The 57,671-nt window shown below is 67.6% G+C and carries 46 protein-coding genes, 1 tRNA gene and 2 pseudogenes (1 of these 49 running past the window's edge); 16 read left to right on the forward strand and 33 right to left on the reverse strand.

Annotated features, from left to right (window positions below; all coding sequences use genetic code 11):
* Positions 1–176: 176 nt before the first annotated feature.
* Entirely contained in the window at positions 177–776 is a 600-nt protein-coding gene (locus E3N94_RS06070; RefSeq protein ID WP_198416261.1) for a GNAT family N-acetyltransferase, read from the reverse strand.
* A gap of 320 nt (positions 777–1,096) precedes the next feature.
* Here E3N94_RS06070 and E3N94_RS06075 point away from each other — a divergent pair, with 320 nt between their 5' ends.
* Positions 1,097–3,163 (forward strand): glucose PTS transporter subunit IIA, encoded by a 2,067-nt coding sequence (locus tag E3N94_RS06075; RefSeq protein WP_134342024.1) that lies wholly within the window; start codon positions 1,097–1,099, stop codon positions 3,161–3,163.
* Positions 3,164–3,400: 237 nt separating this feature from the next.
* Here the strand turns inward: E3N94_RS06075 and E3N94_RS06080 are convergent.
* Positions 3,401–4,619 (reverse strand): annotated as a pseudogene (locus tag E3N94_RS06080) (MFS transporter).
* A gap of 104 nt (positions 4,620–4,723) precedes the next feature.
* Between E3N94_RS06080 and E3N94_RS06085 the strand changes: the two are divergent.
* Positions 4,724–5,515: a metalloregulator ArsR/SmtB family transcription factor gene (locus E3N94_RS06085; protein ID WP_134373073.1), complete on the forward strand. Its 792-nt coding sequence runs from the start codon at positions 4,724–4,726 to the stop codon at positions 5,513–5,515.
* Here the strand turns inward: E3N94_RS06085 and E3N94_RS06090 are convergent.
* From E3N94_RS06090 to E3N94_RS16740, 5 genes are all read right to left on the reverse strand, one after another.
* Positions 5,448–5,852, reverse strand: a complete 405-nt coding sequence (locus tag E3N94_RS06090) for a VOC family protein (RefSeq protein WP_198416262.1) — start codon at positions 5,850–5,852, stop codon at positions 5,448–5,450. The two genes, E3N94_RS06085 and E3N94_RS06090, sit on opposite strands and share 68 nt — an antisense overlap.
* A 306-nt stretch (positions 5,853–6,158) precedes the next feature.
* Positions 6,159–8,240, reverse strand: a complete 2,082-nt coding sequence (gene paaZ, locus E3N94_RS06095; protein ID WP_134569989.1) for a phenylacetic acid degradation bifunctional protein PaaZ — start codon at positions 8,238–8,240, stop codon at positions 6,159–6,161.
* Positions 8,240–9,139: a 3-hydroxyacyl-CoA dehydrogenase family protein gene (locus E3N94_RS06100; RefSeq protein WP_134569958.1), complete on the reverse strand. Its 900-nt coding sequence runs from the start codon at positions 9,137–9,139 to the stop codon at positions 8,240–8,242. Before E3N94_RS06100 ends, paaZ begins: the two co-directional genes overlap by 1 nt.
* Positions 9,136–9,882 carry an enoyl-CoA hydratase/isomerase family protein gene (locus E3N94_RS16735; protein ID WP_134400952.1) on the reverse strand — a complete coding sequence of 249 codons (747 nt, stop codon included), beginning with the start codon at positions 9,880–9,882 and terminating at the stop codon, positions 9,136–9,138. The genes E3N94_RS06100 and E3N94_RS16735 overlap by 4 nt, the downstream gene beginning before the upstream one ends.
* The gene (locus tag E3N94_RS16740) at positions 9,883–11,067 is read right to left on the reverse strand and encodes an acetyl-CoA C-acyltransferase (protein ID WP_104103477.1); all 1,185 of its coding nucleotides are present in this window, start codon (positions 11,065–11,067) and stop codon (positions 9,883–9,885) included.
* A 141-nt stretch (positions 11,068–11,208) separates the two neighbouring features.
* Between E3N94_RS16740 and E3N94_RS06110 the strand changes: the two genes are divergently transcribed.
* Positions 11,209–12,459 (forward strand): low temperature requirement protein A, encoded by a 1,251-nt coding sequence (locus E3N94_RS06110; protein WP_134415437.1) that lies wholly within the window; start codon positions 11,209–11,211, stop codon positions 12,457–12,459.
* A 35-nt stretch (positions 12,460–12,494) separates the two neighbouring features.
* Here E3N94_RS06110 and E3N94_RS06115 read toward each other — a convergent pair whose 3' ends face one another.
* The 3 genes from E3N94_RS06115 to E3N94_RS06125 are packed head-to-tail and all read right to left on the reverse strand — an operon-like array spanning position 12,495 to position 14,271.
* Positions 12,495–13,007, reverse strand: coding sequence for a hypothetical protein (locus E3N94_RS06115; RefSeq protein WP_134343147.1), 513 nt, complete (start codon positions 13,005–13,007; stop codon positions 12,495–12,497).
* Positions 13,008–13,033: 26 nt separating this feature from the next.
* On the reverse strand, positions 13,034–13,564 hold the full coding sequence (locus E3N94_RS06120; protein WP_134569959.1) for a hypothetical protein: 531 nt from the start codon (positions 13,562–13,564) through the stop codon (positions 13,034–13,036).
* A 14-nt stretch (positions 13,565–13,578) separates the two neighbouring features.
* Entirely contained in the window at positions 13,579–14,271 is a 693-nt protein-coding gene (locus tag E3N94_RS06125) for a GntR family transcriptional regulator (RefSeq protein ID WP_104103465.1), read from the reverse strand.
* A gap of 134 nt (positions 14,272–14,405) precedes the next feature.
* Between E3N94_RS06125 and E3N94_RS06130 the strand changes: the two genes are divergently transcribed.
* Positions 14,406–16,133, forward strand: coding sequence for an L-lactate permease (locus E3N94_RS06130; RefSeq protein ID WP_134343146.1), 1,728 nt, complete (start codon positions 14,406–14,408; stop codon positions 16,131–16,133).
* 74 nt (positions 16,134–16,207) lie between these two features.
* Positions 16,208–19,042: an FAD-binding and (Fe-S)-binding domain-containing protein gene (locus E3N94_RS06135; protein ID WP_134343158.1), complete on the forward strand. Its 2,835-nt coding sequence runs from the start codon at positions 16,208–16,210 to the stop codon at positions 19,040–19,042.
* A 126-nt stretch (positions 19,043–19,168) separates the two neighbouring features.
* Here E3N94_RS06135 and treZ read toward each other — a convergent pair whose 3' ends face one another.
* Genes treZ through glgX form a run of 3 tightly spaced genes read right to left on the reverse strand, consistent with a single transcriptional unit; the run spans position 19,169 to position 25,522 of the window.
* Positions 19,169–20,941: a malto-oligosyltrehalose trehalohydrolase gene (treZ, locus tag E3N94_RS06140; protein ID WP_134415438.1), complete on the reverse strand. Its 1,773-nt coding sequence runs from the start codon at positions 20,939–20,941 to the stop codon at positions 19,169–19,171.
* Positions 20,931–23,321: a malto-oligosyltrehalose synthase gene (gene treY, locus E3N94_RS06145; protein WP_134569960.1), complete on the reverse strand. Its 2,391-nt coding sequence runs from the start codon at positions 23,319–23,321 to the stop codon at positions 20,931–20,933. Before treY ends, treZ begins: the two co-directional genes overlap by 11 nt.
* A complete protein-coding gene (gene glgX / locus E3N94_RS06150; RefSeq protein ID WP_134569961.1) occupies positions 23,318–25,522 on the reverse strand; it encodes a glycogen debranching protein GlgX in 2,205 nt (734 codons plus the stop codon). The genes treY and glgX overlap by 4 nt, the downstream gene beginning before the upstream one ends.
* 357 nt (positions 25,523–25,879) lie before the next feature.
* Between glgX and E3N94_RS06155 the strand changes: the two genes are divergently transcribed.
* Positions 25,880–26,074 (forward strand): hypothetical protein, encoded by a 195-nt coding sequence (locus E3N94_RS06155; protein WP_134569962.1) that lies wholly within the window; start codon positions 25,880–25,882, stop codon positions 26,072–26,074.
* Positions 26,075–26,224: 150 nt separating this feature from the next.
* Here the strand turns inward: E3N94_RS06155 and E3N94_RS06160 are convergent, their stop codons facing one another.
* Complete coding sequence (locus tag E3N94_RS06160; protein WP_104103447.1) at positions 26,225–27,286, reverse strand: LLM class flavin-dependent oxidoreductase; 1,062 nt, start codon at positions 27,284–27,286, stop codon at positions 26,225–26,227.
* Positions 27,287–27,498: 212 nt separating this feature from the next.
* Here E3N94_RS06160 and E3N94_RS06165 point away from each other — a divergent pair, with 212 nt between their 5' ends.
* Positions 27,499–27,879: a hypothetical protein gene (locus E3N94_RS06165; RefSeq protein ID WP_104103444.1), complete on the forward strand. Its 381-nt coding sequence runs from the start codon at positions 27,499–27,501 to the stop codon at positions 27,877–27,879.
* A 159-nt stretch (positions 27,880–28,038) separates the two neighbouring features.
* Positions 28,039–28,788: pseudogene (gene nrdD / locus E3N94_RS17135) on the forward strand (anaerobic ribonucleoside-triphosphate reductase); the annotation flags it as partial.
* 334 nt (positions 28,789–29,122) lie between these two features.
* Here the strand turns inward: nrdD and E3N94_RS06175 are convergent.
* Positions 29,123–29,518 (reverse strand): YchJ family protein, encoded by a 396-nt coding sequence (locus tag E3N94_RS06175; protein ID WP_104103582.1) that lies wholly within the window; start codon positions 29,516–29,518, stop codon positions 29,123–29,125.
* 301 nt (positions 29,519–29,819) lie between these two features.
* Here E3N94_RS06175 and E3N94_RS06180 point away from each other — a divergent pair, with 301 nt between their 5' ends.
* Complete coding sequence (locus E3N94_RS06180) at positions 29,820–30,038, forward strand: DUF1653 domain-containing protein (protein ID WP_174776123.1); 219 nt, start codon at positions 29,820–29,822, stop codon at positions 30,036–30,038.
* A 160-nt stretch (positions 30,039–30,198) separates the two neighbouring features.
* On the opposite strand, the gene E3N94_RS06185 is transcribed toward E3N94_RS06180, so the two are convergent.
* The 11 genes from E3N94_RS06185 to rplU all read right to left on the reverse strand — a co-directional run bounded on the left by E3N94_RS06185 (position 30,199) and on the right by rplU (position 37,839).
* Positions 30,199–30,271 (reverse strand) — tRNA-Ala (locus E3N94_RS06185).
* 72 nt (positions 30,272–30,343) lie between these two features.
* Positions 30,344–30,721 (reverse strand): ribosome silencing factor, encoded by a 378-nt coding sequence (gene rsfS / locus E3N94_RS06190; RefSeq protein ID WP_104194944.1) that lies wholly within the window; start codon positions 30,719–30,721, stop codon positions 30,344–30,346.
* A 40-nt stretch (positions 30,722–30,761) separates the two neighbouring features.
* A complete protein-coding gene (locus E3N94_RS06195; RefSeq protein ID WP_134569963.1) occupies positions 30,762–31,751 on the reverse strand; it encodes a hypothetical protein in 990 nt (329 codons plus the stop codon).
* A 47-nt stretch (positions 31,752–31,798) separates the two neighbouring features.
* Complete coding sequence (nadD, locus tag E3N94_RS06200) at positions 31,799–32,401, reverse strand: nicotinate-nucleotide adenylyltransferase (protein ID WP_255409049.1); 603 nt, start codon at positions 32,399–32,401, stop codon at positions 31,799–31,801.
* 14 nt (positions 32,402–32,415) lie between these two features.
* Positions 32,416–32,616, reverse strand: coding sequence for a hypothetical protein (locus E3N94_RS06205; protein ID WP_104103428.1), 201 nt, complete (start codon positions 32,614–32,616; stop codon positions 32,416–32,418).
* A gap of 64 nt (positions 32,617–32,680) precedes the next feature.
* Positions 32,681–33,943, reverse strand: a complete 1,263-nt coding sequence (locus tag E3N94_RS06210) for a glutamate-5-semialdehyde dehydrogenase (protein ID WP_104103426.1) — start codon at positions 33,941–33,943, stop codon at positions 32,681–32,683.
* A 9-nt stretch (positions 33,944–33,952) separates the two neighbouring features.
* On the reverse strand, positions 33,953–34,735 hold the full coding sequence (gene proB, locus E3N94_RS06215; RefSeq protein WP_104103424.1) for a glutamate 5-kinase: 783 nt from the start codon (positions 34,733–34,735) through the stop codon (positions 33,953–33,955).
* Positions 34,732–35,541, reverse strand: a complete 810-nt coding sequence (proB, locus tag E3N94_RS06220) for a glutamate 5-kinase (RefSeq protein WP_104103421.1) — start codon at positions 35,539–35,541, stop codon at positions 34,732–34,734. Before proB (E3N94_RS06220) ends, proB (E3N94_RS06215) begins: the two co-directional genes overlap by 4 nt.
* Positions 35,538–37,118, reverse strand: coding sequence for a GTPase ObgE (gene obgE, locus E3N94_RS06225; RefSeq protein WP_134569964.1), 1,581 nt, complete (start codon positions 37,116–37,118; stop codon positions 35,538–35,540). Before obgE ends, proB (E3N94_RS06220) begins: the two co-directional genes overlap by 4 nt.
* Positions 37,119–37,253: 135 nt before the next feature.
* A complete protein-coding gene (gene rpmA / locus E3N94_RS06230) occupies positions 37,254–37,511 on the reverse strand; it encodes a 50S ribosomal protein L27 (RefSeq protein ID WP_104169636.1) in 258 nt (85 codons plus the stop codon).
* A gap of 19 nt (positions 37,512–37,530) precedes the next feature.
* Positions 37,531–37,839 carry a 50S ribosomal protein L21 gene (gene rplU, locus E3N94_RS06235; protein WP_104103412.1) on the reverse strand — a complete coding sequence of 103 codons (309 nt, stop codon included), beginning with the start codon at positions 37,837–37,839 and terminating at the stop codon, positions 37,531–37,533.
* A 191-nt stretch (positions 37,840–38,030) separates the two neighbouring features.
* On the opposite strand from rplU, the gene E3N94_RS06240 reads away from it, so the two are divergent.
* A complete protein-coding gene (locus tag E3N94_RS06240; protein ID WP_104103409.1) occupies positions 38,031–38,321 on the forward strand; it encodes a DUF4031 domain-containing protein in 291 nt (96 codons plus the stop codon).
* Between the two features lie 121 nt (positions 38,322–38,442).
* On the opposite strand, the gene E3N94_RS06245 is transcribed toward E3N94_RS06240, so the two are convergent.
* Complete coding sequence (locus E3N94_RS06245) at positions 38,443–41,214, reverse strand: Rne/Rng family ribonuclease (RefSeq protein ID WP_134569991.1); 2,772 nt, start codon at positions 41,212–41,214, stop codon at positions 38,443–38,445.
* Positions 41,215–41,493: 279 nt separating this feature from the next.
* On the opposite strand from E3N94_RS06245, the gene E3N94_RS06250 reads away from it, so the two are divergent.
* The gene (locus E3N94_RS06250; protein WP_241976732.1) at positions 41,494–42,093 is read left to right on the forward strand and encodes a vitamin K epoxide reductase family protein; all 600 of its coding nucleotides are present in this window, start codon (positions 41,494–41,496) and stop codon (positions 42,091–42,093) included.
* 575 nt (positions 42,094–42,668) lie between these two features.
* On the opposite strand, the gene E3N94_RS06255 is transcribed toward E3N94_RS06250, so the two are convergent.
* The 5 genes from E3N94_RS06255 to ileS all read right to left on the reverse strand — a co-directional run bounded on the left by E3N94_RS06255 (position 42,669) and on the right by ileS (position 49,450).
* A complete protein-coding gene (locus tag E3N94_RS06255; protein WP_104103402.1) occupies positions 42,669–43,577 on the reverse strand; it encodes a hypothetical protein in 909 nt (302 codons plus the stop codon).
* 180 nt (positions 43,578–43,757) lie between these two features.
* Positions 43,758–44,180: a nucleoside-diphosphate kinase gene (gene ndk / locus E3N94_RS06260; RefSeq protein WP_104103399.1), complete on the reverse strand. Its 423-nt coding sequence runs from the start codon at positions 44,178–44,180 to the stop codon at positions 43,758–43,760.
* Entirely contained in the window at positions 44,177–44,554 is a 378-nt protein-coding gene (locus E3N94_RS06265; protein WP_158250313.1) for a DUF4233 domain-containing protein, read from the reverse strand. Before E3N94_RS06265 ends, ndk begins: the two co-directional genes overlap by 4 nt.
* Positions 44,551–45,978 (reverse strand): folylpolyglutamate synthase/dihydrofolate synthase family protein, encoded by a 1,428-nt coding sequence (locus E3N94_RS06270; protein WP_134374178.1) that lies wholly within the window; start codon positions 45,976–45,978, stop codon positions 44,551–44,553. Before E3N94_RS06270 ends, E3N94_RS06265 begins: the two co-directional genes overlap by 4 nt.
* Positions 45,971–49,450, reverse strand: coding sequence for an isoleucine--tRNA ligase (gene ileS / locus E3N94_RS06275; RefSeq protein WP_134569965.1), 3,480 nt, complete (start codon positions 49,448–49,450; stop codon positions 45,971–45,973). Before ileS ends, E3N94_RS06270 begins: the two co-directional genes overlap by 8 nt.
* A 451-nt stretch (positions 49,451–49,901) precedes the next feature.
* Between ileS and E3N94_RS06280 the strand changes: the two genes are divergently transcribed.
* The 4 genes from E3N94_RS06280 to E3N94_RS06295 are packed head-to-tail and all read left to right on the forward strand — an operon-like array spanning position 49,902 to position 55,118.
* Positions 49,902–51,557 (forward strand): ABC transporter substrate-binding protein, encoded by a 1,656-nt coding sequence (locus tag E3N94_RS06280; RefSeq protein WP_134374182.1) that lies wholly within the window; start codon positions 49,902–49,904, stop codon positions 51,555–51,557.
* Complete coding sequence (locus E3N94_RS06285; protein ID WP_255409047.1) at positions 51,545–52,489, forward strand: ABC transporter permease; 945 nt, start codon at positions 51,545–51,547, stop codon at positions 52,487–52,489. Before E3N94_RS06280 ends, E3N94_RS06285 begins: the two co-directional genes overlap by 13 nt.
* A complete protein-coding gene (locus E3N94_RS06290) occupies positions 52,486–53,367 on the forward strand; it encodes an ABC transporter permease (protein ID WP_104103383.1) in 882 nt (293 codons plus the stop codon). The genes E3N94_RS06285 and E3N94_RS06290 overlap by 4 nt, the downstream gene beginning before the upstream one ends.
* Positions 53,364–55,118: an ABC transporter ATP-binding protein gene (locus E3N94_RS06295; RefSeq protein WP_241987073.1), complete on the forward strand. Its 1,755-nt coding sequence runs from the start codon at positions 53,364–53,366 to the stop codon at positions 55,116–55,118. The genes E3N94_RS06290 and E3N94_RS06295 overlap by 4 nt, the downstream gene beginning before the upstream one ends.
* Positions 55,119–55,256: 138 nt before the next feature.
* On the opposite strand, the gene E3N94_RS06300 is transcribed toward E3N94_RS06295, so the two are convergent.
* The gene (locus tag E3N94_RS06300) at positions 55,257–55,895 is read right to left on the reverse strand and encodes a cation transporter (RefSeq protein WP_104103381.1); all 639 of its coding nucleotides are present in this window, start codon (positions 55,893–55,895) and stop codon (positions 55,257–55,259) included.
* Positions 55,896–56,077: 182 nt separating this feature from the next.
* On the opposite strand from E3N94_RS06300, the gene valS reads away from it, so the two are divergent.
* Positions 56,078–57,671, forward strand: the 5' portion of a protein-coding gene (gene valS, locus E3N94_RS06305) for a valine--tRNA ligase (RefSeq protein ID WP_104103378.1). Its footprint extends 989 nt past the window's final position; 1,594 of the gene's 2,583 nt are visible here — the first part of the coding sequence; its start codon is at positions 56,078–56,080; the stop codon falls past the right edge of the window.

Consider the following 57,671-nt stretch of genomic DNA (forward strand, 5'->3'; position numbering starts at 1 on the left):
TCGGCCTCCGCGATCGCCTCGAAATGCTCCCCGAGAGCCTCTTGCTCTTCAATAAATGAGGGCTTCATGACACACACGCTACGGGCACCCACCGACATTACCCGCGGCATCCGCCCACCAAGAAACGGTCTGTGGATAACCCGATCACACCCACAATGTGGAGGAAGAAGCCCTGATCATTGATCGCGACCATTCAGGCCAAGGAAGTCCCGGAGCTGCAGTGCGCCCTCGACTTTCAGTTCGGGCTCGGCGCGGTTCAGGGTGTCGGCAGTCAGAACCAGCTTCTGGTTCAAGACCATCTCGCCGTCGCGCCTCTTCAGGCGATCGATTCCGTTCTCCCGGTAACCGACCTTTCTCGACACCGCGAGGGACGCGGGATTGTCAACGAATGCCGCTGAGGTGACCTCGGCGGCGTCCAGGTGATCGAACATGAATGCGCAGAGAGCCTGACGCATGAGCGTACCGATCCCGCGGCCGTGGTGCTTCATGCCGAGCCAGGAGCCCGTCTCCCCCGTTCTCGTGACGAGGTAGTCCCTGGTTGAGATGCTCTGGCAACCGACGATCTCACCGTCGAAGCGAACCGTGGTCTCGAGCGACCAGGCCGCCGGCGACATCTCGGCTCGTTGTGCCCAGTGGTATTGCATGAGTCGCAACCGGATCTCGCCCGGGGAACCTACGGTCCACGGGAAGAAGAACGGCATCTCCGTCGGCGCGTGGATGCCTGCCGCAGCGAGCGCATCGAATTCGGGTAGGTCAGCGTCGCGAACGGGAGACAACGTAACGGGGCCGCAAGTGATTTTCAGCCCGAAAGGTGGCCACAGGTCTTCAATTGGTGTGGACAAGACTGCTCGCGACGGCGGATGTGTTTCGTGATTCCCCATCCCGCGATGGTACCGACTCATCGCTGACTCGCGACGGCATAATTCCTTCCGCGCACGGCCGGCGTTGTCCTTATGCTTAAGTGTGTCCAAAAAACCGTTATCGTTGCTAACGATGCGTGGAGACCATTACGGTCTTCAGCCAGCCAGCGTGGTTCGCGCTGAGCCGTAACAAGCGGAATCATTAAGTTCCGCATCAACACCAGAAGGAGTCCAAGGTGGCATCGAAACCCGCTGCAGACATTATTGAAAGTATCGGAGGGGCCGAAAACATCGTCGGCCTCACCCACTGTGCCACCCGGCTACGTTTCACGCTGAAGGATGCATCGGGGATTGACCAAGCGGCCGTCGAAGCGTTGCCTCTGGTTCTCGGCGCTGTTCCGCAGGCCGGCGATCGCTACCAGATCGTCGTCGGCGGAGCCGTAGATACCGTATACAACGACATTATGGCGCTTCCCGCAATGAAGAAGCATGCGGGCGACCACGGCACCGGCGATACCATCGCCAATGTGAAGGCCGCGGAACGCGCAAAGGGCCCGCGCGGAAAGTTCTCCGGGCTGGACACGTTCTTCGAGATCCTGTCCGACTCCTTCCGCCCGATCCTGGGTGCGCTGCTCGGCGCATCCCTGTTCATCACGTTCATGGCTCTGATGGCAACCCTCGGGGTCATCCCGTCGTGGAACGCACCAGGCGTCACCCTCGACCCGTCCTGGGCGTTCATCAACCTGATGTGGCAGGGCGTTTTCGTCTTCCTTCCGCTGATGGTCGCCTACAACGCCTCCAAGCGGCTCGGCGCTGACCCCTGGGTCGGCTTCGGCATCATGGCCGTCGTCATGCTCCCCGGCTTCAACGCGCTGGGACTCACCGACGGAGCAGAGACCGTCTTCGGCGGCAAGGCTGCAGTCGTGCAGATCTTCGGACTGCCTCTGACCGTCACCGACTACAGCTCGCAGGTGTTCCCGCCGCTGATCATGGCGGTCGTTCTCGGGTTGCTGACCAAGTATCTGAAGAAGATCATTCCGTCCAGCGTTCAGCTGATCTTCGTGCCGTTCCTCTGCATGCTCATCATGATCCCGCTGACCGCCTTCCTGATCGGCCCCATGGGCGTGTACGGCGGCGCCGCACTCGGTAACTTCCTCAAGTCGATCAACGACTTCTCGCCGTTCATCTTCGCTGTCGTCATCCCGCTGGCCTACCCGTTCATGGTTCCGCTCGGCCTGCACTGGCCGCTGAACGCAATCATGCTGCTCAACATCCAGTCCCTCGGCTATGACTTCATCCAGGGCCCCATGGGTGCGTGGAACTTCGCGTGCTTCGGTGCAACTGCCGGCGTGCTGTTCCTGTCCATCCGCGAAAAGGACCGTCAGATGAAGCAGACCGCAACGGGCGCGCTCGCGGCCGGCCTGCTAGGTGGTATTTCTGAACCCTCGCTCTATGGCATCCACCTTCGGTTCAAGCGCATCTACCCACGGATGCTCGTGGGCTGCCTCGTCGGCGGCGTCATCCTCGGCCTCGGCGGCGGCGTGAAGACCAGCGCATTCGTCTTCACCTCGCTGTTGACGATCCCCGCGTTCGACAACATTCCCCTGTACGCGGGCGCCATTACCGCGTCGTTCTTCACCGCGATGATCCTCGTGATCCTCTCCGGCTATAAGACGCCGGAGCAGAAGGCGGAATTCGCCGAGGCTCTGGCTGCGGAAACCGTAGCGAGCGACGATGCTGCAACCGACTCTGACATCGCAGCCCCGGTTGTTGCCGGTGCGTCAGGCTCAGGAACAGGCACCGGAACCGCCACCGCAACCGCAACCGCCACCGCCACCGCCACGGTCCTGGCCACGATTGGTTCGCCCATCGCCGGTATCGTCGTTCCACTGACGGACGTGCCGGACCCTGTGTTCAGCAAGGGAATCGTCGGTCTAGGCGTGGGAATCGATCCGACCGAGGACACCGTGTACGCCCCTGGAGCAGGCAAGGTTCTCGTCGCTCAGGCGACCGGTCACGCCTTCGGGCTGCGACTCGACAGCGGTGTTGAAATGCTCATTCACGTGGGTATCGACACCGTGAACCTTGGCGGCAAGGGCTTCGAGGTCAAGGTGGCCGCGGGCGACCGCGTTGAGGCAGGCACCCCGCTGGTGACCTTCGACCGCAAGGTGATCGAGGATGCCGGCTACTCGCTGGTCACCCCGGTGCTCGTGACGAACCCCAAGAAGTTCGGATCGGTCGACCAGGCAGCGTCTGGCCACGTGGAGGTCGGAAGCCCTCTCATCACGGTCACCGCCAAATAAGACACCTCAGGTCAAAAGGTGGGCAGAGAATTTTCTGCCCACCTTTTTTCCTGCCGCTGACATAACCCGGCGGTAGACCATCCTCGTTCCACCGACCAGAAAACGACCGTTCATCGGCCAGTACGTCGACGGAATCGACATTCTTGTGGTCAACGAACGAGCAATTCGGCACTCAGGAGACCGCGAGCCTCATCGTGGGTTCACCGTTGGTGCGTGCGCAGGAGCGAAGGGCACGGCTCATCGGCTGCGGGTACGGAGATGGTCGTCTCCGCGCATGCGCAAGGCCACGACGAGTCCGGATGCCGCGGTCAGCGCCGCGACCACGGCGACCGCCGTAGGAATACCGAAGGCGTCGGCGAGCAGCCCGGACAGTAACGCGCCAACGGCGAAGCCTCCGTCACGCCACAGCCGGTACGCACCCACCGAGCGGGCCCTCCACTCGGGGTGGGCGACGTCGCCGATCGCGGCAAGCAGCGTCGGGTAGACCATGGCGGTGCCGGCGCCGAGCAGGATGGCTGCGGTCAGCCAGACCTTTGCGGCCGATCCGATCGGAGAGCCCTCCGGTGATGAGCTGCCCGGCTCCCCAAACCGCCGGGTAGACGGCGGCCAGGATGCCGATGCGTTCGATACTGAGTCCGGCGGCGGCGAACAGAATGGGGAAGAGCCCCCAGGCGAGGCCGTCGTTGAGGTTGTTGACCATCCCGGCCTGGCTGATCGAAGACAGCGACCGGTCCCGGAAACTGGTGAGGGTGAACACCTCCCGATTGCTGAGGGAGCCGGCGTGGGCGTGAACAGACAGGTGGTTGACGGCCTCGACTTTGGCGTGCTGATGGGTTTCGCGCACGAAGATGACCGACAGACCGAGGCCCAGAGCGATGAAGACCGCGCCGAGCAGGAACGGGCCAGGACGAAGCCCGTATTCGCCCGCGATGTAGCCGGTGGCCAGTGCCGTCGCGGCGACTCCGAGATACCCGGCCGCCTCGTTGAAGCCCATGGCCAGGCCGCGGCGGCTCGGGCCGACGAGGTCCATTTTCATGACCACGGTGGTCGACCAGGTCAGTCCCTGGCTGATCCCGAGGATCACGTTGGCGGCGACGATCCAGCCCCAGGTCGGCCCCAGGATGAGCAGGATCGGAACGGGGATGGCGATCAGCCAGCCTGCGACCAGCACCGGCTTTCGGCCGTAGCGGTCTGAGAAGGTGCCGGCGAAATAGTTGGTGCCGGCCTTGGCGAAGCCGAAGGCGAGGATGAAGGTCAGCGCGCCCGTATAACGGTCGAGCTGAAAGACCTCGTCCGCCAGCAGCGGCAGCACAGTGCGTTCCTGGCCGAGCGTACCGCCGACCAGCGCGTTGACCGCGACGAGCAACAGGAACTGGGGGAAGTTCTGCCGGAGGCCCAGGACGATGCCGCGACGCACGCCTTTGGGTTGGTCTGCGGCGTTCGGGGTCTGACTCATAGTCCGTTCTCCAGCGAGGGAGCCGCTGCACGGGCCCGGATTTTATTCCATAAAACCATGGATTATCAGATTATACTAGTGTGAAGGGAACCGAGAGGAAAAAGATGGGCGATCGAGAAAAGAAATCGGCGCTGTTCGAGCAGTTTGCCCGCGTCGGCAAGGCGCTGGGCAGCGGCAAGCGCCTTGAGCTGGTCGACCTGCTCGCCCAGGGCGAACGCACGGTGGAATCGTTGGCGAACGCGGCCGGCCTGGGTCTGACAAGCGCATCCGCCCACCTGCAAACCCTCAAACATGCGGGTCTGGTCAGCACTCGCCGGGAGGGCACCCGGATTCACTACCGACTCGCCGGGGATGACGTCGCCCGGCTCTACAGCCTGGTGCGCAGCGTCGCGCAGACCCATCTCGCAGACGTCGAATCCATCCGGATCGCCTATCTGGGTCTCGATGACTCCGAAGCGGCGGGCGACGATACGCACGAGGAAATCACCAGGGAAGAGCTTCTCGCACGCGCGACGGCCGGGACTATCACCGTGCTGGATGTGCGGCCACGGCAGGAATATAACGCTGCGCACATTCCCGGCGCCCTCTCCATCCCCCTCGAGGAACTCAGCGATCGGCTCAGTGAACTGCCGACGGACCGCGAGGTTGTCGCCTACTGCCGCGGCAAGTACTGCGTGCTTGCCTACGAGGCCATGGCCGTGCTGCGCCGGAGCGGCCGACGCGCAACGCGATTAAACGAGGGGATGTTGGAATGGCGACTGGCGAATCTGCCGGTGTCCGCCGAGGCGGCCGCCGGGCGCACATCCGTCGAACTACCGGCCTGTCGGACTACCGGACTACCGGCCGGCGGCCGAGTGGGCTTTGGAACCGAATCAGGTAGCCGTCCGGATCGGTGACCAGGAACTGGCGCACACCGGCTTCCTCGTCGTCGACGCGATACCACTTCGTCTCGGGCGCCATGAACAGTGAAACGCCGGCCGCTCGCAAGGCCGACAGGATCGGATCGACGTCGGGCACGGCCACCTGAAAGTTCACGCCGCGACCCTGCGGCACCTCGAGGGGACCCGTGATCCAGTTCCTGCCGGCTCCCGCCCGTTCCAGCATCACGTGCGCGGATCCCCGCATGATGTAAGCGAAGCCGTCACCGGGGCGGTCGTAGCGAATCGTGAATCCGCACAAGTCGCACCAGAACTCGATGCTGGCTTCAAGATCCCGCACCAGAAGTTCAGGCACCAACGCTGGATCTGTCCCGGAAGTCACGTAGTCATGGTGTCATGCTCTGCTCACCCGCAGACCTACCCGGCAGGGAAGTGCAGTCCGGTGCGGCATCGACGGCCTGCCCGATCGCGCTTGTGCCGTCGACAGCGGCCGCGCACCGTACGCGCGCCCCGCCGGCAGCGTGAACGAGTTCCACGGAGATTTTGCGCGAAACGGCCCAAAACAGCCCGGAAACCGGCTTATTCCTTAAAATCTCCGTCGAATTCGTTCGACACCCGACCGGGCGCTCCGCCTGTGGCGCTCTCAGCTGGTGCCCGGGGGTTACTCCTTGGCGACCAGGGTGAGAACGTCGTAGGTGGCGACGACCTCATCGTTCTGGTTGTGCAGCACGGCGTCCCAGCAGACCTCGCCGTACTCTTCGGTCTCGCGCGTGGTGATCCGCTTGGCCGTCAGGGTGACCCGGATGCTGTCGCCGGGCGACACCGGGGTGACGAACCGCAGCTTCTCCAGCCCGGAGTTCGCGAGCACCGGCCCGGGGGCCGCATCCACGAACAACCCGGCCGCCCAGGACACCAGCAGGTAGCCGTGCGCGACGATCCCGGGGAAGAACGGGTTCGCCGCCGCCGCCTCGGGGTCCGTGTGCGCGTAGAACTTGTCGCCGGTGGCCTCGGCGAATGCCGTGATGTCGGCCAGAGTGACCACGCGCGGTCCGCCCTGGGTCTGGTCGCCCACCCGCAACTCGGCCAGGGACTTTCGGAACGGGTGGATGCCCGTTCGCACCGCGGCACCGGCGTGCCACTCCCCCGTGATGGCGGTCAGCATGTCGGGCGAGCCCTGGATAGCTGTGCGCTGCATGTGGTGCAGCACCGAACGGATGCCGCCGAGCTCCTCACTGCCGCCGGCCCGCCCGGGTCCGCCGTGCACGAGGTGCGGAACGGGCGATCCGTGGCCCGTGCTGCTGCGCGCATCGACCCGGTCAAGCATCAGCACCCGGCCGTGGTGCGCTGCGATCCCGAGCACGAGCGTACGCGCGATATCGGGGTGGTGAGTGGCCACGGTCGTCACCAGTGAGCCGCCGCCGCGCGCGGCCAGCTCGATGGCGTGGTCCAGGTCGGTGTACTCGATGATGGAGGCCACCGGGCCGAAGGCTTCGATCTCGTGCACGGCCGGGCTCTCCGGGTCGTGGAAGGCCAGCAGGATGGGGGCGACGAAGGCGCCGCCCGGGTCGGTTCCGGTCGGGGCGTCCGCCGAGCCCATCACGATGCGTCCGCCGCCGTCGATCAGGCGGGCGACGCTGGCGAGCACCTCGTCGCGCTGCCCGGTGCTGGCGAGGGGCCCCATGGTGACCCCCTCGGCGCGCGGGTCACCGAGGGTGACGCGGCGGGCCATCCGTTCGGAGACGGCCGCGACGACCTGGTCGCGGCGGCCCGCCGGCACGATCAGCCGGCGGATGCTGGTGCACTTCTGACCGGCCTTGCTGGTCATCTCGGTCACTACGGAGGCGACGTAGGCGTCGAACTCGGCCGTGCCGGCCGCGGCGTCCGGGCCCAGGATCGCGGCGTTGAGCGAATCGGTCTCGCTCGTGAAGCGCACGCCGCCCTCGACCACGTTCGGGTGGGACTTGAGGGTGCGGGCGGTGCCGGCCGACCCGGTGAACGCCACCAGATCGCGGTAGTCGAGGTGGTCGATCAGGTCCCTGGCGCTGCCGGAGATCAGCTGCAGGGCGCCCAGGGGCAGGATGCCGGACGCCAGGATGTGACGCACGACCGCCTCGGTCAGGTACCCGGTGGGCGTCGCGGGCTTGACGATCGTCGGCACGCCGGCGATGAACGCCGGGGCCAGCTTCTCAAGCATGCCCCAGACCGGGAAGTTGAAGGCGTTGATCTGGCAGGCGACTCCGGGGATGCGGGTGTAGATGTGCTGACCGCTGAAGGAGCCGTCGCGGGAGAGCGCCTCGACGTCGCCGTCGATGTAAACCTGACTGTTGGGCATCTCGCGCCGGCCCTTGGAGGACAGCGTGAACAGCACTCCGATGCCGCCGTCGATGTCGACCATCGAGTCGTAGCGGGTGGCGCCGGTGCGGGCGGAGAGCGCGTAGAGCTCCTCCTTGACCCCGCCCAGGTACTGTCCCAGCTTCTTGAGCAGGATGGCACGCTGGTGGAAGGTCAGTTCCCCGAGCGAGGCCTGGCCGACCGTGCGGGCGTGTTCGACCACGGCGGCCAGGTCGAGCCCGTCGCTGCTGACCCGGGCGACCTCGGCCCCGGTGCTCGCGTCGAGGACACGCTGGGCGACCACATCGGTGTCCGGGGTCCACCAGGAGTCGAGAACGTAGCTGGGAACGACCGTGTCAGAGCTCGTGTCGGGGCCGGTGTCAGTGCTGGTGCCGTTGCTGAGAAGTGTCATCATGCGTCCTTCCAATCGAAGAAGCCGCGGCCGCTTTTGCGTCCGAGGTCACCGCGTGCGACAAGGTCGCGCAGCAGTTGCGGCGGGGCGAACCGGTCGCCGAGGGTTTCGTGCAGGTGTTCGGCGATGCCGAGGCGAATGTCGAGGCCGACGATGTCGGTCGTGCGGAGAGGCCCGACCGGATGCTTGTAGCCAAGAACCATGGCCGTGTCGATGGCCTCGGGGCTGGCCACGCCCTCCTCGACCATGCGGATCGCCTCGAGCGCAATCGCGACGCCGAGGCGGGAGCTGGCGAAGCCGGGCGAGTCCCGCACCAGGATCGGCGTCTTCCCGAGCGAGGACACCCAGTCCTGGGCGAGCCGGGCGAGCTCCGGGTCGGTGCGCTCCCCCGTGACGACCTCGATCAGGGTCGAGACCGGCACCGGGTTGAAGAAGTGCAGTCCAATGAACCGGTCCGGGCGGTCCAGCGTCTCGGCCAGATCGGTGATCGACAGCGAGGAGGTGTTGGACGCCAGCCAGGCGGTGGGGGCGAGGTGCGCCTCCACCAGGCGGAGCGCCTGCGTCTTCAGCGCCACGATCTCGGGAACGGCCTCGACGACGAGGCCGGAGCCGGCGAACGCGGCGGCATCCGTTGTCACGGTCAGCCGGTCGCCGAGCTCGGCGCGGCTCGCGGTCACGCTACCGCGGCTGAGGGATTTGTCGATGGCGGTCAGGACCCGGTCGCGGGCGGCGGCAGCCGCGTCGTCTCCCTGCTCCACGACGGTGACATGGGCCCCGGCCATTAGGAACGCGTGCGCAATGCCGGCGCCCATGCGGCCTCCGCCGAGCACGCCGACCTGGTGCGGCACTGGCACGGACTGAGCGGCTTGGGCCTTTGCGGACACGGTGCTGAGCGTCATCGCTTCTTCCTCTCCAGGAATGCGGTCATTCGGGTGAATTTCTGGTCGGACTCGAACAGGCGCGCCTGGGCCTCGTTGTCGGCCACGGGATGCTCCGCGGCGGGAACATGGAAGACCTCCTTGGCCAGCTGGGTGGCCAACGGGTCCTGCTTGGCGATCCGGTCGGCCAGCGCGTGCGCTGCCTCGAGCAGGACGTCCGACTCGTGCACCTCGGTGACCAGGTGCACCGCCAGCGCCTCGGAAGCGTTCAGGATGCGCGCGGCCAGGATGATCTCCTTGGCCACGGGTTCGCCGACCAGCGCGGCCAGCCGCCACAGCGCTCCGGCCGCCGGGATGATGCCGAGGGCCGTCTCCGGATTGCCGAGCCGGGCGGTCGTGGAGGCGATCCGGAAGTCGGCGGCGTAGGCCAGCTCGGCCCCGCCGCCGAGCGCCCAGCCGTCGATGGCGGCGATCACGGGCATCGGCAGGCGGGCGATCCGGCCGAACAGGGTCGAGTTGATCCCGTTCAGGGCGTCTTCGGCCCGGCGTTCCCGCAACTGCGCGATATCGGCCCCGGAGGCGAAGACGCCGTTCGTGCCGGACAGGATCAGGATGCGGGGTTCCTGCTCGAGGTCGGCGCAGACCAGGTGCAACTCGTCGATCATGGTCTGGTCGATGGCGTTGCGCACGGCCGGTCGGTGGAGCTGCACATGCACCCGGTCGGGCCGCTCGTCGACCAGCAGCGTCGTGAACTCGCGCGACATCTAGACGCGCTCCACCAGCAGGGAGGAACCTTGCCCGACGCCCACGCACATGGTGGCCACGCCGCGTTGGGCACCCTCGCGCTCCATGCGCCCCAACAGGGTGATCAGGATACGGGACCCGGACGACCCGAGCGGGTGCCCGAGGGCGATGGCGCCGCCGTGCCGGTTGACGATTTCCGGGTCGAGGCCGAGCCGGCGGATGCAGGCCAGAGACTGGGTCGCGAACGCCTCATTGAGTTCGACGGCGTCGACGTCACCGATGGTCAGTCCCAGGCGGTGCAGCAGCTTCTGGGTGGCGGGGACCGGGCCGAGGCCCATGGTCTCCGGGGCGACGCCGGCGCTGGCTCCGCCTACCACCCGGGCGCGGGGCGTCAGCCCCAGACGCTCGATGGCCGCCTCGCTCGCCACAACGATGGCGGAGGCCCCGTCGTTCAGGGAGCTGGCGTTGCCGGCCGTGACGATGCCGCCCGTCCGCACGACCGAGCGCAGCCCGGCGAGGCGTTCGAGCGTGGTGTCGGCTCGGGGGCCCTCGTCGATCTCGATCAGTCCGGCGCGGGTGGGAACACCCACGATCTCGGGCGTGAAGATGCCGTCACGTTGCGCCTCGAGTGCCAGCCGGTGCGAGCGGAGGGCGAACGTGTCGGCATCCGCCCGGCTGATGCCGTCGAGGGCGGCGACCTCCTCCGCCGTCTCCGACATGGAGAAGGTGGCCTTGTCGCGCGCTTGCAGGCGCGGGTTCGTGAAGCGCCAGCCGATCGAGGTGTCGACGATCTCGCCCGGCTTGGCGAACGCCTTCTCCGGCTTGGCGAGAACCCAGGGTGCGCGGGTCATCGATTCGACGCCGCCGGCGATCACGAGGTCTGCTTCGCCGGCCTTGATCATGTTGGCGGCCAGGTGCACGGCGGACAGGCCGGATGCGCAGAGCCGGTTGACCGTGATCCCCGGCACGCTGTCGGGGAGACCGGCCAGGAGCACGGCCATGCGGGCGACGTTGCGGTTGTCCTCGCCGGCCTGGTTGGCGGCGCCGAGGACGACCTCGTCAAGGAGGGTGGGATCCAGCCCGGACCGGGACACGACCGAGGCAAGCACGATGGCGGCCAGGTCGTCGGGGCGGATGCCGGCCAGCACCCCGCCGTATCGACCGATAGGAGTTCGAACACCATCAACTAGGAATGCTTCGGGCATGGCTTCATCACCTTTGATCGCCGTGTTTACTAACTGACCGTTCGTTTTGTAAAAGAATGTCATAGAAAGTCCCATCAGGGCAACACGGGAGGCCGCCATGCCGCCTCCCAAACATCTGCCGGACTGAGGCAGACTGGGTGCGTGAACGCAACGCCCAGCACCGTCCCCTCCGCTCCCGGCACCGGTCGCCGCCCCACCGGCCGTTTTGGCCTCCGGCTCAATCTGATGCGCCCGGATCGGCCCGACCTGGCGGATCGGGTCACCTACATCGAGCTGTTCTTCGACCTGATCTTTGTGTTCGCGTTGACCCAGCTGTCGCGCCATCTCTACGAGAACCAGTCCTGGCAGGGAGCCGCCGAGTCCGTCATCCTGGTGCTCGCCCTGTGGTGGATCTGGGTGCACACCACCTGGGTGACCAACCTGCTCGATCCGGCCCGCCTGCCTGTGCGCGGGGTCGTGATCGGCCTCTCTCTGGTCGGGCTGGTGGTGAGCGTCTCGATCTACGAATCATTCGGCGACCGGGGATTCCTCTTCGCCGTGGCCTACGTCACCCTGCAGCTGGGCCGAACGGCCTTCATGGCGCTCGCCCTCGCGCTCCACGATCGCGCCCTCTTCCGCGCCTTCGTGCGGATCTTCCTCTGGCTCGCGGTGGCCGGGCTCTTCTGGATTCTCGGCGGCCTGCTCCCGGCCGACTACCGGTTGCTGCTCTGGGCCACCGCACTCGGGATCGAGTTCGTTTCCGCGAAGCTCGGTTTCCCGGTGCCGGGCCTCGGCCGGGCCACTCCCGGCGACGGCGAGCTCTCCGGTCCGCACATCGCGGAGCGCAGCGCCCTGTTCGTCATCATCGCACTCGGCGAATCATTTCTGGTGACGGGCTTCGCCTTCGTCGATCAGGACGTGTCGGTGCCGGGTGTGCTCGGCCTGCTGCTGGCCTTCGTGAGTGGAGCGGCCATGTGGTGGCTGTACTTCGACCACAGCGAGTACGCGGGCAGCAAAGCCCTCGCCGATGCCGCCGACCCCGGCCGGCTCGCCCGGCTCGCGTATACCTATGTACATGCGATGCTCATCGCCGGCATTGTTCTGAGCTCGGTCGGCGTCAAGGAGATCCTGGCGCATCCGGATGACCCGGTCATTTTTTCGACGGCCGTCGCCATCACCGGCGGGCCTCTGCTGTACCTGCTGGGGCTGGCATTGTTCCGATTCGTCGTGGCCCGGGAGGTGCTGATCTCCCATGTCACGGGAATCGCACTACTGCTGCTGGCGCTGCCCCTCGCCTTCGCCCTCTCGCCGCTCGCGTTAGGAGCGCTGGGAGCGCTCATGCTGACGACCGTCGCCTGCTGGGGGACCATCGTGCGCGTGCGGAACGGCACCGCCGAGAAGGAGGCCGGCTAGCCGAAACTGGGAGGCTTCGAGTGATCGAACCCCGGTCAGAAGAAGCCGTCGGGGGTGCCTGCAGCCTTCTCGACCGCCTCGGTGCCGATACGCGCGGCGCCGAGCTGGGCCATCGCGACGCGCAGGCCGGATTCCATCTGGGCGGCCCAGACCTCGGTCTCGCGGCTGGCGGCGTCGGCGGCATCCGCTCGGGCGATAGCCTTTTCCTTCTCGGCGCGTTCGCTGCGCACCTGCTGGATGCTCAGGGTGATGCCGTAATAGGCGGCCACCATCGAGGCAATGGGCGTGGCGAATACGGCGAGGGCGTTGATGCTCTCGCTCGACACCCCCACCAAAAGCATCACGATGAAGGCCACGGCAAGGGCTATGATTCCGACCAGGACGACCAGCGCGGTGCGCTGGCCGGACGTGGTCGTGAGGTGCGCTACGCGCCTGGGCGCGGGCTGGGCCTCGGTCGTCTGGGGCTCTTCAAGGGGCTTGAGCGTCTCGGTCTGATCGGACAGGGGCATCGACCGGGTGGGCGTGCTGGTCGAGGAGAAATCAGTCATGGTGAGGGCTCCGTCGTCAAAGTGCATCAGGGGGAAGCGGTGGGGTCATTGTCTGCTGCCGATTCGGCGCGGTCAAGGCGGGCATCCGGGTCTTCGTTAAGAAAGACCCGTTTGTAGCTTCGCCCGTCGGGGAGTTCGACGGTTCGGCCGGCGAGCTTGCCGCGGCTCAGCTTCAGGTAGATCGCCTGGGCGGTGACCCCCAGCTGCGCAGCTGCCTCGGACACGGACAGCCCAGGCAGATCGGTGGGCACGGCGCTGGGACGTGCGGACCGCTTGCGTCCGGCCGCCTGCCGGGCGGCGATCTCCGAATCGGTGCCGCTCCAGCGCCATTTCGCGGCGGCCGGTTTCAAACCGGCGGCGTCGGCGATCTCGTTCCAGTCCGCTCCCCCGCTGAGGGCGTCGCGCACACCTACCAGGGTGGCTGGGTCGGCGTCGAGCTCGAAGAGCAGGGAACGGATGGCCCGCAACCGCTCGAGCGGCGCCGAGCCCGGGGCCGTGTCGAGGGTCACCAGGCGCGACAGGGCAACCCGGGTGGATGGTGCGAGAAAGTAGCCCATGGCGTCTGGGGGACTCAGACCCGGTGCAGGGATGATGGGAGGTGTGCCTCCGGGCCGGCTTCGCCGCCGATTGCCGCGGCGAGGCGTTCGCGCGCACGGGCGAGGTGTTCGTCGAGCAACTCGGCAGCCGCGGCGCCATCGCCCTCCCCGATCAGCTCGAGCAGGCGCTGGTGTTCGGCCTGGATCAACGCGGTGTCGAGCAGGTTCAGCGACTGCACCCGCACCATGCAGAGGCGTACCTCGCTAACCAGGGAACGGTACATCCGGCTGATCCGCTCGTTGCCGACGGCGTCGATCAGACTGGTGTGGAAACGCATATCGGGTTCCACGACGTCGAGGGCGGAGCCGCCAGCCACGGCCGCGATGTCGAGGTTGGCCTGCACGGCCTCCTCGGGGACGGTGCAGGTGAGGGCCAGGCGGCGCAGCACCTCGCTTTCGAGGTAGGCGCGGGCCTGGTAGATGTCGCGCACGGAGTCCGGTCCGAGCTCGGCGACGCGGGCGCTCTTGTGCGCCCCGCGCACCAGCAGTCCCTCAGCGACGAGTTTCTCGATCGCCGCCTTCGCCGTGGGGCGGGCGACGTCGTAGCTCGCGGCCATATCGGTCTCGGTCAGGGCCGTGGCGGAGGTCAATTCCCCTTCAAGGATTCGGGTTCGCAGGTCGTTCGCGATGGCATCCACGATCGACGTTGCCGTTACGCGCGCTGTCACGGGACCTGCCTTTCCTAAATTGTGTTCTCATCTTGACAGACAAAAACACAATATATATTGACTTACTTGCATACTTGCTATACAACTGATGAAGTGTCACGACGGCGTGACCACGACCTCAGTGTGGAGACCCAATCTTTCAACAGATACTCGATCCGATTCTTGGATCCCTCGTCCTGTCGGCCATCTGCGCCGCATTGCCGCTGATTCTCCTGTTCGTCCTTCTCGGCGTGTTCCGGGTCAAGGCGCACAAGGCGGCTCTGGTCAGCCTGCTCCTCTCGGTCGTGCTCGCCGTCGTCGGCTGGCAGATGCCGGTCGGCCAAGCGCTGAGCGCCACGGCCGCCGGCGTCTTCTACGGCCTCTTCCCGATTCTCTGGATTCTGGTCAACGCGTTGTGGATCTACAAGCTCACCGTGGCCACCCCCTGGTTCGAGGTGCTGGGCCGCACCATCCGCTCCATCTCCAACGACCTGCGTATCCTGGCCATCCTGATCGCCTTCTGCTTCGGCGCACTACTCGAGTCCCTCGCCGGATTCGGCGCCCCGGTTGCCATTTCCGCCGCCATGCTGATGGCCGCGGGCATGAAACCCCTCAAATCCGCCATGGTGTCGCTGCTGGCCAACACGGCCCCGGTGGCGTTCGGTGCCATGGCCGCCCCGATCATCGCCCTCAACGGCGTCACCGGCCTGCCGATCCAGGACCTCGCGTCGATGGCCGGCCGCCAGACGCCGTTCATCGCCGTGATCGTTCCGCTGATCCTCGTTTTCATCGTCGACGGCAAGCGCGGCGTCAAGCAGACCTGGCCGGTGGCCGTGGTCGCCGGACTCGTCTTCGGACTGGCCCAGTTCGTCACCGCCAACTTCTTCGCCGTCGAGCTGACGGATGTCGTGGCCGCCGTCGCCACCGTGGCCGCCGTCCTGGTCATGCTGCGCTTCTGGCAGCCGGCCGAATCCATGGGACTGAACGACGACGTCGAACTGTCCGGTGCCGAGAACCTGGTGAGCACGACCGTGGGCGCCGCGGTCCCCGCATCCGCCATGCGCAGCACCCCCACCACCGCGCTCAAGTCGGCGCGACGCTCTGCCGACAGCCCTGACCTGAACGACAACACCCGCCCGGAACCGCGCCAGGTGTGGAAGGCCATCGCCCCGTACCTGATCATCATGGGCATCTTCTCGATCGCGCAGATCCCGGCCATCAAGGCCTGGCTCAGCGTCGTGGGCAGCGTCACCTTCGCCTGGCCCGGACTGAACGTGACCGACGCCGCCGGCGACCCGGTTCCGGCCACGATGTTCAAGCTCGACCACTTCAAGGCCACCGGCACCCTGCTGCTTTTCTCCGGCCTGCTCACCATGGCGCTCTACAGGGTCTCGTTCCGCCAGGGCCTCAAGATCTACGGCGACACCCTCGTGCAGCTGCGCTGGACCATCGTCACCGTTACCGCCGTGCTCGCCCTCTCGTTCGTGATGAACCTGTCCGGCCAGACCGCCTCCCTCGGCGCCTACCTGGCCACCGCCGGCGTATTCTTCGCCGTGATCTCCCCCCTGATCGGATGGATCGGCGTGGCCCTGACCGGCTCCGACACCTCGTCCAACGCGCTCTTCGGGCAGCTGCAGGTCACCGCCGCCAACGCGACCGGCCTGTCGCCTGTGCTGATGGCCGCCGCCAACTCGTCGGCCGGTGTGCTCGGCAAGATGCTCTCGCTGCAGAACCTGGCCGTGGCGGCCGCCGCCGTCGGCCTGGTGGGTGCGGAGAGCCTGCTCTTCCGCAAGCTCGTCGGATGGAGCCTGGGGCTCCTCGTGCTGATCACGGTCCTGATCGTGCTGCAGTCCACCCCGGTCCTCGGCTGGATGGTGCCGTAATGGCCCGCCGCGGCACGGTGGTCACCCCCTCGGCGACCGTCTCCGGTCCCACAGCGGTGCCTGCATCCGCCGGGATGCTGGGTGCCCTCCGCGCCGCGGTGTCCGACCCGGCCCAGGTGAAGACCCGGGCGATCGACCTGCACGCCAACGCCCACGACGCCTCGCACTTCCTGCTGGTGCCGCAGGCGGTCGTCGTGGCCGCCAACGCGGACGAGGTCGGCAAGCTGCTGCGCGCCAGTCGGGCGCAGGGTGTGCCGCTCACGTTCCGCTCCGGCGGTACCAGCCTGAGCGGCCAGGCACTCACCGACGGCGTGCTCGTCGACGTGCGCCGCAACTTCAAACAGATCGAGGTGCAGGACAACGGCGCCCGGGTGCGGGTTCAGCCCGGCGTCACCGTGCGCGCCCTGAACGCCCGCCTGGCGCAGTACGGCCGCAAATTCGGCCCGGACCCGGCGAGCGAATCCGCCTGCACCATCGGCGGCGTCGTGGCCAACAACTCCTCCGGTATGGCCTGCGGCACCGTCGACAACGCCTACCAGACCCTGGAATCGATCACGGTGGTGCTGCCCAGCGGCACCGTCGTCGACACCGGGGCGGCGGATGCCGACGCGCGCCTCCGCGCCCTCGAACCCGAGCTGCACGAGGGCCTGCTGCGCCTCGCCAAGCGGGTTGCCGGCAACCCGGCCTCCGTCTCGACCATCCGTCACCAGTTCTCGATGAAAAACACCATGGGCTACGGCCTGAACTCCCTGCTGGACTTCGACCGGCCCGTCGACATCCTGGCGCACCTGATCGTGGGCAGCGAGGGCACCCTCGGGTTCGTCGCGGAGGCGGTCTTCCGCACCGTCCCGCGGCCGACCCACACGGTCACCGGCCTGCTGGTCTTCCCGGACCTGGAGACCGCCAACGCGGCCCTGCCTGCCCTGGTGGGCACCGGGGCGGCCACCCTGGAGCTGATGGACGCCCTGTCGCTCAAGGTCGGCCAGGGCCTGGACGACGTACCCCCGGTCGTGCGCGACCTCGCGGTGCGCGACCACGCCGCCCTCCTGATGGAGTACCAGACCGACAACCCCGAATCGCTGCAGGAGCTCCAGCGCGCGGGCCTGACCATTATGCCGGGGCTCGGGCTCAGCGCCCCGGTGAAGTTCAGCGCGGACTCTGCGACCCGTGCCCAGCTGTGGCATCTGCGGAAGGGGCTCTATGCATCCGTCGCCGGCGCCCGCCCGCAGGGCACCACGGCGCTGCTCGAGGACGTCGTCGTGCCGGTGGCCGCGCTCGGCCGCACCTGCGTGGAGCTGATCCGTCTGTTCGACAAGTACAGCTACCGCAACAGCGTGATCTTCGGCCATGCCAAGGACGGCAACATCCACTTCATGCTCACCGACGGGTTCACCGGCACAACCGAGCTAGAGCGCTACAGCGCCTTCACCGAGGACATGGTGGACCTGGTGCTCGGCGAGGGCGGCTCGCTCAAGGCCGAGCACGGCACCGGCCGGGTGATGGCTCCGTATGTGCGGCGCCAGTACGGCGACGAGCTCTACGAAGTCATGCGGCAGCTCAAGGTGCTGTTCGACCCCGCCGGGATGCTCAACCCCGGCGTGCTGATGAATGACGACCCTGAGGTTCACCTTCGTGACATCAAGCTGGTGCCGCCCGTCGCCGAGGTGGTCGACAGCTGCGTCTCCTGCGGCTACTGCGAACCCGTCTGCCCCAGCCGGGATCTGACCCTGACCCCCCGCCAGCGCATCGTCACCCTGCGCGCCATCGAACAGGCCCGCCGGAGCGGCGACCTGGCTCTGGCCGCCGAGCTGGAGAAGGACTTCGTCTACGACGGCGTGGAGACCTGCGCGGTCGACGGCATGTGCCAGACCGCCTGCCCGGTCAACATCAACACCGGCACCATGATGAAGCAGATCCGGCGCGGCGAGACCGGACCGCTGATCAACGGCGTCTGGAACACCGCGGCCAAGAACTGGGGCGCGGTCACCCGCGGCGCCGGGCTTGCCCTCACTGTGGTGCGCAAGATCCCGGCCCCGGTACTGATGGTGCCCAACAAGCTCGGCCGAGCCGTGCTCGGCACCGACACGCTGCCGCTCTACTCGAGCGAGCTGCCTGGCGGCGGCGGCGGACGCTCCCGCCCGGTGCCGGCCCTGGCGCCGGAAGCCGTCTACTTCCCGGCCTGCGTGCAGACCATGTTCGGTCCGGCCACCGCGGGCACGCCCGGGGTGCAGGTCAGCTTCGAGCAGCTCTGCGACCGGGCCGGCATCACCCTCGTCGTGCCCGCGGGCATCGACGGGCTCTGCTGCGGCACGCCGTGGTCGTCGAAGGGGCTGAAGACCGGCGAAGCGACCATGCGGGCCAAAACCCTCGCGGCGCTGCGCACGGCGACCCGGAACGGCGAGCTCGCCATCATCTGCGACGCCTCCTCCTGCACCGAGGGGCTGCGGACGACCATCGAGGGTGACCAGAACGAGCCGCGCCTGCGGGTGGTCGACGCCGTGCAGTTCGCGGCCGAACGCATCCTGCCGTCACTGCCCGAGTACCAGAAGATCGATTCGCTCGCGCTGCACCCCACGTGTTCTTCCACCCGGATGGGCATCAACGACTCCCTGCAGACCCTGGCCGGCGGGGTGGCCGAGAGGGTGCAGGTGCCGGATAACTGGGGCTGCTGCGGCTTCGCCGGGGACCGCGGCATGCTGCATCCCGAGCTGACAGAATCCGCCACCCGGGCGCAGGCGGCCGATGTCGCGACGATGGACGCCACGGCATTCGCGTCGTGCAACCGCACCTGTGAGCTCGGGCTGACCCGGGCCACCGGCAAGGAATACCGCCACGTGCTCGAGCTGCTGGAAGAGGTGACGCGGCCCGACGCCGACGATCCGGACGCCGCCGCATCCCACCTGGCATAGTCGGGCGCCGTCTGAGCTCTGCCCACTCGCGGCGCAGGTTGGAGAAACTGGCGCACGGTGTAACGTGCGCCAGTTTCCGTAGGGTGCGCCGCGAGGCACGAGGCCCCGAGGACCGTTGACTGCGGGCTAGTCGGAGGCGCCGAACACGGCGACGGAGTGCGGTGCGAGGGTGACCGCGGTGGGCGTGCGAGACTGGACCGCGTCGCCGACGGCGGCGAAGGATGCCAGTAGCGCCGGGGCATCCGTCGGCACGTCACGAGCCTCCGTGCCCAGGTTGACCAGGATTTCGGTGTCGCCGCGGCAGAGCCGCAGCCACCGCTCGTTATCGTCGACGTCGACCGCGACCCGGCCGAAGCGCGGGTCCGTGATGTCCGGACGGGAACGCCGCAGCCAGCCCAGAGCCCGGTAGAAATCGAGCAGGCGCGCGTGGGCCGGTTGGGACACCTCAGCCCAGTCCAGCACCGACCGCTCGAACGTGGCCGGGTCCTGCGGGTCGGGCACCACGGCCGGGTCCCAGCCCATGCGCGCGAACTCGCCGATCCGGCCCGTGCGGACGGCCTCGCCGAGTTCGGGTTCCGGATGCGACGTGAAGAACTGCCAGGGTGTGCTCGCCCCCCACTCCTCGCCCATGAACAGCATGGGCGTGAACGGGCCGAGCAGGGTCAGGGTGGCGGCGATCGCCAGCTGCCCGGAGTCGAGGGTCGCACTGAGGCGGTCGCCCGTGGCCCGGTTGCCGATCTGGTCGTGGTTCTGGTTGTTGACGACGAGGCGCCAGGCCGGCATCCGTGCGGTGTCGATCGGCCGACCGTGGGTGCGCCCGCGGAAGCTGGAGAAGGTGCCGTCGTGGAAGAACCCGTGGGTGAGCACCTTCGCGAGGGCGCTGAGCGGCTCGAAGTCGGCGTAGTAGCCGGTGGTCTCGCCGGTGACCGCCACGTGCACGGCGTGGTGGAAGTCGTCGCTCCACTGGCCGGTGAGCCCGTAGCCGCCGGCGTCCCGCGGCGTGATCAGACGCGGGTCGTTGAGGTCCGATTCGGCGATCAGGGTGAGCGGACGCCCGCGGGTGGCGCTCAACACATCGACGTCGGCGGCGAGTTCCTCGAGCAGGTGCAGGGCGTGGTCGTCCCGCAGGGCGTGCACCGCATCCAGCCTGAGTCCGTCGACGTGGTAGTCGCCCAGCCACATCAGGGCGTTGTCGATGATGTAGCGGCGCACCGGGTCGGAGTCGGCGCCGTCGAGGTTGAGAGAGGAGCCCCAGCCCGTGTCGCCCCTCTCGTTCAGGTACGGACCGAACTGCGGCAGGTAGTTGCCGCTCGGGCCGAGGTGGTTGTAGACCACGTCCTGGATGACGCCGATTCCGGCCTGGTGACAGGCGTCCACGAACCGTTGGTAGGCAGCCGGTCCGCCGTAGCCCTCGTGCACGGCGTACCAGAGCACCCCGTCGTAGCCCCAGTTGTGGGTGCCGTTGAAGGCATTGACCGGGAGCAGCTCCACGAAGTCGACGCCGATCGAGGCCAGGTGGGCCAGTCGGCCCGCCGCGGCGTCGAGGGTGCCCTCCGTGGTAAAGGTGCCGAGGTGCAGCTCATAGATCGTGCTGCCGGCCAGCTGGCGGCCGGTCCAGGCGCTGTCCTGCCAGACGTGCGCGCCGGGATCGAACGTGCGGCTCTTCGCGTGCACGCCGTTCGGCTGGTGCCGGGAGCAGGGGTCGGGGAAGGGCCCCTGACCGTCGATCAAAAAGCCGTAGTCGACGGGCTGATCGGCACGGCCCTCGGCGGGCTCGGTCAGCGGACGGGGTGCGTGCCACCATCCGTCGCCCCGCGGGGTCATCGGCACGGTCTGGTCGGCGAGTTCGACCGCCAGGGCCGATGCGTTGGGAGCCCAGACTTTGAATTCAGCGGGCATGGTCGGCACCTTCCAGGTCGGTCGTGCGGGTCGGGTCGGCGTCGTCGGCCGGCACCAGCAGGGCCACCGGGTAGCGCCCCAGTAGGGCGGCCACGCTGACGGATGCGCCGGGGTGGCGTTCCCCGGTCAGCAGATCGACGACCGGCCCGCCGGCCAAGACCACGATCGTATCTCCCCAGCCGCCCTCGGCCGCGAGCCCGAGCGGCAGCCGGGTGGCGATGGTGACCGCGCCGCCGCGGTCGAAAGCGATCACGTGGTCGGCGGCGGCGCCGAACGCGGGGACCGGACTGTGCCGGTAGAAACGTTCGGGCTGGTCGCGGCGCAGCCGGAGGGCGCGCGTGGTGACCAGAAGTTTCGCGGCGCCGGTCTCGTCGACGGGCGGCAGCCAGCCGGCCTGCACCCGGGCCAGGTAGCCGCGCCGCAGGTCGTAGTCGACCGGGCGGCGGTTGTCGGGGTCGACGAGGGAGGTGTCCCATAGCTCGCTGCCCTGGTAGACGTCGGGCACTCCGGGGGCCGTCAGCTGCACGAGCTTGTTCGAGAGCGCGTTGCTCCAGCCCGCCTGGCGCACCCGGTCGACGAACGCGGTGAGCGTCTGCGTGACTGCCGGGTCGTTGAAGGAGGCGGTCACGAGGCCGCGCATCGCCGTCTCGAACTCCGCGTTCTGGCTGGTCCAGGTGGTCGACGTTCCGGCTTCCCGAGCCGCCTTCTCCGCGTAGGCGATGAGGCGTTCCGGTGTGGCCGGCCACGATCCGACGATGGCCTGCCAGAGCAGGTTCTCGAACGGGGCGTCGCCGAGGGGCGCGGTCGCGCGCAGGGTGCGCAGGGTGCTCTCCCATTCGGCCGGGATCTCGGCCAGCACCGAGATCCGGGCGCGCACATCCTCACTGCGCTTGGTATCGTGGGTGGAAAGGGTCGTCAACGAGGCCGGGAAGGTGGCCTGACGGGTCTGCTGGCGACGGTGGAACTCGGCCAAGTCGACCGCGAACTCCCCCGGGTCGGCGCCGACCTCGTTCAGCGAGGTGAGCCGGCTGAAGCGGTAGTACGCGGTGTCCTCGACACCCTTGGCCATCACCATGCCCGAGGTCTGCTGGAAGCGCACGGCCAGCGGATGCCCCGGGTCGCCGAGCAACGGAAGCAGAGCCTCGATCGCGGGGCCGAGGTCGGGCCGGTGGCGAGCCGCCTCGACGCCAGCGTGGCGCAGCTCGTCGGTGCCCACCGGGAGGTAGGAGCGGTAGACCGGGAAGCAGGCCAGGAGTTCGGCCAGGGCGTCGACCGTGGTCAGTTCGGTGGTGGCGTCGCCGCCGGGGACCAGTCGGGCCAGGCGCACGACCTCGGCCTGGAGGGTGCGGTCCGCGATGACGCGCTTCCGCGCGTGCACCAGGTCGGCCCAGTCCGCCGGCGGCGCGTCACCGGTCAGCGCCGCGGCCTCGGCCTGCAGCCGGGCCTCGAGTGCGTCGAGCGCGCCCTGCCCGGCCGGGTCGACGAGCAGCCGGTCGAAGTCGGCGAGGGCGTCGTACCCGGTCGTGCCGGCGGTGGCCCAGCTGGTCGGCAGCTGTTCGTCACCCTCGAGGATCTTCTCGACGAGCACGTAGGCTCCGTCGGTGGCATCCCGCAACCGGTCGAGGTAGCCGCCCGGGTCGGCGAGACCGTCGGGGTGGTCGACCCGCAGCCCGTGCACGAGGCCGTCCTGCACCCAGCGCACGATCTCCCGGTGGGATTCGTCGAAGACCCACGGCACCTCGACCCGGAGGCCGGCCAGCGTGTTCACGGAGAAGAACCGACGGTAGTTCAGCTGCGCGTCCGCGCGGCGCCAGTTGACGAGTTCGTAGTGCTGCCGGGCGTGCACGACGCGGGCGTCCGCGCCGCCGTCGGCGCTGCCCGGGGCGAGCGGGAACCGGTTGTCGTAGTATTGCAGCTCGTCGCCGACCACCTGGAGGCGGTCGAGTTCACTCATTCCGTCCGCGTCGTCGCCGAGCACGGGCAGCAGGATTCGGTCGCCGTTCGCGGCCCAGTCCACGTCGAAGGCCTCCGCGTAGCGCGAGGCGGGGCCGTGCTGGAGCAGGTTCCACCACCAGAGGTTACGGTGCGGGGTCGCGACGCCCATGTGGTTGGGCACGATGTCCACCAAGATGCCGCGCCCGGCATCCGTCGCGGCCGCCGCCAAGCGGGTGAGCGCCTCGGCTCCGCCCCGCACCGGGTCGATGCGTGAGTGGTCGACGACGTCGTAGCCGTGGTCGGAGCCCTCTTCCGCAGCGAGCAGCGGGGACAGGTAGAGCCAGTCCGCTCCCAACTCGGTCAGGTAGTCGAGCACCCCTTCCGCGGCCGCCAGGTCGAACGCGGCCGTGATCTGCAGACGGTAGGTGGTGAGCGGAATTTTCACGGCTGGACCAGGTGCGCCGGGTCGATCACGGGGATCGTCCCCGTCATCAGCCCGGCCAGGGAGGCCGCGACGGAGTGGTCCGGCGTGGTTTCCGGAGCGTGATACGCCCGCAGCACGACGAGGGAACGCGACGTCACCGTGTGCAGGGACCCGGCGGGCCGCGGAATCGCGTCGGCGCCTTCGCCCGCCGTGTCGACGACGATCTCCCACGCCGGGGCGTATTCGGCCGAGGGCAGGGTGAACTCGATATCCTCGGCGTCTGCGTTGAAGCAGACCAGGAAATTCACGTCGGTCACCATTTGGCCACGGACGTCGCGCTCCCGGATGCCGTCGCCGCTGAGGAACATGGCGACCGTGCGCGTGAGGTGCTCGTCCCAGTCCTGGGGCTGCATTTCCTGCCCGTCGGGGGTCAGCCAGACAAGGTCGCTCATCGGGTCGCCCGCGGCGCGGTGACCGGGGTGGCCGTTGAAGAAGCTGCTGCGGCGGAACGTCGGGTGTTCGCGGCGCAGCCGGGAAACGGCAGCCGTGAACTCGATCAGCGGCTGGTCCGCCTCCGACCAGTGGATCCAGCTCAGTTCATTGTCCTGGGCGTAGGTGTTGTTGTTGCCGTTCTGCGTTCGGCCGAGCTCATCGCCGTGCAGGATCATCGGCACACCCTGCGACAGGAGCAGGGTGGCAACGTAGTTGCGTTGCTGCCGGGCCCGTAATGCCAGGACCTCCGGGTCATCCGTCGGCCCCTCGACCCCGGAGTTCCAGGACCGGTTGTGCGATTCGCCGTCCTGGCCGTTCTCGCCGTTGGCGTCGTTGTGCTTCTCGTTGTAAGAGACCAGGTCGGAGAGGCTGAACCCGTCGTGCGCGGTGACGAAGTTGATCGAGGCGACGGGGCGGCGGCCCGAGTGCTCGTAGAGGTCGGCGGAACCGGTGATTCGCGACGCGAACTCGCCCAGCGTCGACGGTTCGCCGCGCCAGAAGTCACGCACGGTGTCGCGGTACTTTCCGTTCCATTCCGTCCACTGAGCCGGGAAGTTGCCGACCTGGTACCCACCGGGGCCGACGTCCCACGGCTCGGCGATGAGCTTGACCTGGGACACCACCGGGTCCTGCTGCACCAGTTCAAAAAAGGTGGAGAGCTTGTCGACGTCGTAGAGGTCCCGGGCCAGAGCCGAGGCCAGGTCGAACCGGAAGCCGTCGACGTGCATCTCGAGAACCCAGTAGCGCAGCGAGTCCATGATCAGCTGCAGCGAGTGCGGGTGACGAACGTTCAGGGTGTTGCCGGTGCCCGTGTAGTCCATGTAGTACCGCTTGTCGTCGTCCATGAGCCGGTAGTACGCCTCATTGTCGATGCCCTTGAACGAGATCGTCGGGCCGAGGTGGTTGCCCTCCGCGGTGTGATTATAGACCACGTCGAGGATGACCTCGATACCAGCGTCGTGCAGAGAACGAACCATCCCCTTGAATTCCTGCACCTGGTTGCCAAGGTCACCGGAGGAGGAATACGCGTTGTGCGGGGCGAAGAACCCGATGGTGTTGTAACCCCAGTAGTTGTTCAGACCCTTTTCCTCGAGGGTGCCGTCGTTGACGAACTGGTGCACCGGCATCAGCTCGATCGCGGTCACGCCGAGTTTCTGCAGGTGGTCAATGACCGACGGATGCGCCACGCCGGCGTACGTGCCGCGCTGGCCCTCCGGTACCGCATCCTGCAGCTTGGTGAGGCCCTTCACGTGGGCCTCGTAGATCAGGGAGGCGCTGTAGGGCGTACGCAGGGGCCGGTCTCCCACCCAGTCGAAGAACGGGTTGACGACGACGCCGAGCATCATGTGCGGGGCGGAGTCCTCGTCGTTACGCGAATCCGGGTCACCGAAGTTGTAGGAGAACAGGGACTGGTCCCAGTCGATCGTGCCGCAGGTGGCCTTGGCATAGGGGTCGAGCAGGAGCTTGTTGGGGTTCGCCCTGCTGCCCGCGGCGGGGTTGTAGTCGCCGTGCACGCGGTAGCCGTAGCGCTGTCCCGGTTGGATCAGGGGCAGGTAGCAGTGCCAGATGAACGCGCTGGATTCGACCACGTCGATGCGGGTCTCCACGCCCTGTTCGTCGAAAAGGCAGAGCTCAACGCGGTGGGCGGCTCCGCTGAACAGGGCAAAGTTCGTGCCGCTGCCGTCGTACGTTGCTCCGAGCGGGTACGCAGTACCGGGCCAGGTTTCCAAAAGGGTGCTCCTCGTGCTACGGGTCTCGTGCTGTCGACACACCGACCGCGCCGGTATGCCCACAAGTACGCTACAGTCTGCCGGGCCCCGTCGACGCCCGATCCGTTTTCGCGGGTGACCGCTCTGGGTATCAAGCCGCTGTGAATGCGGTCGTGGTCTTCGCTCCGTCCCCGGTTCTCACGGTCACCGTCGAGGGCCGCGAGGACGCCACCGATGTGCCTCTGCACGCCGGTGGCCAGGGAGTTTTGCAGGCCCGGATGGTTCAGGCTCGCGGTGCGACGCCCCGGCCGAGGTACTGCGTACCTGCACGCTCGGCGTGGCGGCGAACGCGTACATCTCGCCGAGGCTCAGTGCGATGTGTTGTCCCGGCACGATCTCGACGAGCTCTACGACCTCACCCTCCGGGCCGGCCTGGGGACAGACGTCATCATCCTCAGCGCACTGGCCGGCGAAGACGTGGTGCCGGCGGATGTCTACCGCAGCCTCGAGCAGCTCGTCCCCGCCAGGTACGCCCTGCAGGAGGAGGGCGCCGGCACGGTGGCCGAGCTTTAGAGGCGGAGCACCGTGCCCGGTGTCGAACCAATTCGACGGAGATTTTGGCACAAGAGCGGGTTTCCGGAGTATTTCGAGCCGTACTGAGCAAAATCTCCGTCGAATCCGTTCCGTGCGCTGTGACGGGCCTCGTATTCTGGCGTTCCGCGATCACCCGCTCACGTCGTCGGCGCGGTCGGCAGCCACCAGCTCGCGCACGAGCGGTGCCACCTCAGTGCCGTAAAGCTCGATGCTGGTCATCAGCTTCTCGTGGGAGAGCGTGCCGAGGCTGTATTTGAGGTCGAAGCGGGCGAGCCCCAGCCTCACCGCCGTGGCGGCGATCTTCGTGGCCACGGTCTCGGGTGAGCCCACGAACAGGGCGCCGTCCGGGCCGGCGTCGTGTTCGAAGCGCTCCCGGGTGACCGGACCCCAACCGCGCTCGCGGCCGATCCGGTCCTGCATGGCGGCATAGTGCGGCCACATTTCCTCGCGCGCCCGGGCATCCGTCACGGCCACATATCCCGGGGAGTGCTCGCCGATCGGGCGGGTCGGCTTCTCGAACTGGGCCAGCGCACGGTGATAGAGCTGAACCAGTGGCACGAAGGCCAGCGGCGAGCCGCCGATGATGGCCAGCATCAGCGGCAGGCCGTAGTGCGCGGCGCGCACGACGGACTGGGGGCTGCCGCCCACGCCGATCCAGGTAGTGAGGGATCCGGATTCGGTGGGCGGGAACACCCGCTGGTTACGCAGGCCGGCACGGGTTTCGCCCGACCAGGTGATGGGCTCCTCCTTGAGCAACTCGGTGAAGAGGTTGAGCTTTTCCTCGAACAGAAGCTCATATTGCTCCAGCTCCAGCCCGAAAAGCGGGAACGACTCGGTGAAGGAGCCGCGACCCAGGATGACCTCGGCGCGCCCGCTGGAGACCGCGTCGAGGGTGGAGAAGCGCTGGAAGACGCGCACCGGGTCGTCGGAGCTGAGAACGGTGACCGCCGACCCGAGACGGATGCTGGTGGTCTGTCCGGCGATCGCGGCCAGAACAACCTCGGGGGCGGAAACGGCGAAATCTTCCCGGTGGTGCTCACCGATCCCGAAAAAGTCCAGGCCGACCTGATCGGCCAGCACACCCTCGGCCACCACGTTGCGCAGCGTCGCCGCCTGGGACAACCGAGCCCCGAAGGCGTCAAAGGTAACGTCACCGAAGGTATCCAGCCCGAGTTCGAACTTCTTTTTCATCTGGTGCGTGCTCCTCGCCGTGGTCGGAACGTTCGACAAACTCTATGCAAATGCATTCAAAGGAAAAAACCGCGGCCGTCCCGAGAATATTCCGAGCCCGACCTGAGGTTCGGGGCGCTCCGCTAGGGATGGGGCCGCCGGCGAGCCGGCGCGAGGGGGCAGAATGGGGTCAGGCGCCACCATCCGGTCGCCCCGGCGACAGGAGATTTCCCATGACCGAACACGAACTCATTTCGCTCTGGACCCGGGCCCGCTGGCACATCATCGTGTCCCAGTTCGCTCCGACCTTCCTGCTCACGGCGCTCGTGGCCTTCCTGTCCCTCGGCCTTGCGGAGGCCGAGCTGAGCGTGCGCATCGCGGCCGCGGGCATCCTGCTGGCCTCAGGCATTCTCGGCGCGCTCGCTCAAATCGCGTCCGCGAACGAAGGGCTCGCCATCGTGGCTGACCTCCGCGCGCTGCCCGCGAGCAGCGCCCTCGGGCGCGGCGTCATCGCCTCCGCGCCGTGGATCAACGTCGTGCGCTTCCTGACCCCCACAGTCTTCGTGGTCGTCTATATCGCCATTTTGGCGGCCCTGTTCCGACCGTTCGCTTAGCCACTCACCACCACATGTCGTCAGTATCGGAATGTGGACCCCAAGATGTGGTGACGTTGAGGCACCGGGTGTGAGGTCGAATGCACAAACCCGAAATTTCGGTCCATCACGCGCACTGGCGCTAACGCTCCCTCCGACGCAGTGCGGATCCGTGCCGCCGTCTCCAGCGCCGAGATCGGCAAGGCGCACCGCGAGGGCGAGCTACACATCCACGAACTCGACATGCTGGCCGGCTATTGCGCCGGCTGGTCGCTCCGGGTGTTCCTCGACGAGGGACTGATTGGCTTTCTCGACAAGATCGAGTCCACTCCCCGAGGCATTTCTCCTCGGCCATCGCGCAGATCGTCAATTTCCTCGGCACCATGCAGAACGAGTGGACCGGAGCGCAGGAATGCAGCTCCTTCGACTCCTACAGGGCGCCGTTCACCAACCTCACGTTCGATTGGGTCTGCCCGGAGGACCTGCGCGAGCAGGTGACCGTGATCGGCGAGGTCGAGCAGGACTTCAACCACGGCAACCTGGCCGAGGAGATGGCCGTGATCAAGCGGGCGTCTATCGACGTGATGACCGCGGTGTTTGGCACTCCTTATTTCCAGAACTTCATTCCAGGAGACCACCGGAAACATGTACAACCTGGAGGCCACACCGGCGGCACCGTGCTGCACCTGTACATGTCGGAGAAGCTCTGCACGGCCGCGGCCTGCCGCGAGCTCGTCCAGCGCTCCCTGACGACGCACCGGCTGCCGTGCATCACGGTTACGCCGTCGTTCTCAATCTGCCCCCGACCACGGCTACCTGGCCGGCGAGCACCCGACCTGCACGGTCTGCGGCGGCGTCTGTGAGGTGTGGACCATCGTGATGGGCCACTTCCGCCCGGTCAATTCGTTCAGCATCGGCAAGAAGGGCGAGCGCGCACGATCTGCAGATCGCGGGACTTGTGGCACTGTCCACCTGCGACTGGCTGCTGGCTGCTGGCTGCTGGCTGCTGCCTGCTGGCCAAGCGTCACGGCCTGCTCGACGGCGTGGTCTTTTCGGGTGGGGAGCCCACCCGGCACGCACGACCGTCGACCCGATGATCATGCCCCCCCCCCCCCCCAGACATCAGGGGTCAGCGCCACGCTCACCGCCTTGGGCGTGCGGGAACACGTGCTGCAGACTGTGCGGGCCGAAGGTGCCCGCCCCGCGTTCGCGGCGCGGCTGAAAATCCACCTGGAGCNCTGAAAATCCACCTGGAGCAGCTGGGCTAGACGGCGTCCCGGTAGACCCACCGTCGGTTCAGGCGCACGAACCGGCTGATCTCGTGCTGCTGCGAGGAGACGCCGCCGGACCGGCTGTGCGCCGTGAACTCCACCACCCCTTCGGTGTCGAACGGGCCGCCCTGCGCGGTCCGTTCGATCTCGAGGCGGAGCCAACGCACGTCGGCGTCGAGTTCCAGCACCTCCGGGCGGGTGAGCGGATGCCACGTCGTGAGCAGGTAGTCCGGCTCCCCCACCGCGAAGGCCGCGTACCGGGACCGCATCAGCGCCTCCGCGGTGGGCGCAAACGCGTCCCCGCGGTGGAACCGACCACAGCACGCGGAATAGAGGTTGCCGCTCAGGCAGGGGCACGGTCGAGGGCGCTGCGGGCGCTCTGCAGGAATCGAAGTCTCGGGCACCCCTCCAGTATCGGGCAGCGTTCGGGCCGCCGGAACCCGGTCGGCTCGGTCTCGTACTCGCGTTCTGCCGACCTGTTCGATCGCAGCGTCGCGGTCACCTCCCCCCGTGCCGGGTTCGTTCTGTGGCTCCCGTCGCTCGGGTGTCGGCCGGACTCGGAGCGATACTCGCGGTGCGGGCAACCGGTGGCGGGACGGTCTGGGCGAGGTGGTCGGTGACCCGGTCCGGCTCGGGTGGGGAGATGACGGTTTGGAAATGTCGGGCGAAGGAGCCTAGAGTCAGCCCACCATGAATGACATTGCGATCGGCAGATACAAGCACTACAAAGGTCACCTCTACGAGGTTCTCGGCGTGGCCCGGCACTCGGAGACCGAGGAAGAGCTGGTGGTCTACACCACCCTGTACGGAGAACGCGGGCTGTGGGTGCGCCCCCTGGCCATGTTCACGGGAACCGTCCGCGTCGACGGCGCAGACGTTCCACGCTTCGCCCTGATCGACGGCGCGTGATCACCAGCCCCCGCAGTCGCGTCAGAGGGCCTCCGCGAGGATCCATCTGATCGATACATTTCATGCGAAAACTGATGAGCTTTTCTGCCCCACATAACCAGAGCAGGCCCCGACCGAAGTCGAGGCCTGTTCCATATTTTCGGCACGTTGTGCTACTCGGTGGATCCGAGGGGATTCGAACCCCTGACCCCCTGCATGCCATGCAGGTGCGCTACCAGCTGCGCCACGGACCCAGAATGTGTTTCGCAACCTGCCCGAAACAACTTCTCTAGGCTACTACATGATTAGCCTGCCGCTGACCACCGCTACTCGGCGGCCTTGTGGGCAGGCAGTGCGATGGGAATGACGGGGCAGTCTTTCCACAGACGTTCGAGCGAGTAGTACACGCGCTCTTCCTCGTGGAAAATGTGCACGACGAGATCGCCGAAGTCGACGAGGACCCAGCGCCCCTCGGCACGGCCTTCGCGACGCAACGGTTTGTGGCCGGCCTCGGTCATCTTGTCTTCGATCTCACCGGCGATGGCCACCACGTTGCGCTCGGAGCGGCCCGTGACGATCAGGAAGATGTCGGTGAGAGGCAGGGGATTGGATACGTCGATTGCGACGAGGTCCTCCCCCGCTTTCGAGTCTGCGGCGGCGGCGGCCACCTGGAGGAGCTCGAGAGCATGGGCAGAAGCGGTCATCGAATGAATCCCTGAGTTAGTGAAGGCGAAATGGATGGCATTAGAAAATCTTGAGGACGTAGCCGGCCACGATCAGGGCCAGCACGCCGAAAGCGAGCACGCCTGCGGTAACGGTAAGGACGGCCGGGACGGTCAACCCGCGCTTTCTCGGTGGAGCCATGACACCCCGGGTCGAAGCGTGCGTGCTGACGGCGCGGCTCGCACTGACCGGGGCGACGTCGCTATGGTGTCCACCCTCGTCGAGCTGGTCGAGCATCTGGTCCATGTCCGACGAGTCGAAGACGTTCGGCAGGGCTCCGGTGGAACCGAGGCTGCGGGGTAGATCGATCGACCCGGTGACCATAATCTCGCCGGTGCGCATGAGCGGGCCCGACGAAGATCCGTGGTGCGGGATGGACGGCAGGATCAGGGCGTTGGTCGTGGTCGGAATGCCGCCGGCGCTGATGCCGCGAGCCACGATCTGGTCGAACGGTTCGAGCTGTGTCACGCCGGGAACGTGGTCGTCAACCTCGTCGCGGGCCAGCGACCAGTGTCCGACCGGCGGGTGGAGCACTCCGGGTCGGGACTTGACCTTCGTGCGCGGGGAGGCCTCAATCAGGAACTCGACGGGCGGCGCCACCTTGGCGGGGGCCACCGGAACGTGCAGCGCGTCGATGGCGAAGGGGTGCGCAGCCGTCTCGGGCACAGGTGCGGGTGCGATCGGGGCAGCGGGGAGCGCCGACTCGGTGTGGGAGTTGTGCTTCAGCAGGAATTCGCCGGAATCGCCGGTCTGTGCGGTCTGAAGCGCGCGCAGCTCACGACGGGTCAGGGTGTTGTGGTCCTGCGCGTGGAGAACGCTGCGCGTGCCATCGACGGCGCGAGGCGCGAACGCGGACGGTGCGGCGGGATACTGCTGGGCGGCGTGCTGCTTCGCGGATAGGGCATCCTTCGCCGGAACCGGTGCCTGATCCACCGGTGCCGGTTCGAGCGGAGCCGGAGGCGCAGGAACGGCGGATTCGCCGACGACGACCTGCTCGTTCCGACTAGCCAATTCGCGGGCTTGTCGCCGCGTCAGTGGCTGTGGGTCATTACCCAACGTCATGCCACACTCCGATACAGATGATGCTTTGAGATGTACTGGACAACCCCATCGGGGACCAGATACCAGACCGGGAATCCCCGATTCACACGTTCCCGGCAGTCCGTGGACGAGATGGCCAGAGCCGGAACCTCCAATAAGCTTACGTCCTGGTTGGGCAATCCCGAAATACTGAGCTCGTGTCCCGGACGACTCACAGCCACGAAATGGGCCAGGTCCCAGAGCTCCTGAACATCTTTCCAGCCCAGGATCTGCCCCATCGCGTCGGCACCCGTGATGAAGAAGAGCTCCGCGTCCGGGCGTTCGGCGTGCAGATCCCGCAGGGTGTCGATCGTGTACGTGGGCCCGGTTCGGTCGATGTCGACCCGGCTGACGGTGAACCGGGGATTGGAGGCGGTGGCGATGACCGTCATGAGATACCGATGCTCGCTCTCGGTCACATCTGCCTTCTGCCACGGCTGACCGGTGGGAACGAAAATGACCGTATCAAGGTCGAAGCTCTGAGCCACCTCGCTGGCGGCCACAAGGTGCCCGTGGTGAATGGGGTCGAACGTGCCGCCCATCACGCCGATGCGCGGTGGGCGGGCCCCGGGATTATCGATGGTGACGCTTCCGATTAGTGGTCGCTGCGCGCGCCGCCGTGGGCGTCGGAGTAAGCCTTCGCCTTGGCCTGGTGGCGGTTGGCGACATCCCGGTAGGACCAGACGACGAAGCCGAGCGCGGCGAAGACCACGAGGGCGATCACTCCGTAGAGGAAGATCGGCATCGGCAAATCGACGAGCCCGGCCTCAGCCAGCACAACGGTCAGGAACGACATGGGATTCTCCATTCAGGGACTCACAAGGCACAGCGATACGCCATGGCCAACAGTCTAGCGGGGGCTATGCGCGCACCTGGCCGGAGCCACGCACGATCCACTTGGTGCTGGTGAGCTCGGGCAGACCCATCGGCCCGCGAGCGTGCAGTTTCTGAGTGGAAATGCCCACCTCGGCTCCGAAACCGAACTCGCCGCCATCGGTGAACCGGGTCGAGGCATTGACCATGACCGCCGCGGAATCCACTTCTCCGAGGAACCGGTCGGCGTTCACGATGTCGTTTGTGATGATCGACTCCGTGTGCCCGGTCGAGTAGCGACGGATGTGCGCAATGGCGTCGTCGAGGGAGTCGACGACCGCCACGGCCAGTTCGAGGCCCATGTACTCGGTGGACCAGTCCTCCTCCGTGGCCGGCACCGCCGCGGGGAAGATCTCGCGCACGCGGTCGTCGCCGTGCAGGGTAACGCCGGACTCCGTCAGCTTCGCCAGAACGGCCGGCAGGAGCCGCGCGGCCGCGGCCTCGTGCACGAGCAGAGTCTCGAGGGCGTTGCAGACACTGGGCCGGTGCACCTTCGAGTTGTGCACGATGTCGACCGCCCACTCCGGATTCGCCGACTCGTCGACGAAGATGTGCACGACGCCGGCCCCGGTCTCGATCACGGGCACGGTCGACTGGGTGACGACGGCCCGAATCAGGCCGGCGCTCCCCCGCGGGATCAGCACGTCGACAAGGCCGCGGGCCTGCATCAGTTCGGTGGCACCGGTACGGCCGAACGGGTCGATGGTCTGCACGCACGCCTCGGGCAGGCCGACCTGCCTGATCGCCGCCTGAAGTAGGGTGACGAGCACCCGGTTGGTGTTCTCGGCGGCCGATCCGCCCCGCAGGACGACGGCGTTGCCACTCTTCAGAGCGATGGCGGCTATGTCCACGGTGACGTTCGGGCGGGCCTCGTAGATGACGCCGACGACACCGAAGGGTACACGCACCTGGCTGATTCGTACGCCGTTGGGCAGGCTGGAGCCGCGCACAACCTCCCCAACGGGATCGGTGAGCAGGCTGATCTCGAGCACGGCGTCGGCGAGGGCGTTAATGCGCGCCTCGTCGAGGCTGAGGCGGTCGAGCATGCCCTCGGAGAGGCCATTGTGCGTGCCGGCGGCCAGATCCAGGGTGTTGGCGGCCAGAATCTCCGCAGCGCTCCCCCGCAGGGCGGCGGCGATCCCGTGCAACGCCTGGTTCTTCAACCCGGTCGACGTCGTGGCCAGAGTTCGGGCGGCGGTTCGGGCGGCTTCGAGGATCGGAGTGATCTGAGGTGAGTCGGTCTGCAGCATCCCGGTAGTTTAGGCCAGAGCGGGTTCGAACCAGGTTCCGACCGGGTCGCCGCGGAGTGCCTCGGCAACCAGACCAGTCGATGTGAGCAGCACGGCAGTGCCGGCCTCCGCCGCGATCCGTGCGGCCGACACCTTGGTGTCGGCACCCCCGGTACCCACGCCGGAGCGGCTGCCGCTGAGCTCGACACCGAGCATGGGATCGCCGCAAGGGACGTGATCGATGCGTTCCGCGCCCGGCAGGTGCGGCGCGCGCGTGTAGAGGGCGTCGACGTCGCTGAGCAGGACCAGCAGGTCGGCGTGGATGAGCGTGGCGACCAGGGCGGCCAACCGGTCGTTGTCGCCGAACCGGATCTCGTGGGTGGCGACCGTGTCGTTCTCGTTGACGATCGGCAGGATGCGCAGACCGAGCAGGCGATCCATCGCCCGGTGCGCGTTGCCTCGATGCGAGGGGTTTTCCAGGTCACCGGCAGTGAGCAGCACCTGGCCGGCGACGATGTCGTACCGGTCGAGGCTGTCCTGGTAGCGGAAGATGAGCAGGTTCTGGCCCACGGATGCCGCGGCCTGCTGGGTGGCCAGGTCGGTGGGGCGCTCGTCGAGTTGCAGGTAGGGCATGCCGGTGGCGATGGCCCCGGAGGAGACGAGGACGATCTCCACTCCGCGCCCGTGCGCTTCGGCAAGGGCATCGACGAGCGGGATGATCTGTGCGATGTTCGCGCCGCTGATCGAGGAGGAGCCGACCTTCACAACGATGCGCGCGGCCGACGCGACCTCGTGTCGGCCGAGTGCGCTCACAGAAGCGCTCGGCCGGGCGCGGTGGGCATCGGCTCGAACCAGGTGCCACAGGAGCCGCCGCGTAGGGCCTCTGCGGCCAGGCTCGTCTCAGTGACGAGAACGGCCGTTCCGGCGGAGGCGGCCAGGCGGGCCGCCTTCACCTTGGTGTCCGCCCCGCCGGTGCCCACGGTGCCGGCACCCTTGTTCGCCCCGAACTCCATGCCGTCCAGTTCCTGGTCGAACCCGATAAAGTCGATCGGTTCCGCACCGGGCAGGTGCGGGGGCTTGGTGTAGAGCGCGTCGACGTCGCTGAGCAAGAGCAGTAGGTCGGCGCGGATGAGCACCGAGAGCATGGCGGCGAGCCGGTCGTTGTCGCCGAATCGCAGCCCGTAGGTCGCGACCGTGTCGTTCTCGTTCACGACGGGCATGATGCGCAGGTCCAGCAGCCGGTTCACCGCGCGGCGGGTATTGCTGCGGTGCGGCTCGTTGAGTAGGTCACCCTCTGTCAGCAGCACCTGCCCCGCGGCAATGCCATAGCGGTCCAGAGTCTCCTGGTAACGGGCCGTGAGCACGTTCTGACCCACGGATGCCGCGGCCTGCTGGGTGGCTAGGTCGGCCGGCCGCTCGTCGAGGTTGAGGTAGTCCATGCCGCTGGCGACGGCGCCGCTCGACACCAGGACGACCTCCACGCCGCGATTGTGGGCCTGGGCCAGGACCTCGATCAGAGGTGCGATCTGCTCGGAGTTGTCGCCGCTGATCGACGAGGAGCCGACCTTCACGACGATGCGCCGGGCGGCGGCTACCTGGGCGCGGGAGCGGTGACTCATTCGGCCCCGCTCTCCTTACGGGGCGACACCGGGACTGAACCGTCGCCCGTGAGAGTGTCGCCGTTGTACTCTTCCTCGCCGGTCGACCACATGCCGGCCTCGCGCTCTCGGATCAGTTCGGCGCGTGCGGCTGCCTTGGCGTCCATCCGGCCGAAGTACTCCTCTCGGCGCTCGTTGCTGGTGCGTCGCTTGGAGTCGTCAAGGCGGGTGTCGGTGCCACGCGGTGCCGTGATCAGTTCGGCCGTGGAGGTGAGGGTGGGCTCCCAGTCGAAGACCACGCCGTTGCCGGGCCCGATGATGACCGTCGAGCCGGCGATCGCGCCGGCCTTGAACAGTTCGTTCTCGATGCCGAGCTTGGCCAGGCGGTCGGCCAGGAAGCCGACGGCCTCGTCGTTCTTGAAGTCCGTCTGCTGCACCCAGCGCTCGGGCTTGGTGCCGATGATGCGGTAGATGTTGCCGAACGACCCACCCTCGACCTTGACGACGAAGCCGCTGTCGTCGACGGCCTTCGGGCGGATCACGATGCGCGGCTTGACGGCCTGCGCCGCGGCGGCCTCGACCCGGCCGGCCTCGACGGTCTCGGCCAGCGCGTAGTTGAGCTGCTTGAGACCCTCATGGCTGACGGTCGAGATCTCGAACACGCGGTAACCGCGCGCCTCGAGGTCGGGCTTGACGAACTCCGCGAGCTCCCGGCCCTCGGGAACGTCGATCTTGTTCAGGGCGATCAGCTGGGGGCGGTCGAGGAGCGGCTTCTGGCCGTCGGGCACCGGGTAGGCGGCCAGTTCGCCGAGAATGACGTCGAGGTCGCTGAGCGGGTCACGGTCAGGGTCGAGTGTGGCGCAGTCGAGGATGTGCAGCAACGCCGTACACCGTTCCACGTGACGAAGGAATTCGAGGCCGAGGCCCTTTCCCTCGCTGGCGCCCTCGATCAGTCCGGGCACGTCGGCGACGGTGTAGCGCACCTCGCCGGCATCCACGACGCCGAGGTTGGGGTGCAGGGTCGTGAACGGGTAATCCGCGATCTTGGGCCGGGCCGCCGAGATGGCCGCGATCAGGCTGGACTTGCCGGCCGAGGGGTAGCCGACGAGCGCGACATCCGCGACGGTCTTGAGTTCAAGCTGGATGTCGCCTTCCCAGCCGTAGGTGCCGAGCAGGGCGAAGCCGGGGGCTTTGCGTTTGAGCGAGGCCAGGGCCGCGTTGCCGAGCCCGCCCTGACCGCCAGGCGCCACGACGATGCGGAAGCCCGGCTCGGTCATGTCGGCGAGTTCGTTGCCCTCGGCGTCTTTGACCACGGTGCCGAGCGGGACGGCCAGCTCCACCAGCTCGCTGCCGAAGCCGGCGCGGTGGTCACCCATGCCGGGGCCGCCGTTCGCGGAACTGCGGTGCGGGGACCGATGGTAACCGAGGAGGGTCGTCACGTTCGGGTCAGCGACGAGCACGATGTCACCACCGCTTCCGCCGTTGCCGCCGTCAGGGCCGGCGAGCGGCTTGAACTTCTCACGCTTGACGGAGACACAGCCGTTCCCTCCGTTGCCTGCTCGCAGGTGGAGAGTGACGTGGTCAACAAACGTGGCCATGGGGGTGCCCCTTCCAGGTGGCAAAAAGCTCAGTGGTGCGTAAATCATTGGTGCTATGCATCTTGTCGTGCGGGTGCCGTGAAACACGCAAAGGGCGAGCCGAAGCCCGCCCTCACGCTTACCGATGTGAAATGCCTAAGCGGCAGCCACCACGATGTTGACAACCTTGCGGCCGCCCTTGGCGCCGAACTCAACCGAGCCGGGCTCGAGAGCGAAGAGCGTGTCGTCGCCACCACGGCCGACGTTGACGCCGGGGTGGAAGTGGGTGCCGCGCTGACGGACGATGATCTCGCCCGCGCTGACAACCTGACCGCCGAAGCGCTTCACGCCGAGGCGCTGGGCGTTGGAGTCGCGACCGTTGCGAGTGGAACTCGCGCCTTTTTTATGTGCCATCTGTTCTGCTCCTCAGGGCCTAGGCGATGCCGGTAACCTGAACGCGAGTGAGCTCCTGACGGTGCCCCTGACGCTTCTTGTACCCGGTCTTGTTCTTGAACTTCTGGATGACGATCTTCGGACCGCGGAGATCGTTCAAAACCTCGGCCGTGACCGTTATCTTGGCCAGTGACTGGGAGTCAGAGGTAATCGTGTCGCCGTCGACGAGAAGCACTGCGGCCAGCTCGACGTTGCCGTCCTTATTGGCTTTGATTCGGTCCATCGTGACGATGGTCCCGACCTCTACCTTTTCCTGCCGCCCACCGGCGCGCACAACTGCGTAAACCACGTTACGTACCTATCTCTGGGGAGCCGTGAGGCCCCGTGATGGAAAGTTACTGCCTTAAACACGCCAAGTCGGCCCGTCGCTCTCAGAAAACCACGGTGATCGCGGGGGCAAAGGCCCGTCGCACACCAAAAGTCAACGTTAGCCGATCCTGCTGCGACGGTCAAACCGAGGCCGGATCATAGAATCGGGTAATGACCGTCTTGATCGACAAGCCGATGTGGCCCGCGCATGGCACCGTCTGGTCCCATCTTGTCAGCGATTCGTCACTGGCCGAACTGCACGCTTTCGCGGCCCGCAACGGAATCCCCCGCCGCGGCTTCGACCTGGACCACTACGACGTACCCGCCCACCGCTATGACGCCCTCGTGGCCTCGGGGGCGCATCCGGTGGACAATCGGGAACTGGTTCTCCGGCTCCGCGCAAGCGGCCTGCGTGTGCGCGGGCGGGACCGATCGGGCAGCGGCTCTCTCCCAGAGTCCTGATCGGGGCCCGAAGCGCTGCCTCGCCGGTTGAAAGAGATCGGGAGACCGGCGACGCCCAGCCCCGTGGGCTGTGCGCCGCCGGTCTCCCGATCGGTTCGATTCGTTCCTGCAGGGATTCTCGTTACTGCTGGGAATCCGGGGCCGTGGTCATGATCGGCTGGGCCGACCCGGTGGATCCGCCGGCCGTCGTCACCCGCCGGCTGCGCGAACGCCCCTGGCCCGGCTGCTTGGGCTCGGGCAGGGCGTCCAGCACCGAGTCCAGCAGCTGGTCGGTGACCTGCTTGCTGACCGTGCGGCGGCTACGGGAGGACTTCTTGACCGGGATGTCCAGGATGGCGACGGGCTCGTCGTCGTCGGGCGCTGCGGCCTCGTGCGCGGCAGGCGCCTCGACCGGGGTCTGCTGCGCGTCCTGCACCGGGGTTTCCGGGGTCACGATGGGCGCTGCGCCCCGCTGGCGGGGCGTGGAGGACGCCCTACGGCTGCGGCGTGCCGACGGTGCAGACGTCTCGGCCGCGACTGCCTCATTCACGGCCTCCTCGATCGGGTTGGCCTCGGCGGCCGGGTTGGCTGATGCGGCGGTCGCCGCGCCGACAGATGACCCGTCGGCTGAGGCCGCGGGGGCGGCCGCCTTCTCCGCGGGAACCGATTCCGGCATCGCCTCAGGCAGGGCAATGATCGGGATCGAGCCGGTCAGGGCGCGCGGGATGGTGCGGGCGGCGATCAGGGCGAGGGCGTGCTTGGCATCCTCGGTGATGCCGTGGGTGCCGTGTCCGGACTTGCCGGCATCGGCCTGAGACGCGTGCACGGCTGCGGAGTTGGTACCGTTTCCGTTTCCGCCGCGGTGCCCGTTGTCGCCGCCGGAATTGGTGCCCGACTTGCTGCGCGGGCGACGCTCCATGGCCGGCTGAGCCGTCTGGCGGTGCTTGAGCACCGGGTCGTGGTGGATGACGATGCCTCGGCCGGCGCAGGCTTCACAGTTCTCGCTAAATGATTCCAGGAGTCCGAGACCGAGCTTTTTGCGGGTCATCTGCACAAGCCCGAGCGAGGTGACCTCGGCGACCTGATGCTTGGTGCGGTCGCGGCTCAGGCATTCGAGCATGCGGCGCAGCACGAGGTCGCGGTTGGTTTCGAGGACCATGTCGATGAAGTCGACGACGATGATGCCGCCGATGTCGCGCAGACGCAGCTGGCGAACGATCTCTTCGGCAGCCTCGAGGTTGTTCTTCGTGACGGTCTCCTCGAGGTTTCCACCAGAGCCGACGAACTTGCCGGTGTTGACATCGACGACGGTCATGGCCTCGGTGCGGTCGATCACGAGGGAGCCACCGGACGGTAGCCAGACCTTGCGGTCGAGGGCCTTCTCGATCTGCTCCGAAATGCGGTGCTCGTCGAAGGCGTCGTTCTCGCCCTCGTAGCGCTCCACGCGCTCCACCAGGTCCGGTGCGACCTGGCGCAGGTAGGCCTCGATGACCTCCCGGGATTCCTCGCCGGAGATGACCATCTTCTGAAAGTCCTCGTTGAAGACATCCCGCACGATCTTGATCAGAAGGTCCGGTTCGCTGTGCAGCAGGGCCGGTGCCTGCACCGTGTCGACCTGCTTGGCGATGGACGCCCACTGCGAGGTGAGCCGGTTGACGTCGAGCGTGAGCTGCTCGTCGGTGGCACCCTCGGCCGCGGTGCGCACGATGACTCCCACGTTCTCGGGCAGAACCTCCTTGAGGATCTTCTTCAAGCGCGCCCGCTCGGTGTCGGGCAACTTGCGGCTGATCCCGTTCATCGAGCCGTTCGGCACGTAGACGAGGTAGCGGCCGGGCAGTGACACCTGGCTGGTGAGTCGCGCACCCTTGTGCCCGATCGGGTCCTTCGTGACCTGCACGAGCACCTTGTCGCCCGGCTTGAGCGCGAGCTCGATGCGCCGAGCCTGGCTGCTGTTGCCGGAGTTCTCGGCGGCAGCCTCCCAGTCGACCTCACCCGAGTACAGCACGGCGTTGCGGCCGCGTCCGATGTCGACGAAGGCTGCTTCCATGCTCGGCAGCACGTTCTGCACCTTGCCCAGGTAGACGTTTCCGATCAGCGAGGCATCCTGATTCTTGGCGACGTAGTGCTCGACCAGCACACCGTCTTCCAGCACCCCGATCTGAATCTTGTTCTGCTTGGCCCGCACGACCATGACCCGGTCGACGGATTCGCGGCGGGCGAGGAACTCGGCCTCGGTGATCACCGGGCGACGGCGCCCGGCATCGCGGCCGTCACGGCGGCGCTGCTTCTTGGCCTCGAGGCGGGTCGACCCCTTGATCCGCTGGGGTTCGGTGATGAGTTCGGGTTCGCGGGGCGTACGCACGCGAACAACGGTGTTCGCGGGGTCGTCGGATCCGGACCGGTTCTCGTCGCCGGTGCGCCGACGGGCGCGACGACGAACGGTCGACGACTCGTCGCCCTCGTCGTCATGGTCCTGACGGATGTCCTGGCCGGTGTCCTGGCGCTGGTCCTGGCGCGCGGTGTCGCGGCGCGCTCCGGTGCGGGCCGGTTGCGGCACGATGACCGGGGCCTGGAACACCAGCGAGGTGGACGGGCGGCGAACCACATCGGCGGTCGGGGTGGGCGGCGGCGTCGGTTCCACGGCAGCGTCCTGTTCTGAGTCGGGGGTTTCGCCGAACGGAGCGGCGGCTGCCGGCTCGGTCACGGCGTCGTCGGTGTGGACGCGGGGTGTCTGCGCTGCTGAAAGCGGCTCGCGCGTCGCCGCAGCGACGTTCTGTGCGGCGTCATTGTGCTGCGCACTGTTGTTCTCAGGCGCGGCCTCCGGAACGGCCACCGGGGTGGCAGCCCTCCGCGAGGTGCGGCGGGTGCCGAATAAACCCTTGCGTTTTTTGATGTTTTCGTTGTCTTCCACCATCACTGGCGCGCTCCTTGACCAGTGTGGGCGACCGCGCCACCCATCCGGCTACTCTCTCGTGCGAGGATCACGCTTGCGCGAAACCCTCGGAAATCCTCGTCGTTCGCAACCGGCTCTTGGCTCTGGCTGCTAATACCTTTGGTCGTGGGACCAATGAATCTGGGCCTTTACGGCCCATTAAGACTTGTATGGCGTCAACTTGAGCGCGGCCCAAGCGACTGTTCCGATTATCGCATGCATTCTCAGGAACACATGCGAGGCACATGACATAATCCAATCGTGCCCCACAACCCGCCCGTCAAGCGCCCCATCGGGCTCGCCATCTTCTTCATCATCGGTGGTTTGATCGCCCTCACCGCGGCTTTCCTCCTGACCGTCGACAAGTTCGCGATCCTCGAGGACCCGCAGGCCCAGCTTTCCTGCAACTTCAGTGTGCTGGTGGGCTGCAGCACCAACCTGGGATCGTGGCAGGGTGCCATCTTCGGTTTCCCCAACCCGGTGATCGGCTTGATGGCCTGGCCGGTCGTCATCGCGATCGGCGCCGCGATCCTGGCCGGGGCGCGGTTAGCCCGCTGGTTCTGGATCGCGCTGAACGTGGGCGTCACCGGCGCCCTCGCGTTCGTGATCTGGCTGATGGCGCAGAGCTTCTTCGAGCTCGACGTGCTCTGCCCGTGGTGCATGGTGACCTGGACGGTCACGATCCCAATGTTCCTAGCCGTGACGCTGCACAACCTCACGGCGGGCAACCTCCCAGCGGGGCCGCGCGTGCGGCGCCTGGCATCCGTCGCCTCCTCCTGGATCATCGTGATCACGATCGTCTGCTATCTGATCGCCGCCGTCATCGCCCAGGTCGAGATGGACTTCCTGAACCGCCTGTAATGGCGACCCTGCCCCCGTCCGGTTGAGACCCGGTGGTCGAGCTCCGGTGACGTGGCGGCCGGAGGTTGCCGCTCCGGGCATCCGTGGCGGTTGCTAACCTCGGAGATTTTTGCGACACGCCGCTCACGGCGCCAAAACCGGTGTGTCTCAAAAATTTCCGCGTTTATGTGACGACGGATGCGTGCTGCGCGCCCCGCGACGGCTGTTCCCTTTCCACCACAATGCGCGTTTGATCAAGTTATCCACAGGGCGCTGACGGGTGCCGATCTGGGGCATGGAATGTCAGTGGCTGCCCGTAACGTTTTTCTCATGGAGTCCCCATACAGTGAGCAGCTAGAACGCCTGGGTCGTCACTTCGACGCCATCCGGGAGACCCAGGCGGACGCCGCCCTGGGTCGACGCCCACCTGGCCGAACAGGTCGATCAGGCCCGCCGGTTCGCCGAAGCCCTGGCCCGCGACGCGGCCCAGGCAGCCAAAGACAAGGCCAGGGAGGGACCCCGGCCGGGGCGGGGGGTTACACAACCACCGGGTTTCGACCGGCAGAGCCATCGGCCGGCTCAGCCAGCACCGCGGCTCAGCGCGTGGTTACGGTTCCGCCGAGAGAGGCGACCGCCCGCAGCAGTCGGGGACCCTCGGCGACCCAGGCCACGAGCATCACGACCAGGGATGCGGCGAAGATCCAGAATCCGGTCCAGCCGTCGTCGCTCTGCGCCGCGTACATGTGGTTCAGGTTGCGCAGGGCACCGGTGGCGAACACCAGCGTGACGTGGATCACGATGAATGCAAGGAAAAAGACCATCACGCCCACGTGCACGGCCCTGGTCGGGCGCAGCGGAAACAGTTCTCCAAGCCGGCGCGACGTGCAGAGCGGTGACAGACGGATGCCCGAGGCCAAGGCGAGCGGCGCGGCCACGAACACGATGCTGAAGTAGCTCAGAGTTTGTAGCGCGTTGTAGTTCACCCAGCCGTCGGTGACCGGCCAGTCCAGCGAGGCGTACTGGAGGGCGGCCGAGAGCGCATTCGGAATGATGTCCCAGCTGACCGGCACGATGCGCACCCACTGACCGGTGACGAACAGCAGCACGTAGAAGACGATCCCGTTGAGTACCCAAAGGGCATCCACCGCGAGGTGCAGCCAGAGGTTGATGCCCAGCCGGCGGGGGGCACGTCGGGTTCGAAAAAGGCCGGTGTTGCGCCGGGTCCAGAACATGCTCGGGCGCCCGGCCGTGCGGATCTGCCAACCCGAACGCACGATGAAGAGCAGGAAGAAAACATTCAGGCCGTGCTGCCACGCCAGCCACGCGGGGAAGCCGACGGGGGCCCACGACGGCAACGGCGAGGCCCCCGGGAAGTCGACCAAGAACTCCTGCGCCATCGGCAGGGAACGGATGCCCCGGGCGGCGAGCACGACGGCGACCAGCAGGATGATCGCCAGCGGGATTGCCCAGACCAGATTGAACCAGGGGTTCCGGGCATGCGGCATGGTGAGGCTTTCTAGTCAGACGAATCAAAGAGGATGTCGGCACATGCTCAGCGGGGCTCTGCCATCATCGGCCATTCTGCGACAGCGGTGCGCTTGGTGCACAAAGCAACGACATCTGGTACCGACGAGGACAGCCGCCTCCAAGCATCCGGTCAGTGGCTGTTCCCCGGTCGGTACGGGTCAGTCGAACCAGAGGGCCAGTTCGCGGTCGGCCGACTCGGGCGAGTCGGAGCCGTGCACGAGGTTCTGCTGCTCCTTGGTGCCCCAGTCTCGGCCGAAGTCGCCGCGGATGGTGCCGGGAGCCGCGGTGGTCGGGTCGGTTGTGCCGGCCAGGGAGCGGAAGCCCTCGATCACGCGTTCGCCGGCGATGCGCAGCACGAGGATCGGACCGCTTTCCATGAACTCCACGAGAGGTTCGAAGAACGGCTTGCCCTGGTGCTCGGCGTAATGCTCGGCCAGCAGGGACCTGTCGGCCTGCACGAGCTTCGCGTCGACGAGGGAGTACCCCTTCTGCTCAATGCGACGCAGGATCTCGCCGGAGAGGTTGCGGGCAACGCCATCCGGTTTGACCAATACGAGCGTTTCCTGGACCTGGGTGCTCATGAGTTCTCCTTCTCGTTGTTCTCGTTGTTGGGAAAGTTCTGGTTCTGGTTGTCGATCCGGGAGCCGGCGATCATGCAGTACGTCCACATGGCGGCGAACATGCCGCCGACGAAGAACATGGCCGGATTGAGGAAGCCGGCGGCCACCATGATCAGCTGGAGGATCCAGCCGACCACGTAGGCCCACTCGTAACGGAGCAGCGCGAGCACGGCGACCATGGCCAGCCCCAGCACGGCTCCCCCGCCGAGGGCGAGCCACGGCGGCAACGCCTGCAAACCGAAGATCACCAGGGCGGCGAGGGCAACCACGATGACCTCGAAGCCGAGCACGATCGTCGCGAGCGTGCGCTTCACCGAGCGGGGAGCGGACGTCATTTCGCCAGCCATTCCCGTGCGTCGGCCAGAATGATGGCTTCGCCGACGAGGGTGATCGACCCGGTCACGATCACAGCCCGCTTGGGCGACTCGAGGGCCCAGTCCCTGGCGGAGTCGAGGGCCTGCGCGAGGTCGTCGAACCGGACGGTTGTCTCCTCGCTGCCGAGGTCGGCGATCAGATCGGCGAGGTCGTCGACGCCGATCGCGCGCTCGGACTGCGACTGTGTGACGTGGAACCGCACCACCTTGGACTGCAGCGCGGTGATGATGCCGGTCGCATCCTTGTCGGTGAGGATGCCCACCACGGCCACAATCTCGTCGAAGTCGAAGTAGTCGGCCAGTGCAGTGCTGAGGGCGGCCGCTCCGTGCGGATTGTGCGCGGCATCCACCAGGACGGTCGGTGCGATTCCGATCAGTTGCAGGCGTCCGGGCGAGGTGACCTGCGCGAGGCCCTCCTCGACCAGGTCATGCGAGAGCGCCGTGGTGCCGGCCCCGAGGAAGGACTCGACGGCGGCGATCGCGACGGCCGCATTCTGCGCCTGGTGCGTGCCGTACAGCGGCAGGAACAGGTCCGAGTAGGTGCCGGCGAGGCCGCGCACCGAGATGAGCTGCCCGCCCACGGCTACCTGGTTTTTGAGCAGGACGAAATCCTCGCCCTCACTGGCCAGGGTCGATTCGGTCAGCTCGGCGGCCCGCTCGAGTTCGGCCTGCGCCGCCTCGCCCTGCCGGGCGGAGACCACGGCGGCGGACGGCTTGATGATGCCGGCCTTGGTGCGGGCGATCTCGGCGATCGTGTTGCCGAGGCGGAGCGTGTGGTCGAGGGCGATGGGCGTGAACACGGCCACCTGCCCGTCGGCGACGTTGGTGGAATCCCACTCGCCGCCCATGCCGACCTCGATCACGGCGACGTCGACGGGGGCGTCGGCGAAGCAGGCGAAGGCCAGCACGGTGAGCGCCTCGAAGAAGGTGAGCACGTCGTCGCCTGCCGCCTCGAGCTCCGCGTCGACCATGGCCAGGAAGGGTTCGATGTCGGCCCAGTTCGCGGCCAGGGCCTCATCGGTGATGAACTCCCCGTCGATCACGATGCGCTCGTTGAGCCGCACCAGGTGCGGGCTCGTCATCAGTCCGGTGCGCAGCCCGTAGGCGCGCACGATGCTCTCGGTGATGCGGCTCGTGCTGGTCTTGCCGTTGGTGCCGGTGATATGGATCACCGGGTAGACGGTCTGAGGGTCACCCAGCAGTTCGAGCGCCCGCCGGGTCGGGGCCAGACGCGGCTTCGGCGCACCCTCGCCCACGCGGGCGAGGAGGGCGGCGAAGACGGCGTCCCCGGCCTCACGGCCGGCGTCGGAGGACTGGCGCGGCCTCTTCGATCCGGGCTCCTTCGATCCGGGCTTCTTCGATCCGGGCTTCTTGGGTTCAGACATGGACGAGTCCGTCCTCTCGGGCGACGGCGACCAGGACGGTCCCCCGGTTGGCATAGTGACCAGCCTCGTAAAGCACGTAGTGCTCGACGGGGAAGCCGACCAGGCTCTGCAGCCATTCGGACGGCAGACCGTGCGCCAGGCTGTCATCGGACACCTCGGTGGCCACATGGGTGGCGAACCGGAGGGTCAGGGTCTCCGCAGCGACGTCGACGCCGGCCGCAAGGGCGAAGGTCGCGGCGTCCTCGGCGGAGTAGAAGACGAGGTCGAGACGGATGCGGTCGCTCACTTCGAATCCGGCCGACTTGCGGGTGTCCTGCACGGCGCGGATCAGGTCGCGGGCGAAGCCCTCCGCCTCGAGTTCCGGGGTGGTCTGCGTCTCCAGCAGCACGAAACCGCCGCCCGCCAGGAGCGCCAGAGCCGGGGCATCCGCCGCCGTGTCGTCAGCGACGGCGGAACCGTCGGCCGGACCGGTCTGCAGCACGAGTTCGTACTCCCCCGCGGCGAGCGAGGTACCGCCGGCGGTGACTACGCCGTCGGTTTCGCTCCAGTCGCCGGCGCGGGCGGCCTTGATGACCTGCTGCACCTGCTTGCCGAGTCGCGGGCCGGCTGCCCGGGCGTTCACGGTGAGCCGGGAGGTGATGCCGTAGGCGCTCGCGCTGTCGTCGGCCAGTTCGACCAAACGCACGCTCTTCACATTCAGCTCGTCGCGCAGGATGCCCTCGAACGGGGCCAGGGCCGCCGTGTCGGTGGTGACCACGGTCAGAGTGGCCAGCGGCAGACGCACGCGCAGCCCGGACTGCTTGCGCAGTGACAGCACGGTGGAGCTGATGGTGCGCACCTGGTCCATCGCGGTGACGAGAACGGCATCGGCCGGGAACAATTCGGCGTCGGGCCAGTCGGTCAGGTGCACGCTGCGACCGCCGGTGAGGCCCTGCCAGATACGCTCGGTGACGAGCGGGAGCATCGGGGCGGCCACCCGCGTCACCGTTTCGAGCACGGTGTAGAGCGTGTCGAAAGCCTCGTTTGCGGTGGATGAGACCGTCGAGACCGAGACCGAGACAGAGGCCCCGGCGCCGGCCCAGAACCGGTCGCGCGAGCGGCGAACGTACCAGTTGGTGAGCACGTCGGCGAAGTCCCGGATTCGAGCGGTCGCCTGGGTGCTGTCGAGGTTCTCGAGGTCGGCAGTGACTTCCACGATCAGATCGCGGGTCTTGGCCAGCAGGTAGCGGTCGAGCACGTCGGTCGAGTCGGTGCGCCAGGTGGCGTCGTAGCCGTTCTCCCCGGACGCGTTGGCGTAGAGGGAGAAGAAGTACCAGGTGCTCCAGAGCGGGAGCATAACCTGGCGGGTACCCTCGCGGATGCCCTCCTCGGTGACGATCAGGTTGCCACCGCGCAGCACGGAGGAGCTCATCAGGAACCAGCGCATGGCATCTGAGCCGTCCCGGTCGAACACCTCGTTCACGTCGGGATAGTTGCGCAGCGACTTGGACATCTTCTGGCCGTCGTTGCCGAGCACGATGCCGTGGCTGACCACGTTCTTGAAGGCCGGACGGTCGAACAGGGCGGTGGAGAGCGTGTGCAGCATGTAGAACCAGCCGCGGGTCTGGCCGATGTACTCCACGATGAAGTCGGCCGGGTTGTGGCTGTCGAACCAGTCGGCGTTCTCGAACGGGTAGTGCACCTGCGCGAACGGCATCGAGCCGGAGTCGAACCAGACGTCGAGCACATCCGTGATGCGCCGCATGGTGGACCGCCCGGTGGGGTCGTCGGGGTTGGGTCGGGTGAGCGCGTCGATATAGGGGCGGTGAAGGTCGGTGGGGCGCACGCCGAAGTCCGCCTCGAGCTCGTCGAGCGAGCCGTAGACGTCGACGCGCGGATAGTCGGGGTTGTCGCTCTTCCAGACCGGGATGGGCGAACCCCAGTACCGGTTGCGGCTGATCGACCAGTCGCGGGCGTTGCCGATCCACTTGCCGAACTGGCCGTCCTTGACGTTCTCCGGCACCCAATTGATGTCCTGGTTCAGGTCCACCAGACGGTCGCGGAAGTCCGTGACGCGCACGAACCAGCTCGACACGGCCTTGTAGATCAGCGGGTTGCGGCAGCGCCAGCAGTGCGGGTAGGAGTGCTCGTAGCTGGCCTGGCGCAGCAGGCGCCCCTCATTCTTGATCAGCTGGGTGAGCGGCTTGTTCGCGTCGCTCCAGAGCTGGCCGGCGACCTCGGGCACGTCGGAGAGGAACTTGCCGCCCGCGTCGAGGGAGATGATCACCGGGATGCCGGCGGCCACGGAGATCTTCTGGTCCTCCTCGCCGTAGGCGGGCGCCTGGTGCACGATGCCGGTTCCGTCGGCGGTGGTGACGTAGTCTGCCACGACGACGGTCCAGGCGTTCTCGGTGCCCCAGACCGCGGTGTCGGCGTAGTAGTCGAAGAGGCGGTCGTAGCTGACGCCCTCCAGGGCGCTGCCGAGAACCGTGCGGGAGATCGCCGCGGTCGCCTCTGCCGCCGAGTCGTAGCCGAGGTCCTTGGCGTAGTTGCCGACCAGGTCGATCGCGATCAGGTATTCGGCGCCGAAAACCTCGGTGGTTGCGACGGATGCCGCGGCATCCGCCCCGGAAACGGCCTCCCGCAGCACGGTGGCGTCCGGTGTGCCGTTCGGCCCGGCCGGCACGACGGCATAGACGATCTCCGGGCCCACGGCGAGCGCCAGGTTCGTCGGGAGGGTCCAGGGGGTGGTCGTCCAGGCCAGGGCGCGCACGGCGGTCAGCCCGAGGGCTTCGGCCTTGGCGCCGACCAGCGGGAAGGTGACCGTGACGGTCTGGTCCTGGCGCATCTTGTAGACGTCGTCGTCCATGCGCAGTTCGTGGTTGGACAGCGGTGTCTGGTCGCGCCAACAGTACGGCAGCACCCGGTAGCCCTCGTAGGCCAGGCCCTTGTCGTGCAGGCGCTTGAAGGCCCAGATCACGGACTCCATGAAGGTGATGTCGAGCGTCTTGTAGTCGTTCTCGAAGTCGACCCAGCGCGCCTGGCGGGTGACGTACTCCTCCCACACCTTGGTGTACTTGAGCACGGAGCTGCGGGCGACGGCGTTGAAGGCCCCGATGCCCATCTTCTCGATCTCGCTCTTGTCGGTGATGCCGAGCTCGCGTTCGGCTTCGAGCTCGGCCGGCAAGCCGTGCGTGTCCCAGCCGAACCGGCGGTGCACCTGCTTGCCGCGCATGGTCTGGAAGCGCGGGAAGAGGTCCTTCGCGTACCCGGTCAGCAGGTGGCCGTAGTGCGGCAGCCCGTTGGCGAACGGCGGGCCGTCATAGAAGACCCACTCGGGGGCATCCGCACGGTTGTCGATCGACGCCTGGAAGGTGCCGTCGGCTTTCCAGAACGCGAGCACCTCGGTTTCGATCTGGGGAAAGTTCGGTGAGGGCACGATGCCGCCGGGTTGGGCGGGAGAAGCGGACTGCTGGCCTTTGGGGTACGTCATGTCTCTCCTGGACGAGTCGGGCAGGTTGTGTCATTCACAGATCTGCCCCTGTTCCACGAGGACGCCGACTCCGAACGGGATTCGCCGCGGTACCACCTCGCTTGTCTCCCGGAGCCGAGGCTTCGGAAAACCGCTTGTTCTGAGGCTGTGACGGGCCCGACCCGTTCGGTTCTACTGAGAACCGCCGCGAGGGTGGTTGCCGTTCTTCCGAAGACTCACCGGTGATAGCCGGATCACAGTCCTACTTGAAAAGTCTACCCTGCGCCTAACCCCGGGTGTACAGCGCGCGGTGCCCGCACACGTCTGCTCAGCGAACAGCTCTCCTGTGTTCTACGATGGTCCTCAATCATTTTATTTGTGGACCCCGTCCAACACGTGCCCGAGGCCCCTAATCTTGCGGGTCCAGCAGGTGCACACTCGGCCCATCGGGCGCCGCGGAAAGAGACCCATAATGCACACTTCGGGGTACACCCATCGCACAGCGCGCACCCTGACCGGGCTGGTCGGCCTCGCCGCCACCGGCATCCTGCTCACCGGCTGCGCCACCGCTGAGTCCCCCGAAGCCACCCGGCCTCTCACCGGCGGCACGTTGACCTACGCATCCGGCGACGCCGAGCCCACCTGCCTGGACCCGCACGTGGGCGGCAACTACCCGCAGGCCCTGGTCAGCACGCAGTACCTTGAGTCGCTTGTGTCCCGCAACGCGGACGGTGAGATCATCCCCTGGCTGGCAGATTCGTGGACCGAGAGCGCCGACGGGCTGGCCTGGGACTTCACGCTCGCCGCCGGCGTGAGTTTCACCGACGGCACCCCGCTCGACGCCGCCGCCGTGCAGGCGAATATCGCGCACATCCAAGACCCGGAAACGGCCTCGTCGACCGGCTACCTCGCTCTGGGGAAGGTCACCGGCACCGACGCGGTCTCCACCAACGTTGTGCGCCTTACGCTCAGCGAACCCGACAGCGCCCTGCTCGAATCCCTGTCACAGCCGTGGCTGGCGATCGAATCGCCCACCGCGCTGGCCCGGAGCCAGGACGAGAACTGCGCCTCCCCGGTCGGCACCGGCCCCTTCCAGGTCGAGAAGTGGGTACAGCAGGAATCGATCACCCTGGTGCGGAACGAGAAGTACAACTCCCCGCCCGCGGATGCCGCGCACACCGGGCCTGCCTACCTCGACTCCATCGTCTGGCGCTTCATCCCCGACTCCGCGTCCCGCTACGCGGCTCTGCAGTCCGGCGACGCCGACGTGATCGACAACGCCCAGCCCGACACCATCGTGCAGGCCGAGAAGAGCGACACCATCGTGCACCTCGACGCCCCTCGCCCGGGTGCCTCGAACCGAATCGAACTGAACTCCGGCCGCGCGCCCTTCAACGACCCGCTCGTGCGGGAGGCGTTCATCCGCTCGGCGAATGTCGACGACGCCGTCACCAGCCTCTTCCGGGGCACGGCCGAGCGCTCCTACTCCGCCCTCTCCAGCGTCGAACCCCTCGCCGTGTCGGGCCCGGACCTGTTCGCGTACGACCCTGAGGCCGCCTCGGACCTCCTCGATTCCGCCGGCTGGACCGAGCGTGATTCCAACGGTTACCGGGTGAAAGACGGCGTGCGCCTCACGGTCGACTTCCCGGTGAGTACGAACCAGTCCATTCCGGCGGAGCAGTCCCTGTTCGAGCAGATCCAGGCCACCGCGAAGAAGACCGGCTTCGAGGTTCTGCTCAGCCCGATGGACCTCTCCAGTTGGTACACCGCGCTGGGCGAGAACGACTACGACGCCGTCAGCGCGCCGTACACGAAGGTCGGACCCGACGTTCTGCGCATCCTCTTCCACTCCGACGGGATCACCCCGGCACCCAGCGGCTACTTCGCCAACCACGCCCAGGTGAACGACCCGGCCATCGACGCCCTACTCACCCAGGCCGGCCAGGTGACGGATGCCGATGAACGCGCCGCCCTCTACGCCGACGCGCAGAACCAGGTGCTCGCGGGCTTCTACATCCTGCCGCTCTTCGACCAGCAGAACCACTACCTGCTCGGCACCGATGTGGTGGGCGCGCGGGCGCTGCCGACCGTGTCGACGCCCACGTTCTACGATGCGTGGCTGAAGTAGCGCGGGCAGCCCGGGTCGTCCTGGCCCGCCTGGGAGGGGCGGTGCTGGTGCTCTGGATGGTGGCCACGCTCACCTTTTTCGCCATCCGTCTGATTCCCGGAGACCCGGCCGAGGCCATCCTGGGTGGCCCCGGCTCGCAGACCTCCCCGGAGGCGCTCGCCGCGGTGCGGGCGGAATACGGGCTCGACCAGCCCGTGCTCGTGCAGTACCTGGCACAGTTGGCTCGCCTGGCCACCGGGGATCTTGGCCGCTCCTACTCACTGGACCAGGACGTCGCCCCGCTCCTGGTCGGCCAGCTCGGCGGCACCCTGCTGCTGGCCGTGCTCGCCCTCGCTGTGGCCTGGCTGCTCGCCCTCGGGCTGGCCACCTGGTCGACCCGCGGCGGGCGCGTCGCCTGGTACCTGGGCTCCGGTCTGGAGATCGTGGCTGCCGCGCTCCCTCACTTCTGGCTCGCGACGGCGCTGATCGTGTTGTTCAGCGTCTGGCTGGGCTGGCTGCCGCCGATCAGTACCTCCGGGGTTTCCGGGCTGGTGCTGCCGGTGCTCACCCTCGCCGTGCCGCTGGCCGGGTTCCTTGGCCAGATCATGCGGGAGTCCCTGCTCACCGCGCTGGAATCCCCATTCGTGCTCTCCGCCCGCGCCCGGGGCGAGAGCGAACGCGGGGTGCGCTGGGTGCACGTGATCCGGCACGCGTCACTGCCGGCGATCAGCCTCTCCGGCTGGGCATTCGGCTCCCTGATCAGCGGGGCAGTGGTGGTCGAGACCATCTTCGCCCGGCCGGGCCTCGGCCGCACGCTTCTGAACGCGGTGACCGTGCGCGACGTGCCGGTCGTGGTTGGTGCTGTGCTGATCGTGGCCGTCGGGTACATCCTGATGACCCTGTTCACCGATTTGGCCCAGCGCATCGCCGACCCGAGGCTGCGGGCACGATGAGCGACCTCGAGATCCAGGCCGGGCTGGGCCGGTCGCCGCGCACCGGCGCGCCCCAGTCGCCGCGCGCGCCCCGCATTCGCCGGTTCGGCGTGGCCGAGGTCCTGGCGGGCCTGTTCGCGCTGTTCCTGGTCACGGCGGCATTGTTCCCCGCGCTCGTAGCGCCCGGCGACCCGCTCGGGATCGACCCGCTGTCCGCGTTTCAGACCCCCTCACCCGCGCACTGGTTCGGCACCGACGAGTCCGGCCGGGACATCTATACCCGGGTCAGCCACGGCACCGGCAGCTCCCTGCTGATCGGCACCCTCGCCACCGTGATCGGCCTCGGCCTGGGCCTCGTGCTCGGCACCCTGGCCGGTATGCTCGGCCCGGTCGTGGACTTCACCGTGAACCGGTTCCTCGAGGTGCTGTTCGCGTTCCCCGGCCTGCTGCTGGCCCTGCTCTTCATCCTGATCTTCGGGCCGGGCGTTGCCACGGCGACCATCGCCGTGGGCCTGGCGACCGCTCCCGGCTACGCCCGCATCATCCGCGGCCAGCTCTTGTCGGTGCGGTCATCGGCCTTCGTCGAGGCGGCGACCGTGCTCGGGCGCAGCCCCGTCCAGATCCTGATGCGCCACATCCTGCCGAACACGCTCGCGCCGCTGTTCGTGCTCGGCACCCTCGGCATCGGTCAGGCCATCGTCTGGGCGTCGGCGCTGAGCTACCTCGGCCTGGGCTCGGCGCCGCCCGCCGCGGAGTGGGGCGCGATGCTCTCCGCCGGGCGCACCTACATCGGCTCGGCCTGGTGGATGAGCTTCTTCCCCGGGCTGTTCATCGTGCTGACGGCGGTATCGGCCACGGCGCTCGGTCGCGGCATCGAGCGACGGGTGAGGCGCGCGTGAGTGACGAGAGCGGCGTGGGCGCTTCGGTGGGCGCGCCAGACGAGGGTGACGGCGGGGTTGCCCCGGCCGTGCGGGTGCAGAACCTCGTCGTGGGCTTTGGACCGCAAAATGATACCGACCCGGTGCTGAACGGCGTCTCGTTCGAGGTGGCCCCCGGGGAATGCCTGGCCCTGGTGGGAGAGTCAGGCTCGGGCAAGAGCGTCACCGCGCGCAGCCTGCTCGGCCTGGCCGGCGACAACGCCTGGGTGCGCGCCGACGAGCTGAGCCTCGCAGGCTCCGACGTGCGCGGACTCTCCGAGCAGAGCTGGCGCCGGCGGCGCGGCCGCGACGTGGGCCTGGTGCTGCAGGATGCCCTGGTGTCGCTGGACCCGCTGCGCCCGGTGGGCCGGGAGATCGCCGACTCGCTGCGACTGCACACCCGCCTCGGTGCAGCGGCGCGCCACGCCCGGGTGCTCGAGGTGCTGGCCCGGGTGGGCCTGTCCGACGCCGGCAACTCTGTGCGGAAGCGCGCGGGCGAACTCTCCGGCGGCCAGCGCCAGCGCGCCCTGATCGCGGCCGCGATCGCCCTGGACCCGCCACTGCTGATCGCCGACGAGCCCACGACGGCGCTCGACGTCACGGTGCAGGCACAAATCCTGGAGCTGCTGACGGGTCTGAAACTCGCCGGCACCGGCATCCTGCTGATCAGCCACGACCTGGCCGTCGTCGGCCGCATCGCCGACCGGATCGCTGTGCTGAGCGAGGGACGGATCGTGGAACAGGGACCGGCGCACGCGATTCTGACCCGGCCGGAGCATCCGGTCACCCGGCAGATGCTCGCCGCGATCCCGGTCGACAAGCCGCGCGGGCTGCGCCTCAGCCCGCGGGCCGCGGCCCCGGTGTCGCCCGCCGCCGCGCCCTTTCTCGCTCTCTCAGATCGTGCCGACCCTGTCGCTCCCCGCAATACGGTGCTGGAGGCCACCGGCCTGGTCAAGCGCTTCACCCGGCCCGACGGCACCGAGCAGCTCGCGGTCGACGGGGTCTCGTTCCGGCTCGAACGCGGCACGACGCTCGGCATCGTCGGCGAGTCCGGCTCCGGTAAAACCACGACGGCCCGCCTCGCGCTGGCGCTGACCCGGCCGGACGCCGGCGAGGTGCGGGTGCTCGGGCAGCCGTTCAGCGCCGCCTCGGAGAAGGAACGGCGGCTCCTGCGGCCCCGGCTTGGTGCGGTCTATCAGGATGCGCTCAGCTCCTTCGACCCGCGGCTGAGCGTCGAGCAGGTGCTCCGGGACGCGGTCGGCGGCGGGCGCACCGGGCGCGGCGCGGCATCCGCCTCGGCTGCCACTGCTGCCACTGCCTCGGCTGCCGACCGGCTGCGCGTGCTGGCGCTGCTCGACGCGGTGGGTCTGCCGCAGGGGCTGCTTGGCCGGCGGCCGCTGTCCCTCTCCGGCGGGCAGCGGCAGCGGGTGAGCATCGCCCGGGCGCTGGCGTCGGGGCCGCAGATCCTGATCTGCGACGAGCCCGTGTCGTCCCTCGACGTGACCGTGCAGGCCCAGGTGCTCGACCTCCTCGACGAGCTGCAGCGGAACCTGGGCCTCAGCCTGCTGTTCATCTCCCACGACCTCGGGGTGATCCAGCACGTCAGCGACCAGGTCGCCGTAATGCTGGACGGCCGTATCGTCGAAACCGGCGCAACGGCCCGGGTCTTCGCCGCGCCGGAGCATCCGTACACGCAGACCATGCTCGGCGCGGTCCCCCGGATCGGGTTCTGACCCTCGAGCAACTCCGTACCGAACGAATTCGACGGAGATTTTGCCCGAAACGCCTTGTTTAAAACCCGAGAACCGGCTCCCAGAGCAAAATCTCCGTCGAATTGGTTAGACCACCGCCTGATACGGGGGCTCACCCTTTTAGTTGACGTGCAGCACCACCGGCGGCTCCACCTCGCCGCGCCATGCCTCGATGCCCTCCTTGATCGCGAACCCGGCGATCACGAGGGCGGCGAGCGAGTCCGCCCAGGCCCAGCCGAGGAGCGCGTTGGCCGCCAGCCCGAGCAGCATCGACCCGGACAGCCACGCGCAGAGCAGCAGCTGCCGGGCGTCGGCGATCACGCTGGCACTGCCGAGCTCCGCGCCGGTCCGGCGCTCCACGCCTGCCACCCCGGGCATGATCACGAGGCTGAGGCACGCGATGACGATGCCCAGCGGGCTGGGCGCCGCCTCGACAACCCCGGCGAAGCTCAGGCCGGCGGCCAGGATCACGTACCCGGCGAGGGTGAAGAACGCGATCGCGATGGCGCGGAGGGCCGGTTTCTGCCAGCGCTCAGGATCGCGACGGGAGAACTGCCACGCGATGACCGCGGCGGAGAGCACCTCGATGACGGAGTCCAGGCCGAAGGCGATCAGGGCGGTCGAGGATGCCGCGGCGCCCGCCACGATCGAGGCGACGGCCTCGAGCACGTTGTAGCCGATCGTGAAACCCACGATCCAGCGCACCGTGCGGCGCAGCACCGTGCGACGGGCCTCGGACAGTGTTCCCGGGTCATCCATGGCACCCCTTCCCGCTCCAATCCTGCCACTCACGGCGAGGCCCGGCCGGGCGCTGCAGGCGCTCCGGCAGCCTGGTGACGGCCGGAGTCGGCGGACGACGGGGCATCCGGTAAGTTGGATAAGGCCCAATACTCAGGCACTTCACCAACGACACGGTGCCGCACAGATCGAATCGGAGAAACATGACCGCCGCCAACGTTCCGGAAAAACCGGCCCTTGAAGGCCTCGAAACCAAGTGGGGCGGCTCGTGGGAAGAGGCCGGCACCTACCGTTTCGACCGTGACTCGGCCACGCGGGAGCGTATCTTCTCCATCGATACCCCGCCGCCGACCGCTTCCGGCTCCCTGCACATCGGCCACGTCTTCTCTTACACCCACACGGATGTCATCGCCCGCTTCCAGCGGATGCGCGGCAAGAGCGTCTTCTACCCGATGGGCTGGGACGACAACGGCCTGCCCACCGAGCGGCGCGTGCAAAACTACTACGGCGTGCGCTGCGATCCGTCGCTGCCCTACGCCACCGAGTTCACCGCCCCGTTCGAGGGCGGAGACGGCAAAAGCACCAAAGCCGCCGACCAGCTGCCGATCAGCCGCCGCAACTTCATCGAGCTGTGCGAGCGCCTCACCATCGAGGACGAGAAGCAGTTCGAGGCCGTTTGGCGCATGCTGGGCCTGAGCGTCGACTGGGCCCAGACCTACCGCACGATCGGCAATGACTCCCTGGTCACCTCCCAGTCCGCCTTCATCGGTAACGTCGAGCGCGGTGAGGCCTACCAGGCCATGGCCCCCACCCTCTGGGACGTCACCTTCCGCACCGCGGTCGCCCAGGCCGAGCTCGAAGACAAGGAGATGCCGGCGTTCTACCACCGGGTCGCCTTCGCCAAGCCCGATGGCGGCGCCATCGAGATCGAGACCACCCGCCCGGAACTGCTGCCGGCCTGTGTCGCGCTCGTGGCGCATCCGGACGATGAGCGCTACCAGGCGCTGTTCGGCACGACCGTGCGCACCCCCCTCTTCGACGTGGAAGTGCCGATCCTGGCCCACCACCTCGCGCAGAAGGACAAGGGCAGTGGCATCGCCATGATCTGCACGTTCGGCGACGTCACCGATGTGATCTGGTGGCGTGAACTCGACCTTCCGAACCGCGCCATCATGGGCTTTGACGGCCGCATCATCGCCGAGGCGCCCGAGGCGATCACAAGCGAGGCCGGACAGGCCGCGTACGCGCAGCTGGCCGGCAAGACCGTCTTCTCCGCCAAGGCAGCCGTGGTCGACTTGCTCCGCATCGGCGGCGACCTGATCGGCGAGCCCCGCGCGATCGTGCACCCGGTCAAGTTCTTCGAGAAGGGCGACAAACCGCTCGAGATCGTGTCGACCCGTCAGTGGTATATCCGCAACGGCGCTCGGGACGAGGAGCTGCGCGCCCGCCTGTTCACGCACGGTACCGACCTGCAGTGGCACCCGGAGTTCATGCGTGTGCGCTACGAGAACTGGGTCAACGGCCTCACCGGCGACTGGCTCGTCTCCCGCCAGCGCTTCTTCGGCGTTCCGCTGCCGATCTGGTACCCGCTGGATGCCGACGCGAACCCGCTCTTCGACCAGCCCATCGTCGCCACCCGCGAGACGCTCCCGGTCGACCCGTCCTCCGACACCGCCCCGGGCTTTGCCGCCGAGCAGCGCGGCCAGGCGAACGGCTTCGTCGGCGAGGTCGACGTGATGGACACCTGGGCGACCTCCTCCCTGACCCCGCAGCTGGCGGGCGGCTGGGAGCGCGACC

The organism is Cryobacterium sp. Sr3 (assembly GCF_004402835.1).
Taxonomy (GTDB): domain Bacteria; phylum Actinomycetota; class Actinomycetes; order Actinomycetales; family Microbacteriaceae; genus Cryobacterium; species Cryobacterium sandaracinum.

What these genes read in the sequence shown, in the direction of transcription:
- rsfS (WP_104194944.1), bottom strand. Translation starts at nt 30,721, where the DNA reads ATGACCGCTTCTGCCCATGCTCTCGAGCTCCTCCAGGTGGCCGCCGCC.
- E3N94_RS06240 (WP_104103409.1), top strand. Translation starts at nt 38,031, where the DNA reads ATGACCGTCTTGATCGACAAGCCGATGTGGCCCGCGCATGGCACCGTC.
- E3N94_RS16735 (WP_134400952.1), bottom strand. Translation starts at nt 9,882, where the DNA reads ATGTCGCGCGAGTTCACGACGCTGCTGGTCGACGAGCGGCCCGACCGG.
- ndk (WP_104103399.1), bottom strand. Translation starts at nt 44,180, where the DNA reads ATGAGCACCCAGGTCCAGGAAACGCTCGTATTGGTCAAACCGGATGGC.
- E3N94_RS06180 (WP_174776123.1), top strand. Translation starts at nt 29,820, where the DNA reads ATGAATGACATTGCGATCGGCAGATACAAGCACTACAAAGGTCACCTC.
- E3N94_RS06245 (WP_134569991.1), bottom strand. Translation starts at nt 41,214, where the DNA reads ATGGTGGAAGACAACGAAAACATCAAAAAACGCAAGGGTTTATTCGGC.
- E3N94_RS06085 (WP_134373073.1), top strand. Translation starts at nt 4,724, where the DNA reads ATGGGCGATCGAGAAAAGAAATCGGCGCTGTTCGAGCAGTTTGCCCGC.
- E3N94_RS06270 (WP_134374178.1), bottom strand. Translation starts at nt 45,978, where the DNA reads ATGTCTGAACCCAAGAAGCCCGGATCGAAGAAGCCCGGATCGAAGGAG.
- E3N94_RS06205 (WP_104103428.1), bottom strand. Translation starts at nt 32,616, where the DNA reads ATGTCGTTCCTGACCGTTGTGCTGGCTGAGGCCGGGCTCGTCGATTTG.
- E3N94_RS06255 (WP_104103402.1), bottom strand. Translation starts at nt 43,577, where the DNA reads ATGCCGCATGCCCGGAACCCCTGGTTCAATCTGGTCTGGGCAATCCCG.
- E3N94_RS06115 (WP_134343147.1), bottom strand. Translation starts at nt 13,007, where the DNA reads ATGACTGATTTCTCCTCGACCAGCACGCCCACCCGGTCGATGCCCCTG.
- ileS (WP_134569965.1), bottom strand. Translation starts at nt 49,450, where the DNA reads ATGACGTACCCCAAAGGCCAGCAGTCCGCTTCTCCCGCCCAACCCGGC.
- E3N94_RS16740 (WP_104103477.1), bottom strand. Translation starts at nt 11,067, where the DNA reads ATGCCCGAAGCATTCCTAGTTGATGGTGTTCGAACTCCTATCGGTCGA.
- proB (WP_104103421.1), bottom strand. Translation starts at nt 35,541, where the DNA reads ATGAGTCACCGCTCCCGCGCCCAGGTAGCCGCCGCCCGGCGCATCGTC.
- E3N94_RS06160 (WP_104103447.1), bottom strand. Translation starts at nt 27,286, where the DNA reads ATGAAAAAGAAGTTCGAACTCGGGCTGGATACCTTCGGTGACGTTACC.
- E3N94_RS06165 (WP_104103444.1), top strand. Translation starts at nt 27,499, where the DNA reads ATGACCGAACACGAACTCATTTCGCTCTGGACCCGGGCCCGCTGGCAC.
- E3N94_RS06290 (WP_104103383.1), top strand. Translation starts at nt 52,486, where the DNA reads ATGAGCGACCTCGAGATCCAGGCCGGGCTGGGCCGGTCGCCGCGCACC.
- E3N94_RS06265 (WP_158250313.1), bottom strand. Translation starts at nt 44,554, where the DNA reads ATGACGTCCGCTCCCCGCTCGGTGAAGCGCACGCTCGCGACGATCGTG.
- E3N94_RS06280 (WP_134374182.1), top strand. Translation starts at nt 49,902, where the DNA reads ATGCACACTTCGGGGTACACCCATCGCACAGCGCGCACCCTGACCGGG.
- obgE (WP_134569964.1), bottom strand. Translation starts at nt 37,118, where the DNA reads ATGGCCACGTTTGTTGACCACGTCACTCTCCACCTGCGAGCAGGCAAC.
- E3N94_RS06210 (WP_104103426.1), bottom strand. Translation starts at nt 33,943, where the DNA reads ATGCTGCAGACCGACTCACCTCAGATCACTCCGATCCTCGAAGCCGCC.
- E3N94_RS06100 (WP_134569958.1), bottom strand. Translation starts at nt 9,139, where the DNA reads ATGACGCTCAGCACCGTGTCCGCAAAGGCCCAAGCCGCTCAGTCCGTG.
- E3N94_RS06135 (WP_134343158.1), top strand. Translation starts at nt 16,208, where the DNA reads ATGCTGGGTGCCCTCCGCGCCGCGGTGTCCGACCCGGCCCAGGTGAAG.
- E3N94_RS06120 (WP_134569959.1), bottom strand. Translation starts at nt 13,564, where the DNA reads ATGGGCTACTTTCTCGCACCATCCACCCGGGTTGCCCTGTCGCGCCTG.
- paaZ (WP_134569989.1), bottom strand. Translation starts at nt 8,240, where the DNA reads ATGACACTTCTCAGCAACGGCACCAGCACTGACACCGGCCCCGACACG.
- treZ (WP_134415438.1), bottom strand. Translation starts at nt 20,941, where the DNA reads ATGCCCGCTGAATTCAAAGTCTGGGCTCCCAACGCATCGGCCCTGGCG.
- E3N94_RS06300 (WP_104103381.1), bottom strand. Translation starts at nt 55,895, where the DNA reads ATGGATGACCCGGGAACACTGTCCGAGGCCCGTCGCACGGTGCTGCGC.
- rpmA (WP_104169636.1), bottom strand. Translation starts at nt 37,511, where the DNA reads ATGGCACATAAAAAAGGCGCGAGTTCCACTCGCAACGGTCGCGACTCC.